Source organism: Pseudomonas putida, assembly GCF_001941965.1.
GTDB classification, from domain to species: Bacteria; Pseudomonadota; Gammaproteobacteria; order Pseudomonadales; family Pseudomonadaceae; genus Aquipseudomonas; species Aquipseudomonas putida_L.
On sequence record NZ_MKZO01000028.1, the window covers coordinates 1 to 56,030 of the forward strand.

Genomic DNA, 56,030 nt, shown 5'->3' on the forward strand with positions numbered 1-56,030 from the left:
CCTCAAGCCCCCGCCGAACACCTTGGCCCCCTGCTGAACAGCAGCATTCCCACTCCGCGCACTAAACGCCACCGCCGCCGCGCCGATCTCGACCCCAGCAGCCGTCACCGCCAGTATCGCGGCTATCAACTCGGCATATTGCCTGCTGCCTTTGTCCTCGACCGCCAGCTTGTTGAGCAGATTCCAGACATCCAGCACCGCCAGGACCCCGCCAAGCCGCATCTCTACCATCGGCCCCCGGCTCCCCCCCTGAAGCGCCTCTTCGAAGCTGCGCTGCGCAGCCCGATCGATGCGCGCTGCCGCGCCGCGACTGAGGGGTTTCCCGCCACGCATTTCGAGCTGGATGCTCTGTGCGTAGCTCCCCAGTTGCGCCTGCAGCACCGCTGCCGCAACCTTGTTGGCGGCCTTGTCCAGAAGGGTCGCGGGCTTGTTCTGGAGCAGGGAGTTGCCAAGGGTATTGATCAACATGGCCCCGCCCGCCAGGTAGCTGGACGGTGGTCCGCCCGTGCCCTCGGCCAGCGCGTCCATGAAGGCATGCGCACGGTCGTAGAGGAAGGCCAGCTTCTTCAGCCGGTCCTGCAGGGCACCAGGGTCGATGTCCTCCAGCGTGCTGCGGGCCTCGTACAACGCAGCCACTTCTTCTTCGGCATCCTGCTGATTCTGTGCCAGTGACCGCCAATACAGGTTTTCCCGCGAGACCTCCGCTTCACGCCAGCGCTCCAGCAACGCCTGGCCAGCTTCGGTGGCATTCATTCCGGCGATGGCCTTGCCCATCTGGTCTTCGAACAACAGTGCCTGTTCCGTGTCGTCACGGTCGAACAATTTGAGCGCATCGAGCAGTTGTTCGCTCTGCAGCCAGAGCAGGTGATCCGCCGTGCGCGCATCGCGAGCCGCATCGGCCTTGGCAGCCTCCGCTTGATAGCGCTTGAGGAAGTCCTGGCGCCGTTGCTCGTCGATATAGGGTTCGTACTTGTTCCAACTGCCGGCGCGTGCAGCTTCGACCGCGGCTTCCTGCACCTGCCGTTGGTGCGTCGGATTGCGGAAACTCTGGTAGTTGCCGGAGGACTGCACCACTGCATACCTGTTGCCTGCCTGGTATTCCGGGTCGGTGTAGCGCACTCCGAGATTTTTCTGATGATCGCGATAGCTGGCCTCGGCCTCGTCTTCCACCAGCTTCCTGATGTTGTCGATGGCGAAGGCGATGGTGAACTTGCGCTGGTTGTCGACTTTTTCTTCATCCTCTTCGGCCATGAAGGCGTCGAACGAGTCGCTGCTCGCGTTACGCCAGGCATTGAGCTCCTGCACCATGCCGAGGGTATCGTCCAGGACGATGGCGATTCCGCCTGGGATGTTGCGTCCGGCAGCAGGCCGCATTTCTGCGGACACGGCCTGCCGGGGCGGCGGGAAAGGCTGGAAGGCTTGGGTCTTGAGGTGCTCCTTGAGCGCGGGCTTGCTGTCCGCCGCGAAGTCCGCGATCAGGTCGAGGGCATCGGGGGTGAGTACGTTGGGCATGACGGGTGGCTCTGCCGAGAGCAGTCCGGCGATATCCACCGAGGTCATGGTGTCGCGGTACTTGCCAAGCTGGCGGAACCTGTCACGCACTGTCTGGGTGAGGGGCGCGGGACTGTAGAGAAAGCGCAGGTCATCGATGTCGTCCATGTCGTGTAGCCGCAGCATCCAGGTCAGGCCCTTCACTCCGCCCGGACCAAAGGCCGGAGCCGATGGGGCCCAGGGTTGGTCGGCCTCGATGAAGTCGAGTGTGCCGATATCCGAGACGCGGTACTGGCTATGCCAGGCGTAGGCTGCCTCCTTGCGCTTGATGAGGACATAGAGGAAACCCTCACGAAGGGGGCGCAAGGCATAGCCGGACTCGCTGAGCCGACCGACCTTTGTGGGGCGGCTCAGGTGTGGTGGCAGGAAGGGCAGTTGTCCCCTCTGGTTCGCGTTGCCGCCCACTGCGCTATGGCGCAGCGGGAGAAAAGAGAGGGTGCGGGTGCAGGTCGTGGCCGAGCCTGGTCCCTGGCTTTGCAGCCACGTACGCATCTGCTCGCAGAGTTCGAAGGTTTTTTCCATGTCAGACATTTTGGGGACTCGTCAGCATTTTCTGGGTGATGTGCCGTTTCAGCGTCTGGGCGAGGGGCTGCTTGCTTTCAAGGGCGTCTTTCAGGGCGTCTATCAATGGAAGGCCGCCGCGCAAGGCCCGGTCATGCAGGGCCAGGAGGAGGGCGTAGTCGCTCTGGTCCGCTTGCTGCCTCAAACCCACCCGGCGCGCTTCGGCCAGCAGCCTGCGGACTTGTGCCAGACGCTTGCCGCGGCAGATCCCGCTGGCCGGGGTTACCTGCAGCTTGTCGATCAGGTCGACCAACTGGTAGCTGAGGCTGTCACCCGTCAGGTCATCCCAACAGAGCTGGTCAAGGTGGATCGGCGGAACGCCGCAGTAGTCCGCCCGGTCCTTGCCCGCATAGCGTCGCCAGACTTTTTCTCCATCACCGACGTCAGACTCGGGCTCCCTGAGCCACCATGAGTGGATGGGGGCAAGCAGGTGCGCTATGCCGGGCAGGTCCTGGCGGGAATACAGCACGGGAAAGGCTTTCTCGCTGTAGAAGCGCAGCAGGTGGGTGCGTCCGTCCGGGCCTCGGGCAATGGCGGCCTCACCGAGATGGAAAGCGAGCCTGGAGGGTTCCAGGGCGCTTATCAGCCAACTGGTCGGTGCATCGCCTGCCACTTGGCTCAGGTCATGATGGAAGTCGGACTGGCGTTGCAGGCTGGTGTGCTCCCCGGAGCAGAACAACCAGGGGCCGATGTCCCGAAGATTGGCAAAGTCTTGCTGATGCAGGATCGGATAGCCGGCGTTGCCGAACGTATCGAAAACCTGCTGCCGCTCGGAAGGCGACAGGCGAGCCATTTCCACGATGGCTGTCAGGCGATGGTCTGGTAGCGGCCGGAGTTGCTCCACCAGTCCACGTGCGAAGGTTGTCGTCATGCGGCAGGTGCTCCTTCCATCGGGATCAGGTTGCTCCCCTCGGCGATAGCTTTGAGCAGACATCCCACGCACACCGGTTCGCTCACGTCCGCAACGCCGGACATGACGATACTGTTGCTGTTTCCTCGTGGGTAGGCCCTCAGTGGCCCTTGCTGCTGGAGCGTGATGCCATCCAGAGTGATGCCCGCAGCGTCGATACGCAGTGAGCCCCCTGGCCCCTTGATGTCCAGCACGTCGGCGCAATGGATTTCGAAGACCTTGGTGTGCTGGACGATGCGCTGCCCTGCTTGCAGGCTGACGGCCCCTTGTACCCGTTGCTGCAGATGTCCGCCGATCTCCACCCGGTGATTGGCAGCCATGGTGTCCCGGCGGTTTCCGCCGACCTCTTCGGTACGGTCCCGGGTCGTGGTGATGGTGTGGTGACGCCCGATGATCAACTCGTCTTTCTGACCGATCTCATGCCGCCGATTACGTCCAATCAGTACGTGCTCGTCATTGCCCACGGTGTCCTTGCGGTCGTGGCCGACGGTCAGGGTTTCGTCGTTGTCCACCTGCTCGCTTCTGTCATGCCCGACGAAGGTGGTCTCGTCGTTCCTGACGATGTTGTTGCGGTCCCGCTGGGCATGGATGAACACCTCTTCAAGCCCTGCCTCGTCCTCGAAGCACAGCTCGTTGAATCCGTTCCCTTTGTGGGTCTCGCTCTTTATCGTCATTTTCGTCTTGTGCCTGGGCAGCTCGTAGGGCGGCCGCTGCAGCGCGTTGTAGGCGCGGCCCGTCACGATCGGCTGGTCCGCGTCGCCATCGACGTAGGAGACGAACACTTGCTGACCAATACGCGGGATCGCCATATGCCCCCACAGCGCCCCGGCGATGTCCTGCGAAACGCGGATCCAGCAGGAGCTGTGCTCGTTGTCGTTGTCTTCACGGTCCCAAGGGAACTGCACCTTCACCCGGCCATACTCGTCGCAGTAGATTTCCTCGCCTGGCGGACCCACGACACGGGCCGCTTGCGGGCCGTCGATACAGGGTTTGGGCAGCGGCTCGGGGCGCCATTCGGTGTCGTCGGGTACCAGGGTGGCGATGTTGTTGTAGTGGGTGCCTGTTTCGGCGCCGGCGCTGTCCTCGCCCTGGCTGACGTGCTGTTTGCCGCGATGCTCCAGGTGGATCGGGCGCCAACCGCGGTTCAGGTCCTCGCGCGGGTGGCCGATGAGGTCGAAGTAGATACCCGGCACCAGCCGCGCATCGTCGCCCTCGGCGATGACCTGGCAGGCATCGCCACGCAGCCCGCGCAGGCGGTCGCGAGTGAAGGCCTTGCCCGCATCATCCTCCTTGTAGCGTCCGGGGTAGTCGTAGCGTTCGTAGCTTCGAGCCTGGTGCTTGAGGTCCGAGGCCTCGATCCGGGTCTGATGGTTGTACTGCGGGTGCTTGAAGCTGTAGTCCCGTTGCACCTGGCGGGCGCTGCGCACGTTCTCGACGTAGGTGAAGCGGTGCAGCGCCGGGCCCGGGCGGTCGCCTCCGGGAGTCGGGTTGTACTCCACCGGATTGCCCTGCTGCTTGCCGAAGATAAACAGGCGGTCGCAGTGGACCAGTCGGTGGCCCTCGGTGCTGTGCAGGAAGCCGTAGAAGAAACCCTCTTCGCGGGCGAGGCGTTCCACAAAGTCGTAGTCGGTGTCCCCCGCCTGGACACAATATTCCCGGGTGGCATGGGGATGGGTGACTCGTTGCTCGTAGTCGAGTGTGAGGGCGTGCTTCTCAAGCATCGTTGTGACGACGTCGGTGACGCTGAGGGTCTGGAAGATGCGCCAGTCGGAGCACAGCTTCAGGCGGGCCAGGCGCGGCTCGACGATGGCTCGGTAGCGTGTGCGGCGAAAGCCGGTTTCGCCTTGCTGGAAGGTACTGATCGAGCCGTGCACGTAGCGCACAGGCTTCTCGCCTTGCCAGATGGTGAACAAGGCGGGGCGGTCGAGGACTTCTCCGAAGTCGACGGCGGGGTTGGTGCTGCTCAGCTGGACGTCGAGACGGAAGGTTTCACTGAGGCCTTCGACGAGATGGAATTCGACGACTTCGAATGTGTCGGAACCGGCGGTGAAGGTGAAGCGCAGATCGGATTGGGCAGACATGCGGGATCGCCATGGAAAGAATTCCCGAGCGATCCTGCATGCCATCCAGAGGTCGATATATAGGAAAAATCCGAAGAGAACGAGTGAAATGTCTGGGCTTAGTGGCACTAAAGAGCAGCAGCCCAAGCGCAAGCGTGTCAGGAAGATTGCGTACTCAGGTTTGGCGGCCGCTTCGCCCCCGTTCGCTCGTGAATTCGTTCCCACACCGACCGCATCGGATCAGGCGACTTCAGTCCAGCGCCCCTCAGCCCGATCCGATCGAACACAAGCATCGATAAAGCTCATCCCCTTCAACCCATCCTCCGCCGTCGGGCACAGCATCCCCTGGGCACTCGGCGCCCGTTGCTCACGCCTTGCACGAATCCGCTCCGCCGCCTCGCTGTAGATATTGGCGAACGCCTCCAGCAAACCTTCCGGCTGCCCCGCCTTGATCCGCGTCGACAACCGCGCCGACTCGCTCAGCCAGGCCTCGCCACGGCGCAGGATCTGGTGCGGCTGGTCCTGATAACGAACCTCCAGACGCTCCGGATCCTCCTGGTGCCAATACAGCGAGCCCTTCGACCCGAACACCCGCAACTGCAGGCCATGCCGGTGCCCGGCCGCGACGAAGCTGGCCCAGAGCATGCCCCGCGCGCCGCTGTCCAGGCGCAGCTTGACGTGGGCGTTGTCGTCGCTGGCGCGGCCCGGCACCAGGGTGCTGAGCTCGGCCGAGACTTCGCTGACTTCCTGGCCAGTGACGAAGCGCAGCAACTGGTGAGCATGCACGCCGACATCCGCCAGCACCGACGACTGCCCGGACTGCGCTGGGTCGGTGCGCCACATCAGCGCCTTGGCGCCTTGCTGTTCCAGCGGGTGGGTGCCGAAGCCGGTGGCGTGCTCGACCTGGACCAGGCGCACGTCGCCGATGACACCCTTGGCAATCAGTTCGCGGGCTTCGCGAATCAGCGGATAGCCGCTGTAGTTGTGGGTCAGCAGGTGCAGGGCAGGGCCGCGACGGACCCGCTCCAGCAGCACGTTGGCTTCCTCGATATTGACCGCCAGCGGCTTGTCGCTGATGACGTCGATACCCTGTTCGAGAAACGCCAGGCTGGCCGGCACGTGCACGGCGTTCGGCGCCATGATCGCGGTGGCGTGGATGCCGTCCTCACGGGCGGCCTCGGCCTTGGCCATGGTCGGGTAGTCCGGGTAGACCCGGTCCGGGGCCACGCCGTAGGCCTCGGCCGCCGCGCGGTTGCGCGCCGGATCACGGGCGAACACGCCGGCCACCAGTTCGAAATGACCGTCCAGGTGCGCGGCATAGCGGTGGGTGGAGCCGATGGACGACTCCAGGCCGCCGCCGACGAAGCCCAGGCGCAGGCGTTGGCCAGGATTGGAGAGGGTTTTCACGCGTTGCCTCCTTGCAGTTGCTTGGCGAAATGCTCGATGGCCAGGACATAGCCGTGAGTGCCGAAACCGGCCAGCACCGACTGCGCCACCAGGGACACGTAGGAGTGGTGCCGGAAGGCTTCACGGCGATGCACGTTGGAGATGTGCACCTCGATCACCGGCACTTCGGCGGCGATCAGCGCGTCATGGATGGCCACCGAGGTGTGGGTCCAGGCGCCCGGGTTGATGACGATGCCGGCCACGCGGCCGCGGGCCTGGTGGATCCAGTCGATCATCTGGCCTTCGTGGTTGGTCTGCTGGAACTCGATGGCCAGCTCGTGCCGGCTGCCGGCGGCGCGGCACAGGCTTTCGACATCGGCGAGGGTCTCGCGGCCATACACCTCGGGCTGGCGGAGGCCGAGCATGTTGAGGTTGGGGCCGTTGAGGACGAGTACGGTTTTCATGGCTTAAAACACTTCCGGTTCAGGGATGCAGTTCAGGAGTGAGTACGCAGGGCCTGGGCCCGTTGCGCGTCGTAGGTGGTCTTGTCGAGGGCCACGGCATCGGGCTTGCCGAGCTGGTCCAGCGGGGTGCGGTAGGTTTCCGGGGCGCTCCAGGCGGCGATCGCCGAGATCGCGGTGACCACGCAGGTGATGGCGCCGATCATCAGCGGCACGTTGTCCGAGCCCGGCGGGGCCACGGCGGTGAACAGGGCCGGGAGCAGGGCGGTGATCATGTAGCCGATGTTCTGCGCCACGGCCATGGCCGAGACCCGGTAGTGGGTCTGGAACTGCTCGGGGAAGAAGCTCGGGAAGATCGCGTTGTAGCCCTGGTAGATCGTGCCCCACATCAGCAGCGAGGCGGCGAAGGCCAGCGGCACGCTGTGGATGCTGATGGCGTACAGGTAGAGGAACGACATCAGCCCGCAACCGATGGCCGCACCGATGATCAGCGGGCGCCGGCCGATGCGGTCGGAGAGGTTGCCGACGAAGGGAATCACCAGCACCGCGACGATATTGCCGACCACCGGGATCCACAGGTACACGCTCTTGTCGAAGCCGATGCCGTAGGCCGGTTGCACCGCGTAGGCGGCGCCGAAGATGGTGGTCACCACCGGGATCACGTTCATCAGCGACACGCCGAACACCACCAGCATGCCGTGCCAGCTGTACTTGAAGGCTTCGCGGATCGGCGAGCGGGTGCGGGTGACCTTCTCGACCTTCTGCACGAAGGCTTCGGGCTCCTTGACCTCGCGGCGGATGATGAAGGCGGCGATCAGCACGGCGGCGCTGAGCAGGAACGGGATGCGCCAGCCCCAGCTGTTGAAGGCTTCCTCGGGCATGAAGTAGGCCAGCGGCAGGAAGATCGCCGCCGCCAGCACCTGGCCGGCCTGCACGCCTTGCAGTGTGAAGCTGGCGAAGAAACCGCGGCGGCCCGGTGGTGCGTGTTCGAGGATCATCGAGCTGGCCCCGGCGATCTCGCCGGCCACGGCGAAGCCCTGGATCAGGCGCAGGATCACCAGCAGGGCCGGGGCCCAGTAGCCGATCTGGCTGAAGGTCGGCAGCAGGCCGACGGCGAAGGTGGCGATGCCCATCAGGAACATGCACAGCAGCAGGACGTTCTTGCGCCCGCGGGTATCGCCCCAGTGGCCGAGCACGAAGGCCCCGACCGGGCGCGCCAGGTAGCCGACGCCGTAGGTGGCGAGGGAGGCGATGATCGCCAGTTTCGGGTCGCCGGCGGGGAAGAAGATCTGCGGGAAGATCAACGCGGCGGCCTGGGCGTAGATGAAGAAATCGTAGTACTCGAGGGCGGAGCCGACCCAGCCGCTGGCGGTGGCCTTGCGGGTTTGCCGGGTATTGTCGTGTGTGGCCATGGTGTTCACTCTTGTTGTTTTTATGGTGGTCTTGAGGGCCTCATCGCTGGCAAGCCAGCTCCCACAGGGTCCAGCGGTGCATGCGATACCTGTGGGAGCTGGCTTGCCAGCGATAGGGCCCGAAAGGTCTCTACAACGCTTGGGTTGAAACGATTTGCCCGGTCCGCGCCGCCTCGCTGATCGCATCGACGATCTGCAGGTTGCGCAACCCGTCCCGCACACTCACCAGCGGCTCGGCCTCACCGCGAATCACCTGGCAGAAATGCGCCAGTTGCCGCGCCAGCGGATCGGCTTCCTGCAACCCCGCCACTGCCGTTTCGAACGGCTTCCACCAAGAGCGATCCTCGCGTTTACCGTAGTACTTCAGGCGCATGGTCGGGATCGACAGCGAGCCCTGGGTACCGGCGAGCACATAGCAGTCCTCGTCGTCGTAGCTCGGGTAGTCATGGTTTTCCCGCGCGGTCTGCTCCCAACTGCGGGCACAGGCGGCGGTGTCGGAGAGCATGAAGGTGCCCAGCGCGCCACTGGCGAAGCGCAGGCTGATGGACACCGTGTCTTCCACCACGAAGCCCCGGGTGGCACTGGATGCCTGGGCCTGCACGGCGACGATCTCGCCGCACAGCGACCTCAGGTTGCCGATCTCGTGGATCATGTTGATCAGCACCGGCCCGCCCCCGGCCTCGCGGCGCCACGGGGCGGCATCGAAATAGTCGTCGGGCTTGTAGAACAGCGCGCTGCCCATCACCGCCACCAGGTTGCCCAGCACGCCCTCGGCGATCACCTCCCGGGCCTTTTCCAGGATCGCACTGTGGGCGCGGTGATGACCGACCAGCAGCTTCGCCCCGGCCTGTTCGGCAATCTCCAGCAGGCGCTTGCCTTCTTCCAGGGTGTGGGCGACCGGCTTTTCGATCAGTGCCGGCACGCCATGGGCGACGCAGGCGAGGGCGCCTTCGACATGCAGTTGATTGGGGGTGGCGAGGATCACGCCATCGGGGCGCTGCCTAGCGAGCAGGCTGTCGAGGTCGCTGAACAGCGGCACGCCGAGGCTTTCAGCGAAGGCGGCGGTTGCCGGCAACGGGTCGACGATGGCGGCCAGCTCGCAGTCCTGGCTGGCCTGGATCAGTTCGATATGGCGGCGGCCGATCAGCCCGGCACCGGCCACGGCAATGCGGATCTTCTTCATAGGTCTCTCTTGTTCTTTTGAGGTCCTGCTTCAAGGCAAGGCAGGTTGTGTGAGAGGCTAAATAAAAAGTCCCAGGAGATAATCGGGCGTAATGAAGAATCAGAATGTGCTCACAGCGAATAATGAGCCGCTGCTGCGCGACCTCCAGCTGTTCTGCGAAGTGGCCCGGCGCTCCAGCTTTATCGCGGCCGCCAGCGAGACCGGGCTGTCGCCGGCGCATGTCAGCAAGCGCATCGCCACCCTGGAGGAGCAACTCGGGGTCAAGCTGTTCAACCGCACCACCCGGCGGGTGAATATCACCAGCGACGGCGAGGCGGCCTTTGTCTGGGCACAGAAGATCCTCGAGGACGTCGGGGCGATGGTCGATGCGCTGTCCGGCGGGCAGCGCGAGCCGCAAGGCACGCTGCGCCTCTGCACCAGCCTGCGCCTGGGCCGCGAACATATCGCGCCGATCCTCTCGCTGCTGCGTCGCCAGTACCCGGCGCTGGAGGTATGGCTTGAGCTGCTGGACCGGCGCGTCGACCTGATCGCCGACAACTTCGATATCGATATCCGCGTCGGCGAGGTGCAGGAGAAACACCTGATCGCCCACCGCATCGCCGAAAGCACCCGGGTGCTGGCGGCGGCGCCGGATTACCTGGCCAAGCGCGGCGCGCCCAAGGTGGCGGCGGACCTGGCCCAGCATGACTGCCTGCTGTTCCGCAGCCGCGATGATCGTTTCGGGGTGTGGCGTCTTGTGGGCCCCAATGGCGCCGAGACGGTCAAGGTCACCGGGCCGATGGCCTCCAACCATAGCGATATCGTGCGCCAGTGGGCCCATGACGGCCACGGCATCATCATGGCCTCGCGTTGGGATATCGCCGGCAGCCTGGAGAGTGGCGCGCTGGTCCAGGTGCTGCCGGCCTGGCATCAGCCGGCAGATATCTGGGCGGTGACGGCGGTGCGCTCGTCCAGTTCGGCCAAGGTGCGGGCCTGCGTGGCGTTCCTGCGGGAACAGCTCGCCAGCGGGCCCTATGCGCTGACCCGGGAAGATTAAGCCCAGCCGCTGCTGCGTTTGCGCCCGCGGGTGAGCATCGGCAGGATCAGGCCGGCAAGCAGACCGGCCCCGGCGATGCCACCGCCGTAGACCATGTAGCGCATCATCACCTGCTTGTTCTCGTCGCCGAGGCGGGCCTGGGTGTCACGCAACTGCGACTGGGCCTGGGCCAGTTCCTCGCTGAGGGACTGGTTGCGGGCCTGCAGTTCGTCCACCAGGTTCTTGCGCGAGTCGGAGGTTTCCTGCAGGCCCTGGACGCGGTTTTTCCAGCTGTCGTCGATGGTCTTCAGTTCCTGTTCGAGCTGGGTCACGCGCTCGGTCAGTTGCGGCAGGCGCTCGGCCTGGCCGGGCACGTCTTGCAGGTCGTTGCTGGAGATCCACACGGTGTCGCCGGATTCGCCACGGACCTGGCTGTAGCTGCCTTGGGTGCCGAGCAGCTTGACCTTCTGCCCGGATTTCAGGGTGCCGACCAGGCGATGGCCGTCGGTGGGGCCGCTGCGCACGTAGGTGCTGAGGCTGTCGCTGACCCAGCGATCATCGCTGGCGGGTTCTTCGGCGTGGGCGACGGTGTTCAGCAGGAGGCCGGCGAACAGCGCGGGCAGCACGGCGGAGCGTGCGCGGAGAGGGCGAAGCAGGCGCATGGTTATCTTCCCCGAGAAGAAAAAAATGAAAACCGCCGACCGGCATGCCTGCCGCCAGCGCAACGAAAAAAGGGGATAACCGTTGGACGTCCCCGGGGCCTGTCAGTCAGGGAGTGCCGCGACAAGCCACCGCGAAAAGACCATTTTTATCGCGTCAGGTTCACTGACCGGCCCGCCATTGGGCGAACCGTTGGTCGAGGCGCGCTTCCAGCAGGTCGTAGTGTTCCCAGCTGGCACCGGGCTCATCGATGCTGACCATGCCCAGCAACTGGGTCAGGTCGTCGGGCAGGGACGGGGCCTGGCGGCCGAGGTAGTGGGCGGCGAAAGCGTTGCCCTGGCGGTTGAGGTCTTCGTCCACCAGCAGGTTGTCGCAGCACAACTGGAAGAAGCGGGCGGGGGTCAGCAGGCGCTCGGCGAGGGCCTGGATCTCGGCGTCGTAGTCGGCCTTGAAGTCGCGGCTGAGCAGGTCGCGGGTCGCGCTCCAGGCGAGGAACAGCCCGGTGTAGGGCGCGTGGCGTGGGGAACCATCATCGGCATAATGCCAGCCGGCATCTTGAAGCATCATCGCAGCAGTCCTTGTTCTGATGTGGGGCCTTGCTGGGGTTGTAGCTTACTCCTTCCCGGCATGGCCGGAAGCCATATGAGACCTAATGACGCAGACAATGCCCCACTTTGAATCAGAAAGGAGAGAGCGTTAACATCTGAACTTTCCTACAAAAACAAATCTGGAAACAAATGACTTCTCAAGTTCTCTCCCTTCAGGACCTGGCGGCGCCGGATGGCGTCTGCTACGGCTGCGGCTCGGCGCACCCGAGCGGCCTGCACCTCAAGAGCCACTGGGCCGACGACGGCGTCCATGTGGTCTGCACCCATTCTCCCGACAGCACCTTCTGCGGCTGGCCCGGCCTGGTCTATGGCGGCTTGCTGGCGATGCTGGTCGATTGTCATTCCAACTGGACGGTGATGGCGTATCACTACCGGGCCCAGGGGCGCGAGCCGGGGTCGTTGCCACGGATCGATTGCGTGACCGGACATCTGGGGCTGACCTACCTCAAGCCGACGCCGATGGGCGTGGAACTGACCCTGAAGGCGCGGGTGGAAGGTGAACTCGGGCGCAAGACCCGGGTGATCTGCGAGGTGTGGGCGGGGGATGTGCTCACGGTGATGGCGGATTCGGTGTTCGTGCAGGTGGATACGGAGCGGTTGAAGCAGAAGGCGCATGGGCAAGGTTGATGTTTAGAGCTTGAGGGCCTCATCGCTGGCAAGCCAGCTCCCACAGGGTTTGCGGCGCATGCGGACCTTGTGGGAGCTGGCTTGCCAGCGATGAGGCCGGTACAGGCAACCTCCCTCTCAAGGCCTGGCAGCCAGCAACAAAACCCCCGGCAGCCTGGGGCAAGACGTGGCAATGGAGTGCGGCGCACAGTGACGCACAACCATAACAACGGCACTTGAGGTCTTCACCATGTCGCTCAACGACACGCTCAGCGCGCACCTTAACCGGGGCACGATCGGGTTCCCCACCGCCCTTGCCAGTACCATCGGCCTGATCATGGCCAGCCCCGTCATCCTGACCGCGACCATGGGCTTCGGCATCGGCGGCAGCGCCTTCGCCATGGCGATGCTGATCGCGGTGCTGTTGATGCTGGCGCAATCCACCACCTTCGCCGAAGCCGCGGCCATCCTGCCGACCACAGGCTCGGTCTACGACTACATCAACTGCGGCATGGGCCGCTTCTTCGCGATCACCGGTACGCTCTCGGCCTACCTGATCGTCCACGTCTTCGCCGGTACCGCCGAGACCATCCTCGCCGGGGTCATGGCCCTGGTGAACTTCGAGCACCTCAACACCCTGGCTGAATCCGCCGGCGGCTCCTGGCTGCTGGGCGTGGGCTTCGTGGTGGTGTTCGCGATCCTCAATGCCTTCGGCGTCAGCGCCTTCGGCAAGGCGGAAATCATCCTCACCTTCGGCATGTGGACCACCCTGATGGTGTTCGGCGTACTCGGCCTGATCGCCGCGCCGGCGGTGCAACTGGACGGCTGGTTCGGCGAGTCGATGGTCGGCACCGACCTGATCACCGTGCTGTCCCTGGTGGGCATGGCCATGTTCATGTTCGTCGGCTGCGAGTTCGTCACCCCGCTGGCCCCGGACCTGCGCCGCTCGGCGCGGACCATGCCACGGGCCATGGCCCTCGGCCTGCTGGGCGTGGCCAGCTGCATGTTCATCTACGGCGCGGCGATGAAGCGCCAGGTCGAGAACGTGGTGCTGGACGCCGCTTCCGGCGTGCACCTGCTGGACACGCCGATGGCCATCCCGAAATTCGCCGAGCAGGTGATGGGCGATATCGGCCCGCTGTGGCTGGGCGTCGGCTTCCTGTTCGCCGGCGCCGCGACCATCAACACCCTGATGGCCGGTGTGCCGCGCATCCTCTACGGGATGGCCGTGGACGGCGCGCTGCCGAAGGTCTTCACCTACCTGCACCCGCGCTACAAGACCCCGCTGCTGTGCATCCTCGTGGCCATGCTGATCCCGTGCCTGCACGCCCTGTACCTGGGCGGCAACACCGACAACATCATGCACCTGGTGCTGGCTGCAGTCTGCGCCTGGAGCACCGCGTACCTGCTGGTGACCCTGTCGGTGGTGATCCTGCGCATCCGCCGCCCGGACCTGCCGCGAGCCTACCGCTCGCCGTTGTTCCCGCTGCCGCAGATCGTCTCCAGCGTCGGCATCCTGCTGGGCATGTGGTTCATCACCCCGCCGGGCATGGACCCTGCGGACGTCTATGTGCCGTTTGCCTGGATGCTCGGTGGTACGGCGGTCTACGCGCTGTTCTGGACCTTGGTGGTACAGCGGGTCAACCCGTTCAAGCCAGCGGTCGTCGAAGAAGTTTTGGCGAAGGAGTTTGCCAACGAACCTGGAGTCCATCATGGCAGCCACTACGCCGAACCTCTGGCAAAAACTGTTTGATCGCGCACCCTCGGGCTACCGCCCGGGGGTGACCCTGGAGCACCTGCGGCGCAACCTTGGCCTTGCCGGGTGCCAGGTGCTGGAACCCGGCCGGGCGCGCTTCAGCCTGGCCGGCGGGGTGGAGTTCGAGGTGCGCGAGCGCACCGAGTCGCAGTTGCTGATGCACATCGTGGTCTGCGAGTTTCGCCTGCAGTGCAGTGCCGCTTCCGAGGGCGCTGCGACCCTGGAAGTGCACCACACTGGCGCGATTCGCCGCAGCGGCCTGGGCTGGAAGCAGAAGGGCGGTGAGGCGGGTTTGATGGACCGCCTGCGCCAGCGCCTGGAGCAGGACCAGTGCCTGTACCAGGCGCTGATGCCGCTGGACTTCAAGCGCCTGCGCCTGGAGCGTGCCGAAGGGCAGTGGACGCTGGTCCTGGAGCATATGGGCGGTAGTGAAGTTGTTAACCGGATGCCGGCGTTTCGGCGGTATATCCGCGTTGATTCGCAGCAGAGGGAGTTGTTGCTGAGCGCGTTGATCGGCTTCAAGAGACTGCTGGAAAACCACTGATCCGAAACCGCTGCAAAACCCTGTGGGAGCTGGCTTGCCAGCGATGAGGCCGGCCTGGGCGAAGATGTTGTCAGATCCGGCCAAATCGCTGGCAAGCCAGCTCCCACAGGGTCCGCGTAAACCGACCTAACGAAAGGTTGGCACTCAATATGCTTTCACACACAGGCTTACAGAATTGTTGCGCGCATATAGATAACATGTTAACTATTGCCCGACAAAAACAAGATGCCACTGTGGAGGTACGTCATGAGTATCCATCAGGCTACCGGCTCGGCCCTGGATCGCTGGAACGCGGCGATGCAGGCAACGTGCGGGTATTTCGAAACCGAACTTGCGTTCAACCGCTCGCTGTTCATCGGCGAGATTTCCACCTGGTCGCGGGGTGGGCTGGGCATGGCCCACCTGCGCACCAACGCCGGGGTGATCCGGCGCAATGGCCTCAAGGCCGATCGCGACAATGACCAGCATTGCTTCCTGGTCAGCCAGCGCACCGGTTTTTCCCAGATCACCCAGAATGGCACCAGCCTGCAACTGGCCCCCGGCGAAATGCTGCTGATGGACTCGGTGGGCGCCTGCGAAATCACACCCTTCGGCCTGATCGAACATGCTTCCCTCGGCCTGTCCCGGGACCAGGTATGCCGACAACTGGGCGGCGAACAACGGATCTTCGGCAAGATCTCCCAGAGCAAGGCCTGCGGGCGCATGCTCCACTTGCTGATGGACCAACTGTGCAAGGAAAGCAGTGCCCAGGATGGCGAGCAGGCCGAAGGCGACGCGCTGCACAGTGCCTTCCTCTCGCTGCTCGGCTCGGCCCTCGAAGGCAGCGACCAGGACAGCCGCCTGCCAGCCTCGCTGCAAGGCGCCGACCTGCGCAGCTACGTGCAGAAGGTCATCGACGAGTCCCTCGGCCAACCCGGCCTGACCCCGGTCAGCCTGGCCAGCCGCCTGAACATTTCGGTGCGCCACCTGTATCGCCTGTTCGAGGAGCAGGGCGAGAGCGTCTGCCGCTACATCCAGCGCGCCCGCCTGCAGCGCAGCGCCGACGACCTGGCCAACCCGATCCACAAGACCGAATCCATCACCACCATCGCCTACAAGTGGGGCTTCACCGATTCGGCGCACTTCAGCCGTTCGTTCAAGAAGCAGTACGAGCAGTCGCCCAAGGACTTCCGCAGCAGCAGCCTTGCGGGTCTGGTCCTGAGCTGAGAGATATTCCGTGAAACGCTGACTTGACCCTTGACCGGGTTGCCTTTAGGCTCGCCCAAGTTGTCTACCTACCGGTCGTTAGGTTAAATTATTACCTAACGACCGGCATCCGTTTCATCCCACACTTGGAAGAGCTTCAAATGCAAATCCCGGAATCAGCCCCGACCCCTCACGTCCGCTTCGCCGTGGCCCTGGCCCTGATTGGTGCCCTGGGTCCGTCGGCGGTGGACATGTACCTGGCCAGCCTGCCGGGTATTGCCGAGGAGTACGGGGCGTCCTATGCCAGGGTGCAACTGACCCTGACCGTTTTCCTCCTTGCCATGGGCGCCGGACAGCTGCTGTTCGGGCCGGTGGTGGATACTCTCGGGCGGCGCCGGCCGTTGCTGGTGGGGCTGGCGGTGTTCGTCGCCAGTTCCCTCGCCGCCGCCCAGGCCGGCAGTCTGGATGCGCTGCTGCTGGCGCGTTTCGTCCAGGGCCTGGGCAGCGCCCTGACCCTGGTGGTGATCATGAGCATGGTCCGCGACGTCGCCGAAGGCGCGCGGGCGGCGCAGATCTTCGCCCTGCTGATGACCATCGAAGGCCTCGCGCCGGTACTTGCGCCGGCCCTGGGCGGCTTTATCGGCGCGCACTTCGGCTGGCGGGCGATCATGCTGACCCTGGCTGGTTTGGGTGTGCTGGTGCTGCTGAATTCGGCCTGGGTGCTCAAGGAGACCCTGCCGGTGGACAAGCGCATGGCCTGGCGCCCCAGTGACTTCCTGCGCACCTACGCCCGTATCGCCCGGGACGGCGCCTTCCTGCGCCCGGCACTGGCGCTGTCGGCGGTGTTCTTCTTCCTGTTCGCCTACATCGGTGGCGCGGCGTTCGTCTACCAGACCCACTTCGGCCTGTCGGTGGAAGCCTTCGGCGCGCTGTTCGGTGCCACCGGCGTGGCGATCCTGCTCGGTGCCATCACGGCCGGCCGCCTGGTCGCGCGCAAGGGCCTGGTGCGCCTGGCGCAGTGGGGTGCAGGCTCGATGCTGCTGGGGGCGCTGATCGCCTTGCTCGGCACGCAGCTGGGCGCCGGCCTGTGGGGCATTGTCGCCGGCATGGCCGTGGCGATGTTCGGCCTGGGGGTGGCCGAGGCGACCCTGATGTCGCTGGTCATGTCTTCGCAAAGCCGCGCCCTGGGTTCCACGGCGGCGCTGCTGGGCGCCATGCAGTTGATCATTTCGTCGTCGGCAACGCCACTGTCAGGCATCATGGCGCCCCTGGGCGCGGCGCACTGGGCGCTGTTGCTGGCAGTGGCGGCCTTGCTGGTGGCAGCGCTGGTGTATGCCAGCACCCGTAATGTACCGGTGGAACTGAACAGCCTGGCCGGTCATTGATATTCGCCTGTTTGATCAAGGAAGTTATGCAATGAGAGTCCTGTCGCCTTCGGCGGAGAAGATTTGTCTGGTAGCGGTCGAGCAGTTCGCCGAATCCGGCTACGACGCCGCCTCGCTCAACGACATAGCCGTGGCGGTGGGCATGCGCAAGCCGTCGCTGTATGCGCATTTCAGCGGCAAGGTGGACCTGTTCGAGGCGGTGTTCGAGCGGGCCATCGAGGCCGAGCGCCTGTATGTCGAAGGTTGCTTCGCTGGCGATGGCGGGCTGCCGGGGGCGCTGTATGCACAGCAGTTGTCCGAGCGTTTCCTGGAGTCGGCGCATTTGCGCTTCCTGCTGCGGGCGGCGTTCTTTCCGCCGGCGGATCTGCGGCCGCTGGTGTCCTCGGGGTTCGAGGGTTACCTGGCGCGGATGGGCGAGGTGTTCGGCAAGGCGCTGGAGCAGCAGTTTCCGACGCTGGACGGGGAGAAGCGTGAGTTGTTCGTGGATGCCTATCTCGGGGTCATCGACAGTCTGATCGTCGAGCTGATCTATGCGGGGCAGGCGGCGTATGAGCGGCGGTTGCGGGCGATGTGGACGATCTTTGCGGCTTCGCTTCGGGCTGCTGTGTAGATCTTGAGGGCCTCATCGCTGGCAAGCCAGCTCCCACAGGACTTGTGGGAGCTGGCTTGCCAGCGATGAGGCCCTTAAGACCTATGAAGAAACTCAGGCCACCGCGAAGTAATGCTTCACGAAGCTCTCGCTCAGAATCTCCCATAGCACCGGCGTGCCCTTGGTCACGAACCAGCTGTCACCCACCTTGTACTCGGTCACCTGGCCGGTGCTTTCATCGGTCAGGCGCACTGCGCCAGTGACCACCACGGCCTGTTCGTTGAACGGGTAGACCATGCGGAACTTGCCCTGGGTCGTGCCGAAATACGCGCTGCTGACCGCGTCGGTCGGCGCACCGAAGGTCATTTTGCCGAAGGCGCGCACTTCACCTTCGAGGATCTCCGAGCCGAGGTCGGCAACGGTGCCCCAGGCGTCGAGTTCGCTGAGCTGGATATTGTGTTGGGCAGCGTGGAGAGGCATGGCAGGGTTCCTTTGAAACAGGGAAGAAAGGTGGTCATTAACGCTGTTGCGTCGAACCCTGTCTTGCCCCTCCGTGCCGGGGCATTTGATTGCCGATGCCAGGCACTGTTGCCGGCAGGGCTTTTTGTTAAAGTATTAACAAAATAACCTGAGCACCGTATTTCTTCATGTCCAGCCGTCCTCGTCAGTCCCTGACCCTTACCCTGTTGCAAGCCCGCGAAGCCGCGATGCGCTTTTTCCGACCTTCCCTCAACGAACACGGCCTGACCGAGCAGCAGTGGCGGGTGATCCGCATCCTGCGCCAGCAGGGCGAGATGGAGATCTATCGACTGGCCGACCAGGCCTGCATTCTCAAGCCGAGCATGACCGGGGTGCTGGTGCGCATGGAGGCGGCGGGGCTGGTGAAGCGACGCAAGGCCGAGACCGACCAGCGCAGGGTGCTGGTGGAACTGGCGGAGAAGGGCGAGCAGTGCTTTGCCTCGATGAGCCAGTGCATGGAGGCCAATTACCAGGCGCTGCAGGGGCAGTTCGGGGAGGAGAAGCTGAAGCAGTTGCTTGGTTTATTGGATGAACTGAAACAGGTTCGGCGGTGACTGTACTGGCCTCATCGCTGGCAAGCCAGCTCCCACAGGGTTCGCGGCGCATGCGGTCCCTGTGGGAGCTGGCTTGCCAGCGATAGCTACTTAGTAGACGCCGCCGGAGGTTGGCTGTACCACCTGGCCTTCCTTGAACTTCGCCGCCAACCCCTGCAACCCGCGCATCAGCACCGTGGTATCCACCCCCACCGCGACGAACTTCGCCCCCAGCTCGATATAGCGCCGGGCCAGTTTCTCGTCGGCACTGAGGATCCCCGCCGCCTTGCCGGCCTTGTTGATCCGCAGGATCGCGTCCTCGATCGCCGCTTGCACCTCAGGATGCCCCGGATTGCCGCGATGGCCCATGGACGCGCTCAGGTCCGCCGGCCCGATGAACACGCCATCGACGCCGTCCACCGCCACGATCTCGTCCAGATTCGCCAGCGCCTCCAGGTTCTCGATCTGCACCAGCAGGCACATCTGCGCATCGGCGTGATCCAGGTACCCCGGGATGCTGTTCCAGCGCGAAGCCCGCGCCAGTGCACTACCCACGCCGCGCACGCCCTTCGGCGGATAGTGCACGGCACGCACCAGCTGCCGCGCCTGCTCGGCCGTGTCGACCATCGGCACCAGCAGGGTCTGCGCGCCGATATCGAGCACCTGCTTGATCAGCGCGGTCTCGCCGATCACCGGACGAATGATCGCTTCGCTGGCATAAGGCGCCACGGCCTGCAGTTGCGCGAGCATCCCGCGCAGGTCATTCGGAGCGTGTTCGCCATCGATCAGCAGCCAGTCGAACCCGGCGTTGGCCGCCAGTTCCGCGCAATAGGCATCGGCCAGGCCGAGCCACAGGCCGATCTGCGCCTGGTCCTGCTGCAGGCGTTGCTTGAAGCGGTTGATGGGCATGTCCATGGAAACCTCCTGATCAGACGAAACGGCAGGCGATGGAGCCGAGCATGTCGTAGTCGACATGGAAGGTATCGCCCGGCCGTGCCGCCACCGGACGGGTGAAGGAGCCACCGAGGATGATCTGCCCGGCTTCCAGGGTGACGTCGTACGGCGCCAGTTTGTTGGCCAGCCACGCCACGCCCTTGGCCGGGTGGTTGAGCACGGCGGCGGAGACGCCGGATTCCTCGATCACGCCATTGCGGTAGAGCACCGCCGGGACCTTGCGCAGGTCGATTTCGGTCGGCCGCACCGGCCGCCCGCCCATGACCACGCCGGCATTGGCGGCGTTGTCGGAGATGGTGTCGAAGACCTTGCGGGTGACCTGGGTCTGCGGGTCGACCTGCTGGATGCGCGCGTCGATGATCTCCAGGGCCGGGATCACCCACTCGGTGGCGTCGAGCACGTCGAACACCGTGATGTTCGGGCCTTTCAGCGGCTTGCCGAGGATGAACGCCAGCTCCACTTCGACCCGCGGCACGATGAAGCGCTCGAACGGGATGTCGCTGCCTTCCTCGAACAGCATGTCGTCCAGCAGCGCGCCGTAGTCCGGCTCGGTGATGTTGGAGGAGACCTGCATGGCGCGGGAGGTCAGGCCGATCTTGTGGCCGACCAGCTTGCGCCCGTCCTTGATCTTCTGCGCCACCCAGGCGCGCTGGATGGCGTAGGCGTCCTCGATGGTGATGCCGGGGTGCTCCAGGGAGAACTGGCGCACCTGTTCGCGGTTGCGTTCGGCCCGGTCCAGTTGGGCCGCGGCGCTGAGGATCTGGCTGTGGTCGAGCATGATCGAGTCTCTTACTGAGGGTTGACGGTGGCGGCGTGGGTGCGCAGCACCAGCAGGCCGCCGAGAGTGATGAAGAAGGCCAGCACGTACAGGGCCAGGCTGGCGCTGTGGGTGGTGTCGCGCATCCAGCCGATCAGGTACGGTGCGGCGAACGAAGCGATGCTGCCGAACGAGCTGATCAGGGCGATGCCGGCCGCCTGGGTGGCGTTGGACAGGAAGGCCGGCGGCAGTTGCCAGAACATCGGCAGGGCCGCGCTGGCGCCCATGCCGGCGACGATCAGGCCGCCCATGACCAGGGTCGGGTTTTCCGGCGCGATACCGGCCACGGCGATGCCGACGGCGGACATCAGCAGCGGCACGCAGAGGTGCCAGCGGCGTTCGCGACGGCGGTCCGAGGAGCGTCCGCAGGCGATCATGAAGAAGCAGCCGGCCAAGTACGGCACGGCGCTGAGCAGGCCGACGCGGCCGTCGCTGCCGATCCCGGCCGCGTGGATCAGGGTTGGCATCCAGAAGGCCAGGGTGTTCACCGCCAGCATCACCGCGCAGTACACCGCCACCAGCAGCCAGACCCGGGCATCGCCGAGGATGCCGCCGAAGGAGGTGATCGACTTGCGCTGTTCTTCCTTGTTCAGCTCGTCGCGCAGGCCCTGTTTCTGCTCGTCGCTCAGCCAGCTCACGCTGGCGAAGCCGTCCGGCAGGCACTTGAGTACCACCAGGCCGAGCAAGATGACGGGAGCCCCCTCAATAAGAAACATCCACTGCCAGCCCCGCAGGCCGGCGGCGTCATGGAAGAGTTCGAGGATGCCGCCGGACAGCGGTCCGCCGATCACCCCGGCCATGGGCACGGCGATGGCGAACAGCGCGGTGATGCCGGCACGCCGGCGCGCCGGGTACCAGCGGTTGAGGTAGACCAGGATGCCCGGGAAGAAGCCGGCCTCGGCCACGCCCAGGAGGAAGCGCAGCACGTAGAAGCCGGTCGGCGTTTCCACCAGCAGCATGCTGGTGGACAGCGCGCCCCAGACCACCATCAGCGCGGCGATCCAGCGCCGCGGGCCGAAGCGGTCCAGGGCAATTTTGCTCGGCACGCCGAACAGCGCATAGGCAATGAAGAACAGCCCGGCGCCGAAGCCATACACGGTGTCGCTGAAGTGCAGGTCGGTGCTCATCTGCATCTTGGCGAAGCCGATGTTGATGCGGTCGAGGTGGGCGAACAGGTAACACACCAGCAACAGCGGCATCAGCCGCCAGGTCACGGTGGAATGGGTTGAATCCTGACGGGCAAGGGTGACGCTATCTGCGGTATTGGCTGTGCTCATGATCTTGTACTTTTTTTGTCAGAGTGGCCGTGGGTATTTCAGGCGGGGAGGTCAGCCCGCCTGGTTGCTCAGGAACGCGTGGACGTTGTTCTGTTTGAAGTTGAGTTGCGGGTGCAGTTCGGTCATCTCGAACGACAGGGCCAGCAGGCGCTCGGCCTGCAGGGCGGCGAAGTGCTCGGTGATGACGGCGAACAGTTCCTCGGCCACCTTGCTGCGGGTTTCCAGGTCGCGGCCGTGGCCGACCTTCAGGGTCATATGGACGAAGGCGTAGTCGTGCTTGCCGTCGGCCATGCGCCAGGTGTCCAGGCGCACGGCACGGCTGCGGATGCCGCCGAGGGGAAACACGCCGCTGGCGCCGAGGGTGGCGTGGACCTTCTCGAACAGGCCGGGCAGGTCGGCCTGGGCTTCGATGTTGTCTGTTACTTCTGCGATGAAGTGAGGCATTTCGGGGTTCCTTGGCTGCAAGCTTCAAGCTCTAAGCGGCAAGAGGCTTTGCGTTGATTTCAAGGTCGCGGCGAACCGCTTTTTCTTATGGCTTGAAGCTTGTGGCTTGCAGCTGTTCAAACCGGGAAGATCGCGTTGATCTGGCCGGTGCCGGAGCTGCCGAAGGCTTCGGTCAGGACTTCCACCGGCTTGTCGTAGTCGGCGCCGCCGAGCAGGCCGAGGAGCATCGCGGTGTCGTGCATGCCGCCTTCGCCGTAGCAGGCGGTGGCGTAGTCGGGGAGCATCGCGCAGAACTCCTTGAAGCGACCCTGCTTCCACAGCTCCACCACGCGCATGTCGACCTGCTTGTCGAATTCACGGGTCCAGTTGTGGATGTTGGCTTCGGCGTTGCGGTCGTCGGAGAAGCGGTGGGAGAGGGAACCGGAGGCCAGCACCAGGACCTTGCGGTCACTCTTCTCGATGGCCCGGCGCACGGCGGCGCCGAAGGCCAGGCTGTCTTCCAGGCGATGCCAGGCGCACCAGGCGGCGATGGAAATGACCTTGAGGCGCTCGGTGGCCGGCACGTCCATGTGCATGTAGCGCATCGGTACGAGGGTGCCGTATTCCAGTTCCAGGCTCGGGATGTTGTGGGCCTGGGTGCGCACGCCGGCGGCGTTGGCTTCGGCGGCGATCAGCTCGCCCAGTTCGGGGCAGCCCGGGTATTCGTAGGCCATGTCCTTGATGAAATGGGGCAGTTCGTTGCTGGTGTAGATGCCTTCGAAATGCTCGCCACAGTTGATGTGGTAGGCGCTGTTGACCAGCCAGTGCACATCGAACACCACGGCGGTGTCGGCGCCCAGCTCGCGGGCGCGGCGGCCGATTTCCTTGTGCCCGGCGATGGCCGCTTCACGGCAGCCGTGATGCTTGCCGGGCAGCTCGGACAGGTACATCGAGGGGACGTGGCAGACTTTGGCTGCCAGGACGACTTCGCCCATGATGGAACTCCTGGTTTCTTGTTGGTTGCACGGTCCCTGTGGGAGCTGGCTTGCCAGCGATGAGGCCCTGACTGACACCCTGCGGTGTTGCTGATGGCCCTATCGCTGGCAAGCCAGCTCCCACAGGGATTGGGGTGGCCTCGGGTTTCGAGGCAACCTCATCTACCGGTCACACACCCCAACGCGGAATGTGGTGGCTGCCCATCGAGATGCACACGTTCTTGATCTCGGCGAACACCTCGAAGCTGTACTGGCCGCCTTCGCGACCGGTACCCGAGCCCTTCACGCCGCCGAACGGCTGGCGCAGGTCGCGCACGTTCTGGCTGTTGATGAACACCATGCCGGCCTCGATGCCGCGGGCCAGGCGATGCGCCTTGCCGATGTCCTGGGTCCAGATGTACGAGGCCAGGCCGTATTCGGTGTCGTTGGCCAGTTGCAGCGCTTCGGCTTCGTCCTTGAACGGGATCAGGCAGACCACCGGGCCGAAGATCTCTTCCTGGGCGATGCGCATCTTGTTGTTCACGTCAGCGAACACCGTCGGCTGGATGAACTGGCCCTTGGCGAGGTGCGCCGGCAGGTTGGCCGGACGCTCCAGGCCACCGGCGAGCAGGGTGGCGCCTTCCTCGATGCCGATGCGGATGTAGCCGGTGACCTTGTCGTAGTGCGCCTGGGTGATCATCGAGCCGACCTGGGTTTTCGGGTCGGTCGGGTCGCCCACGATCAAGCGTTTGGCACGCGCGGCGAACTCGGCGACGAACTGCGGGTACACGCTTTCCTGGATGAAGATCCGGCTACCGGCGGTGCAGCGCTCGCCGTTGAGCGAGAAGATGGTGAACAGCGCGGCGTCCAGCGCACGTTCCAGGTCGGCATCTTCGAAGATCAGCACCGGCGACTTGCCGCCCAGCTCCATGGAGTACTTCTTCAGGCCGGCGGTCTGCATGATTTTCCTGCCGGTGGCGGTGCCGCCGGTGAAGGAGATCGCACGCACGTCCGGGTGACGGACCAGGGCGTCGCCAGCGGTGGCGCCGTAACCCTGGATCACGTTGAGCACGCCATTCGGGATACCGGCTTCGACCGCCAGGCGACCCAGCTCGTTGGCGGTCAGCGGCGACAGTTCGCTCATCTTCAGGACTGCGGTGTTGCCCAAGGCCAGGCACGGTGCGGTCTTCCAGGTGGCGGTCATGAACGGCACGTTCCACGGCGAGACCAGGCCGCATACACCCACCGGCTGGTACAGGGTGTAGTTGAGCATCTGGTCGTCGACCGGGTAGGTGTGGCCGTCCATGCGCGTGCAGACTTCGGCGAAGAAATCGAAGTTGTGCGAGGCACGCGGGATCAGCACGTTCCTGGTCTGGTGGATCGGCAGGCCGGTGTCCAGGGTTTCCAGTTCGGCCAGTTGCGGGACGTTCTGGTCGATCAGCTCACCCAGCTTGCGCATCAGGCGGGCACGTTCCTTGGCCGGAGTGTTGGCCCACTTCGGGAAGGCTTCCTTGGCCGCGGCAACGGCCTGGGCGACTTCCTCGGCACCGCCGCTGGCGACTTCGCCGATGGCTTCGCCGGTGGCCGGGTTGTAGTTGACGAAGGTGTCCTTGCTCTCGACCTCGCGGCCGTTGATCCAGTGCTTGATCATGCTCATGCCTCTTTATTGTATTGGGCGAAGAACTCGGCTTCGCTGACGATGCGGTTGACCAGGCGGCCGACACCTTCCACTTCCACCACCACTTCATCGCCCGGGACCACGTCGGCCAGGCCTTCCGGGGTGCCGGTGGCGATCATGTCGCCCGGTTGCAGGGTCATGAAGCTGGACAGGTATTCGATCAGGTAGGGGATGTCGAAGATCATGTCGCGGGTGCTGCCTTCCTGTTTCAGCTCACCGTTGATCCAGGTGCGCAGGGTCAGGTTGGACGGGTCCGGCACGTCGGCCACGTCGACGATCCACGGGCCGACCGGGGTGGTGCAGTCGCGGTTCTTCACCCGCAGGTTCGGCCGGTAGTAGTTCTCCAGGTAGTCGCGGATGGCGTAGTCGTTGCAGACCGTGTAGCCCGCCAGGTACTCCAGGGCGTCCTCGCGCTTGACGTTGCGTGCCGGCTTGCCGATCACGGCCACCAGCTCGCACTCGTAGTGCATGTACTTGATGTTGTCCGGGCGCCAGGTGATCTGGTTGTGGCCGGTGTAGGTGCCTGGCGACTTGACGAAGGCCAGCGGCTCGGTGGGTGGCGCGAAGGCCAGTTCGGCGGCGTGGTCGGCGTAGTTCAGGCCGAGGGCGAACATGCTGCCGTTGGCCGGTGGCAGCCACTCGACCTGGTCTTCGCCGATCAGGCGGCCATCGGCCAGGCGCACGGCGTTGTCGGCTTCCACGGTCACCGCGTGGACTTCACCCTGGAAACGGATACGAGCGTGTTTCATCAGTGGGCCTCCTGCTCGGCGACGATGGGGTTGGCCAGACGGCCCAGCCCGGTGATTTCGATTTCGACCTGGTCGCCCGGCTGCACGTCGACACGGCCTTCCGGGGTGCCGGTGATCAGTACGTCGCCTTCATGCAGGGTCATGAACTCGGTGATTTCCGCGATCAGTTGCGGGATGCCGCGCACCAGGTTGGCGGTGCTGTTCTGCTGGCGGACTTCGCCGTTGATGAACAGGCGGATGTCCAGGGCATGCGGGTCGGCGATCTGTGCCACCGGCACCAGCTCCGGGCCGATCACGCAGAAGCCGTCACGGCACTTGGCCTTGACCGCCGGGCGGTAGTAGCTCTCTTCCGGCAGGCTGAATTCGTTGACGATGGTGAAGCCGGCGACATGCTCCAGGGCCTGTTCGGCGCTGACCCGGCTGGCGCGCTTGCCGATCACCACACCCAGGGCCGGGCCGGCCTGCAGGCGCTCGACGCCGTTCGGGTAGACCACGGGCTGGCCATGGCCATTGCGGGTGTTGGGGGTCTTGATGAACAGCACCGGCTTGACCGGTGGCTTCTGGTACGGCGCCTGTTCGAATTCGGCGAGACGCTGTTCCAGCAGCCCCTTGTAGTTCAGCGCAACGCCGAACAGGGTGCCGGTGGCAGCGTCATGCAGGGCACGGCTCATGCTCTTCTCCTGACAGTGGGCGGGACGACACGGGGTGCCCCACGAGGGTAATTGTTAATGTGTTAACGTTATAATTAAGATGTTAACGAAATGCAAGCTGCCGATCGCCGGACGGCGCGGTAAGCTGGCGGGCAGAACAAGAAGTGGTACGAGGCAGAAGCAGTCATGAGTGATCGCACGCCGATCCCCAACATCAACATCGGCCAGGTCTACGACCAGCGCTACAGCGACTCGGAAGTGCACTACGACAAGCTCGGCAACCTCGCCGGGTTCTTCGGGCGCAACATGCCGGTGCACCGGCATGACCGGTTTTTCCAGGTGCACTACGTCAAGTCGGGGACGGTGCGGGTCTACCTGGATGACCAGCAGTACGTGGAGTCCGGGCCGATGTTTTTCCTGACTCCGCCGACCATTCCCCATTCCTTCGTCACCGAGGCGGATGCCGACGGGCATGTGCTGACGGTCAGGCAACAACTGGTGTGGCAGTTGCTGGAAGCCGATCCTGGCCTGGCGCCGGGCGCGCAGGTGGCACCGGCATGCGTGGCCCTGGGCGGGCTGGTCGAGGCGCAGCGGCTGGAGATGCTCTTCGAACTGTTGCGCGGGGAAGTGGAAGGAGCGGAGGCGGGCAGGGAAGCGGCGCTGCACAGCCTGACCCGGCTGCTGATGATCAGCCTGTTGCGTTTGTGTGCCCGCTCACTGCCGGCGCGGACCACGCGGCATGAGGACTTGCAGATCTTCCATCGCTTCAATGAGCTGATCGAAGCGCATTACCTGGAGCACTGGCCGTTGTCGCGCTATGCCGAGGGGATCGGGGTGACCGAGGCGCGTTTGAACGATGTCTGCCGGCGCATCGCCGATTTGCCGTCCAAGCGCCTGGTGCTGGAAAGGGTGATGCAGGAGGCCAAGCGGCTGCTGCTGTTCACCGGGAGTTCGGCGAACGAGATCTGCTATAGCCTGGGGTTCAAGGATCCGGCGTATTTCAGCCGGTTCTTTCTGAGGTATGCGCAGGTGACGCCGGGGGAGTATCGGTTGCGCCAGGGCGGGTTGCGCTAGGGTGTTCTCTCGGGCCCTATCGCTGGCAAGCCAGCTCCCACAGGGTCCGCGCCAGCTCTCAGAAATTGGGCAAGCCAGTTGCTCCCACAGGCTCACCGCTGCTCTTGAGAGCACCACTGAACCTGTGGGAGCTGGCTTGCCAGCGATGAGGCCCGAAAGAGCAATGAAGAGATATCAGCCCGCCACTTTAAGTCCAGGCAAAGCCACCCGCTTCAAAGCCTCCCGCTCCCCGCGAAAATGCGGAAGGATATGCTCCCCCAACCGATAAGCCTCTTCCAGATGCGGATACCCCGCCAGGAAGAACACATCGATCCCCAACTCGTTGTACTCACGAATCCGCGCCACCACGTTCTCATAGCTGCCCACCAGCGCCAGCCCCGGCGGAATCCCGATGTAACCAAACCCGGCCCAGACATTCGGGTAGATGAAGAACTCATCGAAACGCTTGCTCTCCTCGCGCTCGCCGTATTCCTCCTCATAGCTGAGCTTGCGCGCCGTGCGCAGTCCGGCATGGGCCGCAGCAGCCTTGATGGTGTTTTTCGCCACACCTTCATCGAAGAAACGCTTGGCCTCGGCATGGGCCAGTTCCTCGGTCTCGCGAGTGATTACATCGATGGACAGCCCGAAGCGGATATCGCTGCGCCCATACTTCAATGCCCGCTCGCGGATATCGGCGATCAGTTCGCGGATCTTGTCCGGGTGCTCCGCCCGCATCAGATAGAAGTCCGCATGCCTGGCCGCGAACTCCCGTGCCGGAATCGATGACCCGGCGGTGCAGATCAGCGGCAGTTCGGCCTTCTTCTGCGGCCCGCGCAAGCCACCACCCTCGGCCTTAAAGAAACGTCCGTCGTAATGGAAGTTCTCCGACCCCCAGTAGCCACGCACCACATCCATGAACTCGGTGGCGCGCTCGTAGCGCTCGTCATGCTCGAAGAAGTCCCCGACCTGGCGCTGCACCGCATCCGAGCCACCGTTGATGATGTTCCAGATCAGCCGGTTGCCCGTCGCACGCTGGTAGGTGGCGGCCTGCTGCACTGCGACCCACGGCGTGTAGTGATACGGCTGGAAGGCCGCCACGTAGTTCAGCGTGCGGGTCTCCCGGGCCAGCAGCGAGCACACGGTCCACGGCTCTTCGCCATAGGGCGCATTGACCATCAGCACGCCGCCGAATCCATTGATCTCGGCCGCCCTGGCGATCTGTCCGAGGTAGTCGATATAGGTGAAGTGATCGCCGACGCGGAAGCCCGATACGGCACCGGTGCTATCGCCGCCAGGGTGCCAGTCGCCACGGTTGCGTGGGTCGCCCGGAAGGAACTGGGTTTCGCCGTGCAAGGGCAGGCGGGTGAAGAATTCGATGCTCATGGGCGCTGTCCTTATTGCACGCTGGGGTTGCAGACGGGGGCGACGGTTTCGCCGTTGAACACCTTGCGGGCGAACGGCAGGGAGTCCTTGAGCGAGGCATTGACCGTCTCGCTATGACCGAGGCCCTTGTACAGATGGCCTTCGACCACCGAACCGGCCTTGCAGGCGTCCTGCATCAGCGCAACCTGGGTCGAGGCGGCGGGTGTCTTGTCCTCGGCACCGGTGCCGATGAAGATCGGCTGCGCCAGTTTCAGGGTCGGGTAGCTGACCTGGGCCTGCCAGGCCTTGAGCTGCTCGCCGTCATTGGCCTTGCGCGTGTTGGCCGGGGTCAGGCCGGTGCCGATCACGTCGGCGGTCAACTGCGCCAGGCAACTGGTGCGGGCCTGTTCGAACAGCGGCAGGGCTTTCTCGGTGTAGTAGTCACGCGGATCGATCTTCGGGTTGTACTGCTGCGCCGCGAGCAGGGTGTAGAAGCCGTAGGCGAGGGCGGCATCGACCTTGTTCGGGTCCTGCTCGCCGACGTTCTTGCTGCCGACTGTGTAGATCACCCCGGTGCCGACGCTGCCCTTGAGGCCAAGGTCCGGCGCGTAGGTCGGCGCATAGGCGGCTGCGGCGAAGGCACCGGCACCGCCCTGGGACTGGCCGAGCACCAGCACCTTGTTGGCCAGGCCCGGTACGCCGGCGATCACCGCCTTGGCCGCATCCAGAATGCCGTAGGCGGCCATGCGGTTGTTCAGCAGGGGATGGCCGCCGGGCACGCCGAGGCCCTGGTAGTCGGTGGCGACGATGGCATAGCCCTCGTTCAGCCAGCGTGCCAGGTACTGCACGTCACGGTACGAACGCCCCGACCAGGACGGCGCGCAGATATCCGCCACGCCCACGGTGCCATGGCCCCAGGTCACCACCGGCCAGCCACCTTCCGGCGCCTTGCCGTGCGGAATGAACAGCGCCCCGGACACGGCGATCGGGGTCTTGCCGTCGATGCCGTCGGTGGAGCTGTAGAGGATGCGCAACTGCGAGGCGGCGCCGGGCAGGCTCAGGGTCTGCTCCAGCGGTTCGCTGCGCAGCAGTTTCCCCGGGGTGGCGGGGATCGCCTTGTCGAAGGTGTAGAACGCGGAGACCCGGCCATCGCCTTGCAGCGGGTCGGGTTTCGGCGCGTAGGTCTCGGCGGCGAGGGCGGTGAGGGACAGGGTCAGCAGGCTGAGGCCAAGGGTAAGCGCGTGGGGCAGTTTCATGAAGGGTCCTTGAACGAAACGACGGTCGGGAAGCCCTTGAGCGAAAGCCATGCCAGTTATCCGGGATATCGCTGCAGCCCTTGCAGGGCGTGGCTTTCAGTCGAGCATGCCGAGGTCTGCAGAGGCCGCTGTGCTGATCTCCGGGCACCCCGTTGCTTGCCCGCTGCTGCTGGAGCAGCAATCAAACCGCATGCTTCTTTTTGGAATATACAAATGCAAATTAATAATTATTTGTTCTAATTTGTTTCGTGCACTATGAAGGCGCGCCACCCATGCCAGGAATGCCTTTATGTCGCTGATTACCCATCCCAACGCCCGCGAACTGACCAAGTCCGTCCGCGCCACTGTCCTGGTGTTCAAGGACCCGCGCTCCCAGGAACTGCTCAGCCGTATCGAGCGCCTGGCGCCCAGCGAAGCCAATACGCTGATCATCGGCGAGACCGGGACCGGCAAGGAGCTGGTGGCGCGGCATATCCATCAACTCAGCCGCCGCGGCCGCGAGCCGTTCGTGGCAGTGAACTGCGGCGCCTTCGCCGAGACCCTGGTGGAGAGCGAACTGTTCGGCCACGAGAAGGGCGCCTTCACCGGAGCGACCAATGCCAAGGCCGGCTGGTTCGAAGCGGCCAATGGCGGCACGCTGTTTCTCGACGAGATCGGCGATCTGCCGCTGAACATGCAGGTGAAATTGCTGCGGGTATTGCAGGAGCGCGAGGTGGTGCGCCTTGGCTCACGTACGCCGGTGCCGATCAATGTGCGCCTGGTGGCGGCGACCAACGTCAACCTGGCCGATGCGGTGGTGGCGGGGAATTTCCGCGAGGACCTGTTCTACCGCCTGCACGTGGCGACCATCCGCCTGCCACCGCTGCGCGAGCGGCCGGGGGATATCCTGCCGCTGGCCGAATTCTTCCTTGAGGAACACTGCCAGCGCCTGGGCTACAACCGTGCCAGCCTGAGCCCGGAAAGCGAGCGCAAGCTGCTGTCCCATAGCTGGCCCGGCAACATCCGCGAGTTGGAGAACGCCATCCATCACGCCTTGTTGGTCTGCCGCCAGCAGCGCGTGCAGCCGGGGGACCTGCACCTGGTGGATATGCGTCCGATGGGGGTAAGGCATGAGGAGCACGCGCTGCCGCAACGCCTGCCGGCGGCCCCGCCGGACCTGGAAGCGGCGCTGACCGCCTTGTTCGAGCAGAATATCCCCGACCTCTACGAGCATATCGAGGAGACCGTGTTCCGCACCGCCTACCGCTTCTGCCACGGCAACCAGCTGCAGACCGGGCGGCTGCTCAACATCAGCCGCAATATCGTCCGCGCCCGCCTGGAGAAGATCGGCGAGCTGCGCAGCAGCAGCGCCTGATCAGATAAACCGCGTCAGCAGCCAGTACAGCGCGCCAGACAGCAGGATCGACATCGGCAGGGTGAGGATCCAGGCCATCGCCAGGTTGCGGATGGTCCGGCCCTGCACCCCGGAACCGTTGGCGACCATGGTCCCGGCCACCCCCGACGAGAGTACGTGGGTGGTCGAGACCGGCAGGCCGAAATGGTCCGCCGCGCCGATGGTGCACATGGCGACCAGCTCGGCCGAGGCGCCCTGGGCGTAGGTCAGGTGGGTCTTGCCGATCTTCTCGCCGACCGTCACCACGATGCGCTTCCAGCCGACCATGGTGCCCAGGCCAAGGGCGAGGGCCACGGCGACCTTGACCCACAGCGGGATAAAGCGCGTGGCGTCGTCGATCTGCGCTTTGAACTGCTGCACGGTCTGCCGGGTTGCGGCGTCCATATCCAGCAGCTTGTGCTTGTCCATCAGGCGGATCGCTTCGCTGGTCAGGTACATGTCGTTGCGCACGTTGCTCACGGCTTCGGCGGGGATGCCGGCGAGGCCGTAGCTGTCGACCTGCTGGCCGATATCCCCGGCCAGTGCAGCGAGGGCCGGGATCAGCAGCGGGCTGGCTTCGGGGGCGCGGATGAACTGGGTCAGGACGTCACGGGGCTGGGCGTTCAGCAACGGCACCGTGGCGTAGTTCGTCAGTGCCTGACGGGTGTCCTGGGCAACCACCACGAACTGCTGCGACTGTTCCTCCGGCATGGTCCGGTTCAGCGCATAGGCCATGGGCAAGGTGCCAACCAGGATCAGCATGATCAGGCCCATGCCTTTCTGCCCGTCGTTGGAACCGTGGGCGAAGGACACTCCGGTACAGGTGACGATCAGCAGGCTGCGGATCCACAGCGGTGGTGGCTGGTCGCCCTTCGGCGCTTCATACAGCTCGCGGCTCTTCACCAGCTTGCGCAGGCCCAGCAGCAACACGGCGGCGCAGGCAAAACCGAGGATCGGCGAGAACAGCAGGGCATAGCCGACCTTGCCGGCCTGGGCCCAGTCGACCCCCGAAGTACCGTCGCGCCCGTGCATCAATGCATTGGCCACGCCGACGCCGATGATCGAGCCGATCAGGGTGTGCGACGACGAGGCGGGCAGGCCCAGCCACCAGGTGCCGAGGTTCCAGATGATCGCCGCCAGCAACAGGGCGAAGACCATGGCGAAACCGGCCGAGGAACCGACCTGGAGGATCAGCTCCACCGGCAGCAGGGCAATGATCCCGAAGGCCACCGCGCCGCTGGAGAACAGCACACCAAGGAAATTCCACACCCCCGACCAGACCACGGCGAAGCGCGCCGGCAGGGAGTTGGTGTAGATCACCGTGGCCACCGCATTGGCGGTGTCGTGGAAGCCATTGACGAACTCGAAGCCCAGGGCGATCAACAGCGCCAGGCCGAGCAACAGGAAGGGCGTCCAGGTGGTGATGACCGTGCCGCTGGCATCGATATCGCGGAACAGGCTCCAGGCGGTGTAGAGCAGGGCGCCGATCAACAGGCTGCAGAACACCACGGTGGGGGTACGGCTCGCGCGCGAGCCGGAGGAGGGCGTTGCAAGCGCGGCCGGGGAAGGGGCGGCGCTGGTCTGGGTAGTCATGTACGGGTCCGGGGGTGACATTTTCAGGCTCCTGCCTGGTACCGAGCAGCGTACTAGCATAGGCAGTGATCGGGCTGACGCCAGTCAACGAATCCGGGTGTAAGCTCCATTGATTTCAGTGATGTTCAGGCAAGGAGGGCGCGTCATGATCCGCTGCAAAAGGGCCTATGAAGCCCCGGCTGAAGAGGATGGCCAGCGTGTGCTGGTCGACCGGCTGTGGCCGCGCAACCGGCGCAAGGACCAGCTCGATGTCGTGCAATGGCTGCCGGAGCTGGCGCCGTCCAACGAACTGCGCAAGGCCTTTCACGCCGGAGAGGTCGATGCCAGGGCCTTTGCCGAGCGTTACCGGGAGGAACTGACCGCCCGTCCGGAACACTGGTGGCCGCTGCTGGACCTGGCCCGCCAGGGCGACCTGACCCTGGTCTACGCCGCGAAGGATACCGAGCACAACAATGCCCAGGTGCTCGCCGAGTGGCTGGAAGACGAACTGGAACGCCAGGGGCCGGGCAGTTCACCGGTGTGCTACGCCGACCAGCAGAAGGACCCATCGTGAGTCTGCAATTACTCAGGGCCAGCGACCTCGACCTGCCCTACGCCCGCGATCTGACCCGCAAGGGCATGCTCCGCTACTACTGCGACTTCGACCTGCTGTGGCAGGACGAGGCCTTCGATCAGGGCTGGGGCTGGCGCGAGCAATGGCGGGTGATGGACGACGATCGACGCGTGGGTTTCTGCAGCCTCAGCCAGGACATGCGCGCGCTGTATATCCGCGAATTGCATATATCCGAAGAGTTTCAGGGGCAGGGCGTCGGCACCTGGGTGTTGCGCGAACTGAACACCTGGGCGGGGCAGCGTCGCCTGCCATGGATGCGCCTGACCGTATTCAAAACCAATCCGGCCCGTCAACTTTATCTGCGTGAAGGATTCCGCGAAGAGGGCGAGGAGGAATGCTTTATCCGCATGCAGCGAAACGTTCGCTGACCCCCTTCGAAAGGCGTAGGACGGCTTGTGCAGAACTTCGCCGCGCAGGCATAGTTCAAGATTGTTGACGGTGCAGTGGATGTACCGGGTTTCCTACCCGTTAATGGGTGTTTTGCAAAGGATTATGTATTCGTATGAAGGGTATTGGACTACGTCTCAGGGAAGAACGCGAGCGCCTTGGGCTGACTCAACGGGCATTTGGCGATATTGGCGGGGTCGAACCCAACGCCCAGGGCAAATATGAGAGTGGCGAGCGTACGCCGCGTGCCGATTACCTCGCGGCGGTGGCGGCGAATGGCGTGGATGCCTTGTACGTCCTGAGTGGTGTGCCGACTCCGGCGACCCTGGACGATTTGCGTCCCGGCGAGAACCACCTGCTCGACTGCTACCGGCGCCTGCAAGTGGCGGATCAGCAGGCTGTAAGACATCTTCTGGAGAGCCTGGCGGGTAATGCCGTTTCGCCTGTAGGTAAAGTGGCAGTGGCCTGATCGGACAAAGCGCACCAGAAATGTCGAAAAAATGAAATCTGACGTCATATTTGTGACGCATTCTGTTAGGTCCACCCTGCAATTTTTTGATAAGGTGGCCGGATCCAATTCAGACCGTAAGGCGAGGTGTCTGCTTGATTAGGGTTCTGGTGGTCGACGATCACGATCTGGTACGTACCGGTATAACCCGCATGCTGGCCGACATCGACGGTCTGCAGGTGGTGGGCGAGGCTGATTCGGGCGAAGAAGCGCTGAAGAAGACCCGCGAACTGAAGCCGGACGTCGTCCTGATGGACGTGAAAATGCCTGGAATCGGCGGTCTCGAAGCCACCCGCAAGCTGTTGCGCAGTCATCCCGACATCAAGGTGGTCGCGGTCACCGTCTGCGAGGACGATCCGTTTCCCACGCGCCTGCTTCAGGCGGGCGCCGCCGGTTACCTGACCAAGGGCGCCGGGCTCGAGGAAATGGTCCAGGCGGTCCGCCTGGTGTTCGCCGGGCAGCGCTACATCAGCCCGCAGATCGCCCAGCAACTGGCGCTGAAATCCTTCGAGCCGAAGAACGCTTCGCCGTTCGACAGCCTGTCGGAGCGGGAAATCCAGATCGCCCTGATGATCGTCGGTTGCCAGAAGGTGCAGATCATTTCCGACAAACTGTGCTTGTCGCCGAAAACCGTGAACACGTACCGTTACCGCATCTTCGAAAAACTCTCGGTCACCAGCGATGTGGAACTCACTTTGCTGGCCGTCCGCCACGGTATGGTTGATGCCAACCTCTGAACATGACCCCCGCGTTTGATCCAAGTGCTTTTCTGGCAACCTGCAGCGGCCGTCCGGGTGTCTACCGGATGTTCGATGCGGGCGGTCGCCTTCTTTATGTAGGCAAGGCCAAGAACCTCAAGAAGCGCCTGGCCAGCTACTTCCGCAAGACCGGCCTGGCGCCCAAGACCGCCGCATTGGTCGGGCATATCGCCAGTGTCGAGACCACCATCGTCTCCAGCGAGACCGAGGCGCTGCTGCTCGAGCAGACCCTGATCAAGGAATGGCGCCCGCCCTACAACATCCTGCTGCGCGACGATAAATCCTACCCCTACGTATTCCTGTCCGACGGCGAATTCCCGCGGCTGGGTATTCATCGTGGGGCCAAGAAGCAGAAGGGCAAGTATTTCGGGCCGTACCCCAGCGCCGGGGCGATCCGCGAAAGCCTGAGCCTGTTGCAGAAGACCTTCCACGTCCGCCAGTGCGAGGACAGCTACTACGCCAACCGCACCCGGCCGTGCCTGCAGTACCAGATCAAGCGCTGCAAGGCGCCGTGCGTCGGCCTGGTCGAGCCTCAGGAATACGGCGTGGATGTGCGCCACTCGGTGATGTTCCTCGAAGGCCGCAGCCATCAGCTGACCAACGAACTGAATGCCGACATGGAGAAAGCCGCCATGTCCCTGGAGTTCGAGAAGGCCGCCGAGCTGCGTGACCAGATCGCCCTGCTGCGCCGGGTCCAGGACCAGCAGAGCATGGAAGGCGGCAGCGGCGACGTCGACGTGGTCGCGGCCTTCGTCAACCCGGGCGGCGCCTGCGTGCACCTGATCAGCGTGCGCGGCGGGCGGGTGCTGGGCAGCAAGAACTTCTTCCCCCAAGTGGGCATCGAGGAGGAGGTGGCCGAGGTCATGTCGGCCTTCCTCTCCCAGTACTATCTGGGCAACTCCGAACGGGAACTGCCGGCGGAGCTGATCGTCAACGTCGTGCACGAGGACTTCGAGGCCCTGTGCAGCGCCGTGGAAACCCTGCGCGGCCGCGAGCTGACCATCAGCCACCGGGTCCGCGGCACCCGTGCCCGCTGGCAGCAACTGGCGGTGACCAATGCCGAGCAGGCGCTGATGGCCCGCCTCGCCAACCGCCAGCATATGGCGGCGCGCTTCGAGGCCCTGGCCGAAGTGCTTGGCCTGCCGGAAGTCCCGCAGCGCCTGGAATGCTACGACATCAGTCACTCCAGCGGCGAAGCCACCGTGGCCTCCTGCGTGGTGTTCGGCCCGGAAGGCCCGATCAAATCCGACTATCGCCGCTTCAATATCGAAGGCGTCACCGCTGGCGACGACTATGCTGCCATGCAACAGGCCCTGACCCGGCGCTACGGACGGATCAAGGACGGCGAGGGCAAGCTGCCCGACGTGCTCCTGGTGGACGGCGGCAAAGGCCAGTTGAACATGGCCCGGGAAGTGATGGAGGCCCTGCAGGTCCCTGACCTGACCCTGCTCGGCGTAGCCAAGGGCGTGACCCGCAAGGCCGGCTTCGAAACCCTGTACCTCAACGACGTGCACCACGAATTCACCCTGCGTGGCGACTCCCCGGCGCTGCACCTGATCCAGCAGATCCGCGACGAGGCCCACCGTTTCGCCATCACCGGCCACCGCGCCCGGCGTGGCAAGGCGCGGCGTACCTCGACCCTGGAAGATGTCGCCGGAGTCGGGCCGAAACGTCGCCGCGACCTGCTGAAACATTTCGGCGGCTTGCAGGAATTGTCCCGTGCCAGTGCCGAAGAAATCGCCAAGGCACCGGGAATCAGCAAAAAGCTCGCCGAGTCGATTTATGACAGCCTGCATAGCGAGTAGAATCCTTCGCTCACCTCGCAGCCAGTTGTCCTGATGAATATCCCGAATCTGCTTACAGTCCTTCGTGTCCTGCTCATCCCGATCTTCATTCTGCTGTTCTACCTCCCGTATCACTGGAGCTACGTAGCAGCCAGCAGCGTGTTCGCCATTGCCGCCGCCACCGACTGGCTCGACGGCTACCTGGCCCGGCGCCTGCAGCAGAGCACGCCGTTCGGTGCCTTCCTCGACCCGGTGGCGGACAAGTTGATGGTCGCGGTGGCCCTGGTCCTGCTGGTGCAGGTCCACGCCAACCTGTGGCTGACCTTGCCGGCGGCGGTGATCATCGGCCGCGAGATCGTGGTTTCGGCGCTGCGTGAATGGATGGCCGAGATGGGGGCGAGGGCGCATGTCGCGGTATCGAACCTGGGCAAATGGAAGACCGCGGCGCAGATGCTGGCGCTGGTCATCCTCCTCGCCAACCCGCCGGCGCTGACGGCCTGGGTGGTGCTGGGCTACGCCTTGCTGCTGATCGCGGCGGGCCTGACCCTGTGGTCGATGGTGCACTACCTGCGCGCCGCCTGGCCGCACCTGCGCGAAGGCTCGGAAACAAAATAAAAGGTTTTTTGAATCAAGGGGTTGACGAAATATTTCATTTCTATAGAATGCCCACCATCAAGACGACGCGGGAATAGCTCAGTTGGTAGAGCACGACCTTGCCAAGGTCGGGGTCGCGAGTTCGAGTCTCGTTTCCCGCTCCAAATATGGCGCTTCAGAGTGATTTTTGGTTGTTCTGGAGTGAAAGAAAAAAGGCCCTTCGGGGCCTTTTTTCGTTGTGTGTTAAAAAATATCGAAAGTCGAGAACCTTGGCTCGCGTGACACAGCATCTGCTTCCTGGCCCAACCCAGGAGCTTGATATACCTCTTTCAGAAACATGGCGGTGCCGTTACCAAGCAGTCATCGCACAGCCAGTTCCTTGAACAGCCACTGCTTGAATTGAGTGACTGCATGAGGCTGTGTGGGCCGACGTGGATGTACGAGGTAATGGCCCACATAGCGCACGCTGTGGCTGCTATCACGAAGCGGCCTGACCAGACGACCGCTGGCCAATTCTTGCTCAGCCAGCAGATCCGATTCGAGTACCACTCCCAAACCGCCGGCAGCTGCGGAGATCCCCATGGAGCTTCGATCGAACGCCAGGCCGTAGGATTGCGGCGGCTCCATCCCGTTGGCCGCAAACCAGCCTTTCCATTGCACCGACTGCCCATCGCTCTGGATCAGCAAATGTGAGTACAGATCCTGCGGTGATCGCAACCGCTGGGCGACTTCCGGACTGCACAATGGCGTCAGCTCCTCGATACGCAGGGGCGTTTTTTCGTGCGACGACGACCTGGGCTCGCCGTAGACGACATCAAGGTCGAAGTCGTCATTGTCGAACTGCGCGTAGTCCGTACTGGCGGAAATTCGCAGGTCGATACCGGGATGGTCCTTCAAGAAACCCGCCAGACGCGGGACCAACCACTGGCTGGCAAAGCTCGGTGCGGTGTGCAGCCGTAAAGGTGGCGCTTGCTCATGGGTGGCGATGGCCAGGCCGCGACTCATCTCTTCGAAGCCGCGTTGTACGTGATCCAGCAGCATCGCGCCTTCTGTCGTTAGCGCCGTGTGCCGTGTGTTGCGAACGAACAACGAGACTTGGGCGGCTGCCTCCAGTTTGCGAATGGCATGACTCACTGCGCTGGGCGACAGATCGAGCTCTTTCGCTGCCTCCACGAACGAGCAGGTGCGGCCTGCCGCTTCGAAAACCCTGAGCGCTGGCAGAGGCAGCCGTTTCAATACCTTCATTGATGAATCCAATTCATTGGTTGGCGAATTTAAACCTTTTGTCGGCGCCGTATTTTTACATGAACATCATAAGGTCACTCAAATTTGGGGCTTTCTGATGAATCCGTTGCATCAGTTGGCTCCGAAGCACTGGTCACCAATGGAGAACAATATGACCGAGAGTCGCGATGAACAGATCGCCCGAATGTCGATGCATGCCTGGCGTATACGGCGCTTCGCATTACGCATGGGTGAAGTTCAGGGCCAAGGCTACGTCGGCCAGGCACTGGGCTGGGCCGATGTACTGGCTGTTGCCTACTGCCACGCAATGAACCTTCGTCCCGATCAGCCCGAGTGGGAAGGTCGTGATCGTTTTCTGCTGTCCCATGGACACTACGCTATCGCGCTGTACGCCGCACTTTTGGAGGCAGGTGTCCTGCCGGAAGAGGAGCTGGAAACCTACGGCTCAGATGACAGTCGCCTGCCCATGTCCGGCATGGCGACCTACACCCCAGGCATGGAAATTTCAGGCGGCTCGCTTGGCCAAGGACTGGCGATCGCCGTGGGCCAAGCACTGGGTTTGCGCATGAAGGGCAACCCGGCGTTCGTCTACAACTCGATGTCCGATGGCGAGTTGGACGAAGGGGCAGTGTGGGAAGCGGCCATGTCGGCCGCGCACCACAAGCTGGGCAATCTCATCAACCTTGTGGACATAAACCGCCAGCAGGCCGATGGCCCCTCCCACGACATCCTGCAGTTCGAGCCTCTGGTCGATAAATGGTCAGCGTTTGGTTGGCACGTACAGCGTGTCGACGGCAACGATCTGCAAGCAGTGATCGAGGCTTTCGACGCTGCGCGAGCGGCACCTGGTGACAAACCGAGGGTGATCCTCTTCGACACGCTGATGGGCAAGGGTGTCCCATTCCTTGAACTCCGTGACAAGAATCACTTTATCCGGGTCGAGCCGCAGGAATGGCAGCAAGCACTTGCAGACCTCGATGAGATTCACGCGCCAAGGAGCCAACAATGACGGCCGCTTCTCCAGTAAAACCGAAGCTCACCACCTCGTCCATGATGGCGTCCATTGCGAGTGAGGGGCAGCGCACCACGTCGGCACCGTTTGGCCACGCCCTGGTGAAGGCCGGCCAGAAGAACCCACGCATTGTCGGCATGACTGCTGACTTGGCCAAGTACACCGATCTGCATATTTTCGCTGAGCGCTACCCGGAGCGGTTCCTGCAAATGGGCATGGCTGAACAATTGCTCATGGCGGCGGCCGGTGGCATGGCGAAGGAAGGGTTCGTGCCGTTCGCCACGACTTATGCGGTATTCGCCACGCGGCGCGCCTATGACTTCATCCACCAGGTTATCGCTGAGGAAAACCTCAACGTGAAGATCTGCGCGGCGCTGCCAGGCCTGACTACGGGCTACGGCCCAAGTCACCAGGCCACCGAAGACCTCGCAATGATGCGAGCGATCCCCCAGATGATGGTCATCGATCCGTGCGATGCACTGGAGACCGAGCAGTGTGTGGCGGCGATCGCGGAGCACAACGGCCCGGTTTACATGCGCCTGCCGCGCGGACGGGTACCGCTGATCCTGGATGAGTACGGCTACAAGTTCGAGCTGGGCAAAGCCAGGCTGCTGCGTGATGGCAAGGACGTTCTGATCATTGCCTCCGGCCTCATGACCATGCGTGCCCTGGAGGTGGCTGATGAGCTGGTCAAGAGCACGATCGATACGGCCGTGCTTCATGTACCGACGATCAAGCCGCTCGATGTTCAGACCATCGTCGAGCAGTGCCGACGCGAAGGCCGACTGGTGATCATCGCTGAGAACCACACCCAGATTGGCGGCTTGGGTGAAGCGATCGCCATGGCACTACTGCGAGCCCGCGTTCAGCCCGAAATACGTCACGTGGCGCTACCGGACCAGTTCCTGGATGCAGGCGCACTTCCGACGCTCCACGACCGCTATGGCATTTCCAAAGCGGTCATGGTTACGAACATTCAGCAGTGGCTGGGTTAAGCAAACTTTCTGAGTGATGCAACGGCTGCCTGCGTTGAAAGCCCGCTGCCCGGGTTACGCAGGCACGCCGTCGCGCCGGCAGTCCAATCTCTAGTCCCTGGATCGTCCCAATAACTACAAGGTGATGGCGATGCAAAATGACATCAGTCTCCTGAAGAAAAAGCGTGTCTGGATCTACGCGTTTCTCTTCACACTGACATTGATCAACTACGTCGACCGGGTATCGCTCTCGGTAGCGTCCAAAGTGCTCAAGGAAGAGTTCGATATCTCACCGGTCGCGATGGGCTACCTATTCTCATCGTTCGTCTGGCTCTACTTCCTGGCCCTCATTCCAATGGGCTACCTGGTGGGCCGCTTCGGCCCGAAAAAGGTCAACGGTTACGGGATCGGTGTCTGGTCGGTGGCTACCGCCTGCACAGCCTTGTCGACCGGTTTCATCTCGTTGCTCAGTTGCAGGCTCATCATGGGCATGGGCGAAGCCACCACTTACCCGGCCGGTGCACGGGTCATCCGTGAGTGGATGCCGCTCAAAGAGCGCGGAATGGCCACCGCCGTCTTCCACAGCGGGAGTCTCGTCGGTCCTGCCATCGGTGCAATTGGTTTTGGCTGGCTGATCAGCGCGTTCGGCTGGCGTATCGCGTTTGTCGTGGCCGGTGCTCTCGGCTTTATCTGGTTGGCAGCCTGGTTGAAGTGGTATAGCCACCCCTCGAAGGCACCCTGGCTAGACGATGCCGAGCGTGCAGAGATCGCGCAGGGTCATATCAGCTCCAGCAACGGTGCGGCGCAGCCTGTTTCCCTCGGCCTCAAGGGTCTGGCCCGTTCCAGCAGCATGTGGGCGATTGCGCTGTCGCATGGCTGCGCGGTCTATGCCACCTACTTTTTCCTTACCTGGCTGCCAAGCTACCTGCAGGCCGAGAAAGGCCTGACCGTGATGTCGAGCGGTTTCTATACCGCCATCCCGTATCTGGGCGCGGCTGTTCTCGCCATCGTCATCGGTCGCCTGAGCGACAAGGCAATGCGCCCCGGGGCAGCAGAAACCGGCCAGCGCCGCATGGTCGTTGCCAGCGTGCTGCTGGCGTCCTCGGTGATCTTCCTCGTACCGGCGATCGACAGCACCTGGGCAATTCTCTTCGTGATCACCCTCTCCCTGGCTACATGCGCCTCGGCGATTTCGCTGAACCTCTCGCTGGTTAACGACCTGGTGCGCTCCGAAGACGACGTAGGTACAGCCGCAGGCTTTATCACCGCTGTCGGCAACCTGTTCGGCCTTTTGGCGCCCATCGTGACCGGTTATGTAGTTGCCGGCTCTGGCAGCTTTGCTTTGGCCTTCATGGTTGTCGGCGCCTTGTTGGTCGTCGGTGCAATTCTCTCGATGTTCTGTACTCGCCGCCCGATCGGGAGTGCCGCTCCTGTCAACCAGGCAGTGGCTTGAGTTACTTGTGATTAAGGAAGCTGTAGCGTCATGAATCAAAGTGGTGATGTGTCTCGCAACAATGATCAGATTCGGTCCGGCCCGAGCGGGAAATGGCGGCTGGCAACTCTGGTGCTGGCTTCAACACTTGGCCTGTTTGGCATAGCCCTCTTCGGAGGCGGGGTATGGCTGATGGCCCTAGGTGGAAGCTGGTACTACGGCCTGGCAGGTGCTGGTTGCCTGCTGACCACCGCCTTGCTGTGGCGGCAGCAACGCAGTGCCTTGTACCTGTTCGCAGTGATTTGGGGGCTGACAGTGATCTGGGCCCTGTGGGAGGTCGGACTTGACTGGTGGGGCCTGGTGCCAAGGCTGGTCGCCATGACCGTGATCCTGTTGTTGATACTGATTCTGTCGCCGGCGCTGCGCCGCGCTACTGCGTAACGAGGTTAGTCATGTTTACTTCCGTCAAACGCGAGGGCGCTCTTGCCCTTGCCATTTCTTGCGCCCTGCAGGTGCAGTCCGCTCAGGCCCAGGACCTGCCTCAAGTGGGTATCGACTGGCCATTCTACGGCGGCGACAACAATGCTCAGCGCTTCAGCCCGCTCAAGCAGATCACCCCGGAGAATGTCGGGCGCCTGGAGCGCGCATTCGTCTATCACACACGGGACCTGCCAAACCCGGGCAGTCGGTATTCTCCGGAAACCACGCCGGTCAAGGTCGGCAACGATCTGTTGATGTGCTCGGCCAAGAACATTCTGATCTCGATCGATGCCGCCACCGGCAAAGAAAACTGGCGATACGATCCGGGTGTACCGGACCAGGCCATACCCCATGCAGCCGCCTGTCGCGGGGTTGCCGTCCATACCGCTGCACAGCTGCCTGAAACCGCTCAGTGCCGCAGCCGAGTGGTGGAAGCCACGTTGGACGCCCGGTTGATTGCAGTTGACCTGCACACCGGCGAACCGTGCGCGGACTTCGGTCAAAACGGCTCGGTTGACCTCTGGGAAGGCTTGGGAAAAAAAGTACCTGGCTGGTACGCCGTCACGGCGCCACCCGCAATCGTCAATGGCGTAGTAGTGACCGGCGCGCAGATCCGCGACGGCCAGGACGAAGATGCCCCTTCTGGCGTGATTCGCGGCTACGACGCGGTCACGGGCAAAATGGCTTGGGCCTGGGATTTGGGTAACCCGGACAACGTGCACGGCCCTGCCGAAGGCAGTACTTACACCCGTGGTACCCCTAACATGTGGACAGCGGCAGTGGGTGACGAGCAGCTCGGCTATGTGTACCTACCGATCAGCAACTCCTCGATCGACTACTACGGCTCCAACCGCAGCGAGGCCGAGAACAAGTATTCGACTTCACTGGTAGCGGTCGATGTGAAGACCGGCAGGGATGTCTGGCATTTCCAGACCATCCGCCGTGATGTCTGGGACTACGATCTGGGCAGCCAGCCGACCATGCTCGATTTCCCGGGCAAGGATGGCAAGCCGGTACCCGCAGTGCTGCTGCCGACCAAGCAGGGCGATATCTACATCCTGGACCGCGCCACGGGCGAACCATTGATCCCTATCGGTGAAGTCAAGGCGCCGAAGGGTGGATCTGTCGAGCCTGGGTTCCTGGCCGACACCCAGCCGACCTCCGAGTGGCACACCCTGCGCAAGGCACCAAAGACCGAAGCTGACATGTGGGGTTTCTCGCCACTGGATCAGCTGATGTGCCGGATCCAGTTTCGTCAGGCGAACTACGAGGGATACCTGACACCGCCTTCGGTTGACCGTCCATGGATCCAGTATCCCGGCTACAACGGCGGTTCGGATTGGGGCTCAGTCGCGATTGACCCCGTGCGTCGTTTGCTCATCGCGAACTACAACGACATCCCCAACCTCAATCAGCTGATCCCGAGGGAGCAGGCTGAAAAGATGGGCCTGAAGCCCATCTATGCGCCGAAGGTAGATGAAACCGCGCTGAGCAAGGCTGGTAGCAAGTCAGGCAAAGGTGAAGGCGGTGCCTCCGTCTATCCGCAGGTCAATGCACCTTACGCCATCAGCGTGAACGCCGGGTGGCGGAACTGGGGTACCGGCGTGCCGTGCTCGGCACCGCCATATGGAGGTATTCGCGCGGTCAGCCTGGACACCGGAAAGACTGTATGGGATGAGCCGCTCGGCACTGCGCGCCGTAACGGTCCGTTCGGTATTCCTTCGCACCTGCCCCTCAGTATCGGCTTGCCTAACAACGGCGGCACGGTGGTGACCGCAGGTGGACTGACCTTCGTCGGCGCAGCCACCGACAATTTGTTCCGTGCGATCGATACAGCCAGCGGCAAGGTGCTGTGGGAAGACGTGCTCAATGTAGGCGCGCAGGCCAATCCGATCTCCTACGAGGTCAACGGCGAACAGTACGTGCTCGTCTCGGCCTCGGGCCATGCGTTCATGGAAACCGGGACCAGCGATGAAGTTATTGCGTACAAGCTGCGCAAGTAATACACGCGGCGGCGAGCACGATGCCCCGCCGCGGCAATGACTGTTCAAGGAGATAGACAATGGATCTGGGTTTGAAGGACAAACGTGTACTGGTCAGCGGTGCCTCGCGAGGCATCGGACGAGCGATCGTCGAGCTCTTTCTTCAGGAAGGCGCGCAGGTTGCATTCTGTGCGCGTGGCGCTGCAGGCGTTGAACGCGCTGCTGCTGAATTCGGTAGCCGTGCATTCGGTGCGGTCGTGGATATTACCCAGCCCGAGGGAGTGGCAGCCTGGGTCAGCTCCGCTGCGGAGCAGATGGGCGGGCTGGACATCGTGGTACCGAACGTGAGCGCGTTGGCCGGCGGTGAGGATCTCGACACTTGGCGTCGTGCTTTCGAGACTGACCTGCTAGGCAGCGCTGCGATGGTAAAAGCCTCACTGCCGGCCCTGCGCCAGTCAGACGCAGCCTCGGTCGTGCTGATTTCCAGCGTCTCAGGCCGCGAGGTCGACAGGTTCGCGGAGCCCTACGGCATCTTGAAAGCTGCCTTGCTGCACTACAGCAAAACCCTGTCCGCACGGCACGCCAGCGAAGGCATCCGGGTAAATTCCGTATCCCCCGGTAACGTTTACTTCGCGGAGGGTGTGTGGGGCGACATCGAGCGTGAACAACCGGAAACCTTCGCCAAATGCCTGGCCGAAAATCCACTGGGGCGCATGGCTGCGCCACAAGAGGTTGCCAAGGCAGTCGTGTTTCTGGCCAGTCCCGCTGCCAGCTTCACAACGGGTACGAACCTGCTGGTAGACGGTGGTCTCACTCGATCGGTGCAATTTTGAGTCAGACCACCTCAATCAGTGCTGGTGCCCTTCACCAACAAAACTCAACGAGGTAAACAGACTCCTCTCCGATACCCCGCCACCCGTCACGGGCACCTTGGCCTGCGCCGCGATGATGTTCAGTCCGGCATTACGAACAGCGATGCTCGCGCGCCCCTGCGCATCAGTCTTGACGCTCTGCGCATCGGGGAGGCCCCGATAGTCATCGAACAGCGGGATATTGGCCGCTGGCTTGCCATCGATGAGCACCTCCACCGGCAGCATCTTGCCAACGCCCACCTCGGTCGGATCCTGCAGGGGGCGTATGACCATGGCAATCTTCAGGCGCTCGGGCAGGTGGGCGTGAGGCTTCAGGATGGCCAGGCTGTACTTGTAGCTGTGAATGGCATTCACGGCCCCTGGTACCTCGGCCATCGGTGCGTTCACCCACTTGCCTGACTTGTCGGTGCTCCACACACCATTGTCGAGTGCCACCGCGACCACCGCAGGTGCCGCGACGGGCGTCAATCGAGCGTGATCACCCAGCCGCTCGACAGTCACCGGCACCTGTCCGCCATGTTCATCATAGGCCCATGCGCCTTTGATCTTCTCGGGCGCGTAAGCCCCATCCTCTGCTCCATGCCCATAGACGACCTCCAGATGACCGTAGCGCTGCTCGGTCCAGATGCCATGGGCACTTGCCGACTGAATCATCAACGCGCTGATCGCGGCTGCCAGGGTTGCTGCCAATTTCATAAGTAGTCCTTTGGTTGTGGCGGGGCAATCACCAACTGCAGCGCGCCGCCCGTGAGTCATGGGAATCGCATCGCCTGGACTGGCGCGAAAAGCCAGGGTCCATGGCTTATGACGATTCGATCCTGTATGGTGATCTGATATTAGGTTATAACATAACAATCGGGATTGTCTCATGCAGGATTCGGCACAACGCAGCAGGGTTTGGATTTTTACGGGAGCGGCACTGACTGCGGGGCTGGGGGGATTCGACATGGCCCTGGCTGCGGAAGAAGAGGCCAGGGCGGCGACGGAGCTGGGAGCCATCGAGGTGGTCGGTGAGGGGAGAGGTAGCAGTCGCATCGAGCCGTTGCTGCGTGGTGAGGTCAGCAACAAGCCCGCAAGCCTGCCCGCTGCGGTATCCACCATCACCGATGAAGACATTCGCACACTGAATGTGGATCGCGACATCTCCAACATCTATCGCCGCGTGCCTGGCGTCGTGGCGAACAATATCGACCAGGGCGACACCGGGAATGGTTTCCGCATGCGCGGGTTCGCAACCAATGGCACCCATGGCGTCGACGTCGCGGTGTACGTGGACGGCGTCCCGCAGAATATCCCCTCGAGCCAGGGCGGTGCGGGCCATGGCCCGGTCTTCCTGGAGTGGCTCACGCCGCAGATGATCAAGCGCGTCGACGTGATCAAGGGCCCTGTTTCAGCACTGTTCGGTGATCAGAACCGGGCCGGCGCGGTGAACATCGAAACCCTTGATGGCGGCGATGTGGCCTCGAGTATCGGCCTGGACATTGCGAGCTATGACGGTCGTCGCGCCAACCTGGTGCTCGCGGGCGAACATGAGGGTTTCGAGTCGCTGTTCGTCGCTGATGTGTACAAGACCAACGGCTACCGCAAGGCTGCCGAGACCAACCGCGACAACTATTTCTGGAAGTTGTCCAAGGTCTTTGATGATGCCAAATATTCGGCCCGCTTCAGCCATTACGAGTCGGACTTCAGGAACGACGGCTATCTGAATCTGCCGGCGCTGCGGGCGGGGACTATCAGCCGCCGGGACACCGACAATCTCTACGGCTTCGGCAACGCCAACCGTAATACGATCGTGTTCAACCGTGCGCCGGCCTATGACGAAGCGGGCCTGTACTACACCGCCTACTACGAAAACTTCAGGCGCGTGCGCGCCATCTCCAATGGCACGGTCACCCACAACTATGGCGAAGATGACCGTGACATCTATGGCGGTCGGTTGGCCTACAACTTCGTGTATCAGGACACCGCGTCCCTGATGGTCGGGGCTGACGTACGCCGTGACAAAGGCGATGCCTACCGGCAGCAGTATCGGAATTTCGAGCCGACACCGAATTTCTACTACGACTTCGACATGGATCTGATCACTTACGGGGTGTTCGCCCAGGGTCAGTACAAGCCGATCGAATCGCTGAAGCTGTTGGCTGGCGTCCGCTACGACCGCTTCGATTACGACATCGAAAACCTGAAATTCCACAACGCCGATACCGGCTATCACGATGCAGTCACCACCCCGAAATTCGGACTGGTCTGGACACCGATCGAGCAGCTTGAACTGTTCAGCAACCTGGCGCAGGGGTTCCGTTCGCCGGCAGCCGAATACATCAGCTCCGGTAGCGGCAGCGCGCTGCCACCGAGCCAGACGGGTGGCCAGGTCAACAGCAGCGTACGGCCCAGCAAGGTCAAGTCCTATGATATCGGCTTCACGCTGAGGCCTACGGAACGCTTTTCCAATACCACCGAGTTCTACTACATCGAGAACGACAGCGAGACGGTCCAGACCTCGCCTGGTGTGTATGAGCAGGTCGGCGATACCACACGTCGGGGAGCGGAAACGAGCTTCAATTATCAGCTGACGTCCACCGTCAGCACCTACATGAGCTATGGGCGGATCATCGATGCCGTCATCAACAATCCGCCGCCCGGAACAGGTGCCCAACTGGTGGTGCCCGAGCACACCTACAAGGCGGGCGTGCAGTACCGGAACGATTTCATGGATGGCCAGCTGACCCTCAACGCCGACGTCTACCACCTGGATGGCATTCCGTACTATATCGGCACCGAAAAACATGAAATGCCGCCCTATACCCGGTATGACCTGCGGGCAAGCTACGACTACCAGGCGTATCAGTTCAGCGTGTATGGCACGTTCCAGCCGCACCGTTACGGGACGGAAGTGGCCTATGGCACGAACAGTGGTCTGGTGATTGTGCCTCAGCCTTCGACTACCCTGGGGGCTTCGGTCAGGTACTACTTCTGATCGTCAGCACGGGGCGGCAGTTGCGGGAACGCCAGGCTCAAGGCATCATTTGCTAATAGTTACCATTAGCAAACAAGCCCATGACTTCCGCTCTTTCCGATCCCCAGCGTCTTGCCATTCGCAACCGTGTTTTGCAGCAGATGTTCGGGGATCACCATGACTGGCTGTTCCAGCGCCTGCGCGCGCGTCTGGGCTGCTGCCATGACGCTGCCGACATGGCCTCCGAAACCTTCGTCCAGGTGGTGAAACTGCCGGATCCGCAGTCCATACACGAACCCCGTGCCCTGCTGACCACCATCGCCAAGCGACTGGTGTTCGCCAGCTGGCGGCGCAGGGATCTGGAGCGCGCTTACCTGGAAGCACTGGCCCAGCAAGCGCCGGGCTACGAGCCGTCGGCGCAGGAACAGGTGCAGGCCCTGGAAACCCTGGGCAGCATCGACCGCATGCTCGACGGCCTGTCGCCGCTGGGACGCAGTGCCTTTCTCTACAGCCAGCTGGAAAACCTCACCTACGCCGAAATCGGCGCACGCCTGGGGATCTCGGCGCCTCGCGTACATCAGTACGTGGCGAAGGCCCTGACTCTGTGCTATCTGGCGCTGGAGTGACGATGCCGCAAAGCCAACTGCCGCCGGGGGTAGCCGAAGCCATCGAATGGCTGGCGCTGCACCGCTCGGGAAGCATGACCGACGCCGATCGCCAGCGCTTCCAGCACTGGTTGAGCCTCAGCCCGGATCACCTGCTGGCCTGGCAGCGACTTGAACAACGGCTCGGCCAGGCGTTTGCCGAGGTGCCGCCGTTGGCCCGCCAGGTGCTCAGCAGCGAGTCGAGCAGCCGTCGTCGGCTGTTGCGCGGTGCATTGGCGCTGGCCGGCGTCGGTGTGGGTGGCTGGTGGTTGCAGCGCCTGGGCCTGCTGCCGTTTGCCGGGAGCGATCTGTCCACCGGCCTGGCCGAGCGCAAGGCGTTCACCCTGGAGGACGGCAGCCGGGTCGTGCTCAACGCCCGGAGCCGGGTGGACCTTGCCTTCGCCGAACAGTCGCGCACGCTCTTCCTGCGTGAGGGCGCGCTGAACATTCAGGTGGCCGCCGACCCGCAGCGGCCGCTGATGGTCGTCACTGAGTTTGGCCAGGTGCGTGCCTTGGGGACGCGCTTTACCGTCAGCCTGCATGAGCGCTCAGCCGATGTCTGGGTGCAGGAGTCGCGGGTGCGCTTGCAGGCTCCCAATGGTGATCGCCTGGACCTGGGCGCGGGTGAGGGCGCGGAACTGTCCGCCAACGCCATTCGTGCGCTGGATCCTGGCCGTGCCGGCGAGGGCCGCTGGGACGACGGTTATCTGGAAGTGCACGACCAGCCTTTGGGCGCGGTGATCGATGCCTTGCGCCCCTATCGGCCGGGCGTGCTGCGCATCAGCCCCGACGCTGCCGGGGTGCGGGTTTCCGGAGTGTTCCCGCTGGACGACAGCGCGCAGGTACTGCGCACGCTGCAGGAAACCTTGCCCGTGCGGGTCGAACAGCGATTCGCCTGGTGGACGCAGGTGAGCCTGCGCTGACTATTTTTTCATCCGCCCCTTAATAACCCGGCCCCTCGCGTCACATAGGTGGCATCGACTACCTATCGGGACCGCTGCCCATGTACCGGATACACCGTTTCAGACTGCAACCGCTGGCCTTCGTCCTGACCTTGAGCGCACTGCACCTGCCTGCCGTGACGGCGAGCGAAGCCGATGCCCGACAGCAGGTTCACGGCTTCGACCTGCCAGCCGGCGCGCTGGATGCCACCCTGACCGCCATCGCCCGGCAGAGCGGGCGCAGCATTTCCTATGACGCAGCGCTGGCCCGCGGCCTTACCGTACCTGCACTGCGTGGCCGGTTCAGCACCGAGCAGGCCCTGCACGAGGCGCTGCGCGGCACGTCGCTGCAACTGAACGTCACACCCAGCGGCGCCCTGAGCATCGGGCCTCGGATGGACGATGTCCTGCATCTCTCCGCCATCGACGTGTCCGGGATGGCGGTCGAGCAGGATGCCTGGGGGCCGGCCTACAGCAAGGTCGCCCAGCGCAGCGCGACGATGAGCAAGACCGACACTCCGCTGAGGGAGATACCCCAGTCGATCTCGGTCATTACCCGCGAGGAGATGGTCTCGCGCCAGCACGACAGCCTGGCCGACGTGCTCGGCTACACCGCCGGCCTGGTGACGCAACCCAACGGCTACAGCCGGGTGGCCGATGACTATCGGCTGCGCGGCTTCGATATCGGCCCGCGTACCGGAAGCGTGCTGCGCGATGGCATGAAGATGCAGAGCACCCAGTTCGAAGGCGGCCAGGAGCCCTATGGCCTGGAGCGTGTCGAGGTGCTCAAGGGCGCGTCGTCGGTGCTCTATGGGCAGCTGGCGCCGGGAGGCCTGGTCAACACCGTCAGCAAGCGGCCGACCCTGGCGCCGCTGCACGAACTCAATCTTGAATACGGCAACCACCAGCGTCGGCAGCTCTCCACCGACCACAGTGGTGCACTGGATGAGCAGGGGCGCTTCAGCTACCGGCTGACCGCGCTGGTGCGCGACAGCGGTACCCAGTTCGACGAGATCGATGACGACAAACAGTACATTGCCCCCGCCCTGACCTGGCAAATGGACGACGACACCCGGCTGACGCTGCTGGCCAGCCATCAGCGGACCCAAACGACGCTGACGCCGCCGATCCGCTACGACCTGACCACCTTCAGCAACACGCCGGGCTACAAGGTGCCGTATGACCTGTTCCCCGGCGAGCCGGGCTTCGACCATTACGACGGCACCCTGGAGACCTTCGGCTACCTGCTGGAAAGCCGCGTGGGCGATAGCCTGCAAGTGCGTCATGCCACCCGCTATTTCGAGTCGCGCACCGACTATGACTACATCACCCTGAACAGCAGCCGGGTCACCGGGGCCAGGCTGAACAACCTGACCCGCAGCTACAACGTGCGCGAAGACATTTCCAGCGGCTGGACCAGCGACAGCAACCTGACCCTGCAGCTTGACCATGGCAACTGGCAGCACACCCTGCTCGGTGGCGTCGATTACTACCGCAAGACCTACGACAGCCACCGCCACAGCGGCGCCGCGCCGACCCTGGACCTGGCCAACCCGGTCTACGGCAACCTGCCGCGGGTGAATACCGCGGTGGACAGCGGTTCGGACCTGCACAGCACGCAGATGGGCCTCTACCTGCAAGACCAGGCCAAGTTCGACGAGCGCTGGGTGGTGGTCCTGGGCATGCGCCAGGACTGGGCCGAAAACAACACCCGCAACTACCGCGACGGTTCGCGCAGCACCGTCACCGACCGCAAGACCACCGGCCGGGTGGGCCTGGTGTACCTCGCCGAGAACGGCTGGGCGCCCTATGTCAGCTATAGCCAGTCGTTCCTGCCGTCTGCGGGCACCGACAGCAACGGCGAATCCTTCGAGCCCACCGAAGGCGAGCAATACGAAATTGGTGTGCGCTACCAGCCCGACGGGCGCGAGCTGCTGGTCAGCGCTGCGCTGTACCAACTGACCCAGCGCAATGTGCTGACCTCGATCGCCGGTTCCGATTTCGACGAGCAGACCGGCAAGGAGCGCAGTACCGGTTTCGAACTGGAAGCCAAGGCGCAACTGACGCCCGATCTGGCGCTGAACGCCACCTATGCCTACACCGATGCGCACATCATTGCCGATAACGACAAAACGCTCGAAGGCTCGCGTATCGAAGGCACGCCTTACCACAGCGCTGCCTTGTGGCTGGACTATCGCCTGAGCGTATTCGGGCTGCCGGATATCAGCGTCGGCACCGGCGCTCGCTACAACGGCACCACGCATACCGTCCCGAGCGTGAGTGATCGGAAGATCCCGGCTTATACCCTGTTCGATGCACGGGTCACTTACCGGGTGAATGAGCAATGGCAGGTGAGTGCCCGCGCCCAGAACCTGGCCAACGAGCGCTACCTGTATTGCGCCAACTCATGTCGCTACGGTGATGAGCGCAGCGTGGTGGGTTCGCTCAGTTATAACTGGTAAAGGTGGGTCCGGGAGGGGGAATGCAGCCTGGCTAAGTCAGCTAGCTGCTTTTCCCTTTGCGACCTCGTGAAACGGGTTTGCCCGGCAGACTTGCTCCATATTCCTTCCACCAGGCCGTCAGCGCTTCCATCGTTGGTCCCAGGCCGCGTGCCTTGTCGGTGATTTCGTATTCGACACGGGGAGGGACCTCTGCAAACACCGTGCGCGACACCAGGCCGTCTCTCTCCAGCTCGCGCAGTTGAGCCGTCAGCATGTGTTGGGTCACTCCTGGAATCGCCTTGCGCAACTCACCGAAGCGGTAGATCCGCTGGTTGAGCAGCCACATGATCTCCAGCTTCCACTTGCCCGAAAGCAGCGCGAATGCGCGGCGCATTTCGTCGTGCATGTTGATCTCGACACCGTCATTAGTCTGGTTTTCCATACTATGTTCCACTTTTTCATCCTACTTGCGATGACTCATGTTAGTCGACATTCTTTGTGCATGTCGATTTCGAATCAACGTCAGGAGCCTGCTCATGGCTACGCACTACGCCTACTGGATCTGCACTGCATTGCTGGCACTGCTCTACCTGTCATCTGCGACTCTCTATGTCGTCAGGACGGATTGGGTACGCCAGACACTCTCGGAACTGAAGTATCCCGCTCCCTATCTTGTGCCGCTCATGGTCGTGGTGAAGGTGCTCGGGCCTCTTGCCATCTTGTCGCGCATCAGCGTGCCTTTGAGCGATCTGGCCTACGCCGGCATCTTCTTTCACCTGCTGCTGTCCGGCTCGGCCCACCTGGGCGTGCGCAAGCCCAAGGGGGCGTTTGCGGTCATCCTCGGCTTGGTGCTGCTGGCCGTCTCGTTCACTACCCAGAACGCTGCCCGCGACACGCCTTCGCCGTATGGTGTGATCGCGTCTGCGCAACAACACACGTCTTGACTACCAAGGAGAAAAACATGTCCCGACTCAACGGAAAAGTAGCCATCGTCACGGGCGCCGGGCGTGGCATCGGCCGAGCCACCGCCAAGCTGTTCGCGGCCGAGGGGGCCAAGGTTGCCGTGCTCTCGCTCACACCCGCGAACGTCGAGGCCGTGGTTGCCGAGATTACCGGCGCTGGCGGTACGGCCATCGGTATCCCCTGCGATATCGGCAATGCCGACCAACTCAAGGCGGCAGTCGACAAGGTGGCGGCCACCTATGGCGGCATCGACATTCTGGTGAACAACGCCTTCGACCCCAATGTACCGTTCTCGTCCATCCTCGACCTGTCGGCGGAGCAATTGCAGCGCAATTTCGACCTAGGCCCCATCGCCTACCTTCGCGCCATGCAAGCGGCCTACCCATACCTGAGAAAGAGCGGCGAAGGGCGTGTCATCAACTTCGGCTCGATGGCGGGGGTCATCGGACTGGTCGGCTATGGCCCGTACAACATGGCGAAAGAGGCCGTGCGGGCATTGACCCGAACCGCTGCCCGTGAGTGGGGAGCAGACAAGATCACCGTGAACAACGTGCTGCCGGTCGCTGAAACCTGGGGAGCGGACATCAACCCGCCCGCGCCGACCAATCCATTGGGCCGCTATGGCTCGCCCGAAGACGACGTTGCCCCGGTCGTGTTGTTCCTGGCCAGCAAGGACAGTCAGTTCATTACCGGATCGAGCCTCACCCCCGATGGTGGCTCTATCATCGACAGCGCCCGCTGATCCGCTCGACACGAAACTTCGCACCGACTTCATGCGCAGGATGACAAGGTGCCGAACATGATCGTTAACCTGAGCGTAATGGAATACCTCTTCGCTTGATTGATGGTCCATGGCCTGCACTTCTAATGTGCATCCACGAACGCGGAAAGAGGTGAACCGCAGCCGATAGCGACACTGATTACCGAAGCACAAGAACAATAACTTCGATGTCACGAGGATAAGAACAATGATGATCTACGGTGTAGCCCTGCCTGCCACCTGTACCCGGGTCGGTTTCATCACGCTGGACAACGGATTGCCATCGAATGAATCGCAGCAGATATCCCGGGAGGCCGTATGAGTCCGGAAATCGCAACGATCATCGGTCTGGTGGTCATGTTCGTCGTGGCCACGGCCCTGCCCATCAACATGGGCGCGGTCGGGTTTGCCTTGGCGTTCATCGTTGGCGGCCTGTGGGTCGGCGTGGGGGCTAAAGAGGTGCTTGCGGGCTTCCCTGCCGACCTGTTCCTGACCCTGGTCGGCATCACCTATCTGTTCGCCATCGCCCAGAAGAACGGCACCATCGATCTGCTGGTGCATTGGGCGGTGAAGGCGGTCAGGGGCCACATCGTGGCCATTCCCTGGGTGATGTTCATCGTCACGGCCGTGCTCACCGCCTTTGGCGCACTGGGTCCGGCGGCGGTGGCGATCATCGGTCCGGTCGCGCTGCGCTTTGCCAAGCAGTACGAGATCAATCCGTTGATGATGGGCCTGCTGGTGATCCACGGCGCGCAGGCGGGCGGGTTCTCGCCGATCAGCGTGTATGGCGGCATCACCAACCAGGTGGTGCAGAAGGCCGGGCTGGACGTCACGGAAATGGCCGTGTTTCTCACCAGCCTTGGCTTCAACGTGCTGATGGCGTTCATCTGCTTCTTCGCCTTTGGCGGCCTCGCACTATTGGCCCGCAGTCGTGTGGTGGTCAGTGAGCCTTTGCTGGCCGGTGCACAGGCGTCGTCGCGACAGTTCGCCATCGAGGGCCACGGCGCGCTGCTCAGCGCCGGTGGCGGCACCCTGTCCAATGATCCGCAGGCGCTGAGCGAGCTGCAGATCAACCGCGATCACTTGATCACCCTGGTCGGCCTGCTGGGCCTGGGCATCGCCGCGCTGGCCTATGACCTCAACGTCGGCCTGGTGGCGATCACCGTCGCCGTGGCGATCGCGATCGTCTCGCCGTCGGCGCAGAAGGGCGCGGTGGACGGCATCAGTTGGTCCACAGTGCTGCTGATCAGCGGCGTGGTGACCTATGTCGCCGTGCTGCAGAAAGCCGGGGCGGTCGACTTTGTCGGCCATGGCGTCAGTGCCATCGGCATCCCGCTGCTGGGGGCGCTGCTGGTCTGCTATGTCGGTGGCATCGTCTCCGCGTTCGCTTCCTCGGCGGCGGTACTGGGCGCGACCATCCCGCTGGCGGTACCGTTCCTGATGCAGGGGCATCTCGGCGCGGCCGGGGTTATCTGTGCGCTGGCGGTGTCCTCGACCGTGGTGGACGTCAGCCCGTTCTCCACCAACGGCGCCTTGGTGGTGGCGTCGGCGGCGAAGGAAGAGCGCGAAGCGTTGTTCCGTCGCTTCCTGGTCTACAGCGGC

53 protein-coding genes and 1 tRNA gene (1 of these 54 running past the window's edge) are annotated in these 56,030 nt (G+C 63.4%); 30 read left to right on the forward strand and 24 right to left on the reverse strand.

Annotation, left to right across the window (positions count from 1 at the left end):
• The 7 genes from PSEMO_RS17030 to PSEMO_RS17060 all read right to left on the reverse strand — a co-directional run.
• Positions 1–2,082 (reverse strand): T6SS effector BTH_I2691 family protein (locus PSEMO_RS17030; RefSeq protein ID WP_144443588.1); only part of this gene is annotated, 2,082 nt, incomplete at its 3' end.
• On the reverse strand, positions 2,075–2,983 hold the full coding sequence (locus PSEMO_RS17035) for a DUF4123 domain-containing protein (RefSeq protein WP_075804166.1): 909 nt from the start codon (positions 2,981–2,983) through the stop codon (positions 2,075–2,077). The genes PSEMO_RS17030 and PSEMO_RS17035, both read right to left, overlap by 8 nt.
• Complete coding sequence (locus PSEMO_RS17040; RefSeq protein ID WP_075804167.1) at positions 2,980–5,103, reverse strand: type VI secretion system Vgr family protein; 2,124 nt, start codon at positions 5,101–5,103, stop codon at positions 2,980–2,982. The genes PSEMO_RS17035 and PSEMO_RS17040 overlap by 4 nt, the downstream gene beginning before the upstream one ends.
• A gap of 219 nt (positions 5,104–5,322) precedes the next feature.
• Positions 5,323–6,489, reverse strand: coding sequence for a Gfo/Idh/MocA family protein (locus PSEMO_RS17045; protein ID WP_075804168.1), 1,167 nt, complete (start codon positions 6,487–6,489; stop codon positions 5,323–5,325).
• Positions 6,486–6,932 (reverse strand): type II 3-dehydroquinate dehydratase, encoded by a 447-nt coding sequence (gene aroQ, locus PSEMO_RS17050; RefSeq protein WP_075804169.1) that lies wholly within the window; start codon positions 6,930–6,932, stop codon positions 6,486–6,488. Before aroQ ends, PSEMO_RS17045 begins: the two co-directional genes overlap by 4 nt.
• Positions 6,933–6,964: 32 nt before the next feature.
• Positions 6,965–8,341 (reverse strand): MFS transporter, encoded by a 1,377-nt coding sequence (locus PSEMO_RS17055; protein ID WP_075804170.1) that lies wholly within the window; start codon positions 8,339–8,341, stop codon positions 6,965–6,967.
• Between the two features lie 130 nt (positions 8,342–8,471).
• Positions 8,472–9,524 (reverse strand): Gfo/Idh/MocA family protein, encoded by a 1,053-nt coding sequence (locus tag PSEMO_RS17060; RefSeq protein WP_075804171.1) that lies wholly within the window; start codon positions 9,522–9,524, stop codon positions 8,472–8,474.
• 91 nt (positions 9,525–9,615) lie between these two features.
• Between PSEMO_RS17060 and PSEMO_RS17065 the strand changes: the two genes are divergently transcribed.
• Positions 9,616–10,560, forward strand: coding sequence for a LysR family transcriptional regulator (locus PSEMO_RS17065; protein ID WP_075804172.1), 945 nt, complete (start codon positions 9,616–9,618; stop codon positions 10,558–10,560).
• Here PSEMO_RS17065 and PSEMO_RS17070 read toward each other — a convergent pair.
• Positions 10,557–11,201 (reverse strand): TIGR04211 family SH3 domain-containing protein, encoded by a 645-nt coding sequence (locus tag PSEMO_RS17070; RefSeq protein WP_075804173.1) that lies wholly within the window; start codon positions 11,199–11,201, stop codon positions 10,557–10,559. The genes PSEMO_RS17065 and PSEMO_RS17070 overlap by 4 nt on opposite strands.
• Before the next feature lie 160 nt (positions 11,202–11,361).
• Positions 11,362–11,766: a DUF7832 domain-containing protein gene (locus PSEMO_RS17075; protein WP_075804174.1), complete on the reverse strand. Its 405-nt coding sequence runs from the start codon at positions 11,764–11,766 to the stop codon at positions 11,362–11,364.
• Between the two features lie 170 nt (positions 11,767–11,936).
• On the opposite strand from PSEMO_RS17075, the gene PSEMO_RS17080 reads away from it, so the two are divergent.
• The 6 genes from PSEMO_RS17080 to PSEMO_RS17105 all read left to right on the forward strand — a co-directional run bounded on the left by PSEMO_RS17080 (position 11,937) and on the right by PSEMO_RS17105 (position 17,893).
• Complete coding sequence (locus tag PSEMO_RS17080) at positions 11,937–12,434, forward strand: PaaI family thioesterase (protein ID WP_075804175.1); 498 nt, start codon at positions 11,937–11,939, stop codon at positions 12,432–12,434.
• 229 nt (positions 12,435–12,663) lie between these two features.
• Positions 12,664–14,166 carry an APC family permease gene (locus PSEMO_RS17085; protein ID WP_075804176.1) on the forward strand — a complete coding sequence of 501 codons (1,503 nt, stop codon included), beginning with the start codon at positions 12,664–12,666 and terminating at the stop codon, positions 14,164–14,166.
• Entirely contained in the window at positions 14,126–14,713 is a 588-nt protein-coding gene (locus tag PSEMO_RS17090; protein ID WP_075804177.1) for a DUF3156 family protein, read from the forward strand. Before PSEMO_RS17085 ends, PSEMO_RS17090 begins: the two co-directional genes overlap by 41 nt.
• A 246-nt stretch (positions 14,714–14,959) precedes the next feature.
• A complete protein-coding gene (gene feaR, locus PSEMO_RS17095) occupies positions 14,960–15,919 on the forward strand; it encodes a transcriptional regulator FeaR (protein WP_075804178.1) in 960 nt (319 codons plus the stop codon).
• A gap of 140 nt (positions 15,920–16,059) precedes the next feature.
• Positions 16,060–17,283 (forward strand): multidrug effflux MFS transporter, encoded by a 1,224-nt coding sequence (locus PSEMO_RS17100; protein ID WP_075804179.1) that lies wholly within the window; start codon positions 16,060–16,062, stop codon positions 17,281–17,283.
• Between the two features lie 31 nt (positions 17,284–17,314).
• Positions 17,315–17,893, forward strand: coding sequence for a TetR/AcrR family transcriptional regulator (locus tag PSEMO_RS17105; protein WP_075804180.1), 579 nt, complete (start codon positions 17,315–17,317; stop codon positions 17,891–17,893).
• 93 nt (positions 17,894–17,986) lie between these two features.
• On the opposite strand, the gene PSEMO_RS17110 is transcribed toward PSEMO_RS17105, so the two are convergent.
• Complete coding sequence (locus PSEMO_RS17110) at positions 17,987–18,352, reverse strand: cupin domain-containing protein (RefSeq protein WP_075804181.1); 366 nt, start codon at positions 18,350–18,352, stop codon at positions 17,987–17,989.
• 167 nt (positions 18,353–18,519) lie between these two features.
• On the opposite strand from PSEMO_RS17110, the gene hpaR reads away from it, so the two are divergent.
• Entirely contained in the window at positions 18,520–18,945 is a 426-nt protein-coding gene (gene hpaR / locus PSEMO_RS17115) for a homoprotocatechuate degradation operon regulator HpaR (RefSeq protein WP_009394239.1), read from the forward strand.
• 90 nt (positions 18,946–19,035) lie between these two features.
• Here the strand turns inward: hpaR and hpaI are convergent, their stop codons facing one another.
• From hpaI to PSEMO_RS17155, 8 genes are all read right to left on the reverse strand, one after another.
• Positions 19,036–19,839 carry a 4-hydroxy-2-oxoheptanedioate aldolase gene (hpaI, locus tag PSEMO_RS17120; protein ID WP_075804182.1) on the reverse strand — a complete coding sequence of 268 codons (804 nt, stop codon included), beginning with the start codon at positions 19,837–19,839 and terminating at the stop codon, positions 19,036–19,038.
• Positions 19,840–19,852: 13 nt separating this feature from the next.
• The gene (gene hpaH / locus PSEMO_RS17125; RefSeq protein ID WP_075804183.1) at positions 19,853–20,656 is read right to left on the reverse strand and encodes a 2-oxo-hept-4-ene-1,7-dioate hydratase; all 804 of its coding nucleotides are present in this window, start codon (positions 20,654–20,656) and stop codon (positions 19,853–19,855) included.
• A gap of 11 nt (positions 20,657–20,667) precedes the next feature.
• Positions 20,668–21,972: an MFS transporter gene (locus tag PSEMO_RS17130; protein WP_075804184.1), complete on the reverse strand. Its 1,305-nt coding sequence runs from the start codon at positions 21,970–21,972 to the stop codon at positions 20,668–20,670.
• A 51-nt stretch (positions 21,973–22,023) separates the two neighbouring features.
• A complete protein-coding gene (locus PSEMO_RS17135; RefSeq protein WP_075804185.1) occupies positions 22,024–22,416 on the reverse strand; it encodes a 5-carboxymethyl-2-hydroxymuconate isomerase in 393 nt (130 codons plus the stop codon).
• A gap of 116 nt (positions 22,417–22,532) precedes the next feature.
• The gene (gene hpaD, locus PSEMO_RS17140; protein ID WP_075804186.1) at positions 22,533–23,390 is read right to left on the reverse strand and encodes a 3,4-dihydroxyphenylacetate 2,3-dioxygenase; all 858 of its coding nucleotides are present in this window, start codon (positions 23,388–23,390) and stop codon (positions 22,533–22,535) included.
• Positions 23,391–23,559: 169 nt separating this feature from the next.
• Positions 23,560–25,020 carry a 5-carboxymethyl-2-hydroxymuconate semialdehyde dehydrogenase gene (gene hpaE / locus PSEMO_RS17145; RefSeq protein WP_075804187.1) on the reverse strand — a complete coding sequence of 487 codons (1,461 nt, stop codon included), beginning with the start codon at positions 25,018–25,020 and terminating at the stop codon, positions 23,560–23,562.
• A gap of 2 nt (positions 25,021–25,022) precedes the next feature.
• The gene (locus PSEMO_RS17150) at positions 25,023–25,796 is read right to left on the reverse strand and encodes a fumarylacetoacetate hydrolase family protein (RefSeq protein WP_075804188.1); all 774 of its coding nucleotides are present in this window, start codon (positions 25,794–25,796) and stop codon (positions 25,023–25,025) included.
• Entirely contained in the window at positions 25,796–26,467 is a 672-nt protein-coding gene (locus tag PSEMO_RS17155) for a fumarylacetoacetate hydrolase family protein (protein ID WP_075804189.1), read from the reverse strand. The genes PSEMO_RS17150 and PSEMO_RS17155 overlap by 1 nt, the downstream gene beginning before the upstream one ends.
• A 165-nt stretch (positions 26,468–26,632) precedes the next feature.
• Between PSEMO_RS17155 and hpaA the strand changes: the two genes are divergently transcribed.
• Positions 26,633–27,520 (forward strand): 4-hydroxyphenylacetate catabolism regulatory protein HpaA, encoded by an 888-nt coding sequence (gene hpaA / locus PSEMO_RS17160; protein ID WP_075804190.1) that lies wholly within the window; start codon positions 26,633–26,635, stop codon positions 27,518–27,520.
• A gap of 174 nt (positions 27,521–27,694) precedes the next feature.
• On the opposite strand, the gene PSEMO_RS17165 is transcribed toward hpaA, so the two are convergent.
• Together PSEMO_RS17165 and PSEMO_RS17170 are read right to left on the reverse strand one after the other, a co-directional pair.
• Positions 27,695–28,882, reverse strand: coding sequence for an LLM class flavin-dependent oxidoreductase (locus PSEMO_RS17165; protein WP_075804191.1), 1,188 nt, complete (start codon positions 28,880–28,882; stop codon positions 27,695–27,697).
• An 11-nt stretch (positions 28,883–28,893) separates the two neighbouring features.
• Positions 28,894–30,117: a lipase family protein gene (locus tag PSEMO_RS17170; RefSeq protein ID WP_075804192.1), complete on the reverse strand. Its 1,224-nt coding sequence runs from the start codon at positions 30,115–30,117 to the stop codon at positions 28,894–28,896.
• Between the two features lie 289 nt (positions 30,118–30,406).
• Here PSEMO_RS17170 and PSEMO_RS17175 point away from each other — a divergent pair, with 289 nt between their 5' ends.
• On the forward strand, positions 30,407–31,471 hold the full coding sequence (locus PSEMO_RS17175) for a sigma-54 interaction domain-containing protein (protein ID WP_075804193.1): 1,065 nt from the start codon (positions 30,407–30,409) through the stop codon (positions 31,469–31,471).
• Here PSEMO_RS17175 and PSEMO_RS17180 read toward each other — a convergent pair whose 3' ends face one another.
• Entirely contained in the window at positions 31,472–33,082 is a 1,611-nt protein-coding gene (locus tag PSEMO_RS17180) for an inorganic phosphate transporter (protein WP_075804194.1), read from the reverse strand. It lies immediately after the preceding gene.
• Positions 33,083–33,227: 145 nt separating this feature from the next.
• Here PSEMO_RS17180 and PSEMO_RS17185 point away from each other — a divergent pair, with 145 nt between their 5' ends.
• The 7 genes from PSEMO_RS17185 (at position 33,228) to PSEMO_RS17215 (ending at position 37,890) form a co-directional block, all read left to right on the forward strand.
• Complete coding sequence (locus PSEMO_RS17185) at positions 33,228–33,635, forward strand: DUF488 domain-containing protein (protein WP_075804195.1); 408 nt, start codon at positions 33,228–33,230, stop codon at positions 33,633–33,635.
• A complete protein-coding gene (locus PSEMO_RS17190; protein WP_075804196.1) occupies positions 33,632–34,063 on the forward strand; it encodes a GNAT family N-acetyltransferase in 432 nt (143 codons plus the stop codon). Before PSEMO_RS17185 ends, PSEMO_RS17190 begins: the two co-directional genes overlap by 4 nt.
• 134 nt (positions 34,064–34,197) lie before the next feature.
• Positions 34,198–34,551 (forward strand): helix-turn-helix domain-containing protein, encoded by a 354-nt coding sequence (locus PSEMO_RS17195; RefSeq protein WP_075804197.1) that lies wholly within the window; start codon positions 34,198–34,200, stop codon positions 34,549–34,551.
• A gap of 134 nt (positions 34,552–34,685) precedes the next feature.
• Positions 34,686–35,327 (forward strand): response regulator transcription factor GacA, encoded by a 642-nt coding sequence (gene gacA, locus PSEMO_RS17200; RefSeq protein ID WP_075804198.1) that lies wholly within the window; start codon positions 34,686–34,688, stop codon positions 35,325–35,327.
• Between the two features lie 2 nt (positions 35,328–35,329).
• Positions 35,330–37,153: an excinuclease ABC subunit UvrC gene (uvrC, locus tag PSEMO_RS17205; RefSeq protein WP_075804199.1), complete on the forward strand. Its 1,824-nt coding sequence runs from the start codon at positions 35,330–35,332 to the stop codon at positions 37,151–37,153.
• Between the two features lie 33 nt (positions 37,154–37,186).
• Complete coding sequence (gene pgsA / locus PSEMO_RS17210) at positions 37,187–37,747, forward strand: CDP-diacylglycerol--glycerol-3-phosphate 3-phosphatidyltransferase (protein WP_075804200.1); 561 nt, start codon at positions 37,187–37,189, stop codon at positions 37,745–37,747.
• A 67-nt stretch (positions 37,748–37,814) separates the two neighbouring features.
• Positions 37,815–37,890, forward strand: a tRNA-Gly gene (locus PSEMO_RS17215).
• A gap of 196 nt (positions 37,891–38,086) precedes the next feature.
• Here the strand turns inward: PSEMO_RS17215 and PSEMO_RS17220 are convergent.
• Positions 38,087–38,971, reverse strand: coding sequence for a LysR substrate-binding domain-containing protein (locus PSEMO_RS17220; protein ID WP_075804201.1), 885 nt, complete (start codon positions 38,969–38,971; stop codon positions 38,087–38,089).
• Positions 38,972–39,122: 151 nt separating this feature from the next.
• Here PSEMO_RS17220 and PSEMO_RS17225 point away from each other — a divergent pair, with 151 nt between their 5' ends.
• The 6 genes from PSEMO_RS17225 (at position 39,123) to PSEMO_RS17250 (ending at position 45,684) form a co-directional block, all read left to right on the forward strand.
• On the forward strand, positions 39,123–39,980 hold the full coding sequence (locus PSEMO_RS17225; RefSeq protein WP_075804202.1) for a transketolase: 858 nt from the start codon (positions 39,123–39,125) through the stop codon (positions 39,978–39,980).
• On the forward strand, positions 39,977–40,978 hold the full coding sequence (locus tag PSEMO_RS17230; protein ID WP_075804203.1) for a transketolase family protein: 1,002 nt from the start codon (positions 39,977–39,979) through the stop codon (positions 40,976–40,978). The genes PSEMO_RS17225 and PSEMO_RS17230 overlap by 4 nt, the downstream gene beginning before the upstream one ends.
• 130 nt (positions 40,979–41,108) lie before the next feature.
• A complete protein-coding gene (locus PSEMO_RS17235) occupies positions 41,109–42,410 on the forward strand; it encodes an MFS transporter (protein ID WP_075804204.1) in 1,302 nt (433 codons plus the stop codon).
• A 30-nt stretch (positions 42,411–42,440) separates the two neighbouring features.
• Complete coding sequence (locus PSEMO_RS17240) at positions 42,441–42,830, forward strand: glucose dehydrogenase (protein ID WP_075804205.1); 390 nt, start codon at positions 42,441–42,443, stop codon at positions 42,828–42,830.
• Positions 42,831–42,841: 11 nt separating this feature from the next.
• The gene (locus tag PSEMO_RS17245) at positions 42,842–44,872 is read left to right on the forward strand and encodes a pyrroloquinoline quinone-dependent dehydrogenase (RefSeq protein WP_075804206.1); all 2,031 of its coding nucleotides are present in this window, start codon (positions 42,842–42,844) and stop codon (positions 44,870–44,872) included.
• A 59-nt stretch (positions 44,873–44,931) separates the two neighbouring features.
• The gene (locus PSEMO_RS17250) at positions 44,932–45,684 is read left to right on the forward strand and encodes an SDR family NAD(P)-dependent oxidoreductase (RefSeq protein ID WP_075804207.1); all 753 of its coding nucleotides are present in this window, start codon (positions 44,932–44,934) and stop codon (positions 45,682–45,684) included.
• Between the two features lie 15 nt (positions 45,685–45,699).
• Here PSEMO_RS17250 and PSEMO_RS17255 read toward each other — a convergent pair whose 3' ends face one another.
• Positions 45,700–46,419: a DUF4198 domain-containing protein gene (locus tag PSEMO_RS17255; protein ID WP_075804208.1), complete on the reverse strand. Its 720-nt coding sequence runs from the start codon at positions 46,417–46,419 to the stop codon at positions 45,700–45,702.
• 172 nt (positions 46,420–46,591) lie between these two features.
• Between PSEMO_RS17255 and PSEMO_RS17260 the strand changes: the two genes are divergently transcribed.
• The 4 genes from PSEMO_RS17260 (at position 46,592) to PSEMO_RS17275 (ending at position 52,726) form a co-directional block, all read left to right on the forward strand.
• A complete protein-coding gene (locus PSEMO_RS17260) occupies positions 46,592–48,700 on the forward strand; it encodes a TonB-dependent receptor (protein ID WP_075804209.1) in 2,109 nt (702 codons plus the stop codon).
• A gap of 80 nt (positions 48,701–48,780) precedes the next feature.
• Positions 48,781–49,305, forward strand: a complete 525-nt coding sequence (locus PSEMO_RS17265) for a sigma-70 family RNA polymerase sigma factor (RefSeq protein WP_075804210.1) — start codon at positions 48,781–48,783, stop codon at positions 49,303–49,305.
• Positions 49,306–49,307: 2 nt separating this feature from the next.
• On the forward strand, positions 49,308–50,246 hold the full coding sequence (locus PSEMO_RS17270) for a FecR family protein (RefSeq protein ID WP_075804211.1): 939 nt from the start codon (positions 49,308–49,310) through the stop codon (positions 50,244–50,246).
• Positions 50,247–50,326: 80 nt separating this feature from the next.
• Positions 50,327–52,726: a TonB-dependent siderophore receptor gene (locus PSEMO_RS17275; RefSeq protein ID WP_075804212.1), complete on the forward strand. Its 2,400-nt coding sequence runs from the start codon at positions 50,327–50,329 to the stop codon at positions 52,724–52,726.
• A 40-nt stretch (positions 52,727–52,766) separates the two neighbouring features.
• Here PSEMO_RS17275 and PSEMO_RS17280 read toward each other — a convergent pair whose 3' ends face one another.
• Positions 52,767–53,147, reverse strand: a complete 381-nt coding sequence (locus tag PSEMO_RS17280) for a winged helix-turn-helix transcriptional regulator (RefSeq protein ID WP_075804213.1) — start codon at positions 53,145–53,147, stop codon at positions 52,767–52,769.
• 94 nt (positions 53,148–53,241) lie between these two features.
• On the opposite strand from PSEMO_RS17280, the gene PSEMO_RS17285 reads away from it, so the two are divergent.
• From PSEMO_RS17285 to PSEMO_RS17295, 3 genes are all read left to right on the forward strand, one after another.
• Complete coding sequence (locus PSEMO_RS17285; RefSeq protein ID WP_075804214.1) at positions 53,242–53,649, forward strand: DoxX family protein; 408 nt, start codon at positions 53,242–53,244, stop codon at positions 53,647–53,649.
• A 17-nt stretch (positions 53,650–53,666) separates the two neighbouring features.
• Positions 53,667–54,410 (forward strand): SDR family NAD(P)-dependent oxidoreductase, encoded by a 744-nt coding sequence (locus tag PSEMO_RS17290; protein ID WP_075804215.1) that lies wholly within the window; start codon positions 53,667–53,669, stop codon positions 54,408–54,410.
• 336 nt (positions 54,411–54,746) lie between these two features.
• On the forward strand, positions 54,747–56,030 hold the 5' portion of the coding sequence (locus tag PSEMO_RS17295; RefSeq protein ID WP_075804216.1) for an SLC13 family permease. It continues 63 nt past the right edge of the window; 1,284 of the gene's 1,347 nt are visible here — the first part of the coding sequence; the start codon lies at positions 54,747–54,749; the stop codon falls past the right edge of the window.

Bases quoted from the DNA above. Each gene is read 5' to 3' on its own strand.
- PSEMO_RS17035 (WP_075804166.1), bottom strand. From the start codon at position 2,983: ATGACGACAACCTTCGCACGTGGACTGGTGGAGCAACTCCGGCCGCTA.
- PSEMO_RS17040 (WP_075804167.1), bottom strand. From the start codon at position 5,103: ATGTCTGCCCAATCCGATCTGCGCTTCACCTTCACCGCCGGTTCCGAC.
- aroQ (WP_075804169.1), bottom strand. From the start codon at position 6,932: ATGAAAACCGTACTCGTCCTCAACGGCCCCAACCTCAACATGCTCGGC.
- PSEMO_RS17055 (WP_075804170.1), bottom strand. From the start codon at position 8,341: ATGGCCACACACGACAATACCCGGCAAACCCGCAAGGCCACCGCCAGC.
- PSEMO_RS17060 (WP_075804171.1), bottom strand. From the start codon at position 9,524: ATGAAGAAGATCCGCATTGCCGTGGCCGGTGCCGGGCTGATCGGCCGC.
- PSEMO_RS17065 (WP_075804172.1), top strand. From the start codon at position 9,616: ATGAAGAATCAGAATGTGCTCACAGCGAATAATGAGCCGCTGCTGCGC.
- PSEMO_RS17070 (WP_075804173.1), bottom strand. From the start codon at position 11,201: ATGCGCCTGCTTCGCCCTCTCCGCGCACGCTCCGCCGTGCTGCCCGCG.
- PSEMO_RS17075 (WP_075804174.1), bottom strand. From the start codon at position 11,766: ATGATGCTTCAAGATGCCGGCTGGCATTATGCCGATGATGGTTCCCCA.
- PSEMO_RS17080 (WP_075804175.1), top strand. From the start codon at position 11,937: ATGACTTCTCAAGTTCTCTCCCTTCAGGACCTGGCGGCGCCGGATGGC.
- PSEMO_RS17085 (WP_075804176.1), top strand. From the start codon at position 12,664: ATGTCGCTCAACGACACGCTCAGCGCGCACCTTAACCGGGGCACGATC.
- PSEMO_RS17090 (WP_075804177.1), top strand. From the start codon at position 14,126: ATGGCAGCCACTACGCCGAACCTCTGGCAAAAACTGTTTGATCGCGCA.
- feaR (WP_075804178.1), top strand. From the start codon at position 14,960: ATGAGTATCCATCAGGCTACCGGCTCGGCCCTGGATCGCTGGAACGCG.
- PSEMO_RS17100 (WP_075804179.1), top strand. From the start codon at position 16,060: ATGCAAATCCCGGAATCAGCCCCGACCCCTCACGTCCGCTTCGCCGTG.
- PSEMO_RS17105 (WP_075804180.1), top strand. From the start codon at position 17,315: ATGAGAGTCCTGTCGCCTTCGGCGGAGAAGATTTGTCTGGTAGCGGTC.
- PSEMO_RS17110 (WP_075804181.1), bottom strand. From the start codon at position 18,352: ATGCCTCTCCACGCTGCCCAACACAATATCCAGCTCAGCGAACTCGAC.
- hpaR (WP_009394239.1), top strand. From the start codon at position 18,520: ATGTCCAGCCGTCCTCGTCAGTCCCTGACCCTTACCCTGTTGCAAGCC.
- hpaI (WP_075804182.1), bottom strand. From the start codon at position 19,839: ATGGACATGCCCATCAACCGCTTCAAGCAACGCCTGCAGCAGGACCAG.
- hpaH (WP_075804183.1), bottom strand. From the start codon at position 20,656: ATGCTCGACCACAGCCAGATCCTCAGCGCCGCGGCCCAACTGGACCGG.
- PSEMO_RS17130 (WP_075804184.1), bottom strand. From the start codon at position 21,972: ATGAGCACAGCCAATACCGCAGATAGCGTCACCCTTGCCCGTCAGGAT.
- PSEMO_RS17135 (WP_075804185.1), bottom strand. From the start codon at position 22,416: ATGCCTCACTTCATCGCAGAAGTAACAGACAACATCGAAGCCCAGGCC.
- hpaD (WP_075804186.1), bottom strand. From the start codon at position 23,390: ATGGGCGAAGTCGTCCTGGCAGCCAAAGTCTGCCACGTCCCCTCGATG.
- hpaE (WP_075804187.1), bottom strand. From the start codon at position 25,020: ATGATCAAGCACTGGATCAACGGCCGCGAGGTCGAGAGCAAGGACACC.
- PSEMO_RS17150 (WP_075804188.1), bottom strand. From the start codon at position 25,796: ATGAAACACGCTCGTATCCGTTTCCAGGGTGAAGTCCACGCGGTGACC.
- PSEMO_RS17155 (WP_075804189.1), bottom strand. From the start codon at position 26,467: ATGAGCCGTGCCCTGCATGACGCTGCCACCGGCACCCTGTTCGGCGTT.
- hpaA (WP_075804190.1), top strand. From the start codon at position 26,633: ATGAGTGATCGCACGCCGATCCCCAACATCAACATCGGCCAGGTCTAC.
- PSEMO_RS17165 (WP_075804191.1), bottom strand. From the start codon at position 28,882: ATGAGCATCGAATTCTTCACCCGCCTGCCCTTGCACGGCGAAACCCAG.
- PSEMO_RS17170 (WP_075804192.1), bottom strand. From the start codon at position 30,117: ATGAAACTGCCCCACGCGCTTACCCTTGGCCTCAGCCTGCTGACCCTG.
- PSEMO_RS17175 (WP_075804193.1), top strand. From the start codon at position 30,407: ATGTCGCTGATTACCCATCCCAACGCCCGCGAACTGACCAAGTCCGTC.
- PSEMO_RS17180 (WP_075804194.1), bottom strand. From the start codon at position 33,082: ATGACTACCCAGACCAGCGCCGCCCCTTCCCCGGCCGCGCTTGCAACG.
- PSEMO_RS17185 (WP_075804195.1), top strand. From the start codon at position 33,228: ATGATCCGCTGCAAAAGGGCCTATGAAGCCCCGGCTGAAGAGGATGGC.
- PSEMO_RS17195 (WP_075804197.1), top strand. From the start codon at position 34,198: ATGAAGGGTATTGGACTACGTCTCAGGGAAGAACGCGAGCGCCTTGGG.
- uvrC (WP_075804199.1), top strand. From the start codon at position 35,330: ATGACCCCCGCGTTTGATCCAAGTGCTTTTCTGGCAACCTGCAGCGGC.
- pgsA (WP_075804200.1), top strand. From the start codon at position 37,187: ATGAATATCCCGAATCTGCTTACAGTCCTTCGTGTCCTGCTCATCCCG.
- PSEMO_RS17220 (WP_075804201.1), bottom strand. From the start codon at position 38,971: ATGAAGGTATTGAAACGGCTGCCTCTGCCAGCGCTCAGGGTTTTCGAA.
- PSEMO_RS17225 (WP_075804202.1), top strand. From the start codon at position 39,123: ATGACCGAGAGTCGCGATGAACAGATCGCCCGAATGTCGATGCATGCC.
- PSEMO_RS17230 (WP_075804203.1), top strand. From the start codon at position 39,977: ATGACGGCCGCTTCTCCAGTAAAACCGAAGCTCACCACCTCGTCCATG.
- PSEMO_RS17235 (WP_075804204.1), top strand. From the start codon at position 41,109: ATGCAAAATGACATCAGTCTCCTGAAGAAAAAGCGTGTCTGGATCTAC.
- PSEMO_RS17240 (WP_075804205.1), top strand. From the start codon at position 42,441: ATGAATCAAAGTGGTGATGTGTCTCGCAACAATGATCAGATTCGGTCC.
- PSEMO_RS17245 (WP_075804206.1), top strand. From the start codon at position 42,842: ATGTTTACTTCCGTCAAACGCGAGGGCGCTCTTGCCCTTGCCATTTCT.
- PSEMO_RS17250 (WP_075804207.1), top strand. From the start codon at position 44,932: ATGGATCTGGGTTTGAAGGACAAACGTGTACTGGTCAGCGGTGCCTCG.
- PSEMO_RS17255 (WP_075804208.1), bottom strand. From the start codon at position 46,419: ATGAAATTGGCAGCAACCCTGGCAGCCGCGATCAGCGCGTTGATGATT.
- PSEMO_RS17260 (WP_075804209.1), top strand. From the start codon at position 46,592: ATGCAGGATTCGGCACAACGCAGCAGGGTTTGGATTTTTACGGGAGCG.
- PSEMO_RS17265 (WP_075804210.1), top strand. From the start codon at position 48,781: ATGACTTCCGCTCTTTCCGATCCCCAGCGTCTTGCCATTCGCAACCGT.
- PSEMO_RS17270 (WP_075804211.1), top strand. From the start codon at position 49,308: ATGCCGCAAAGCCAACTGCCGCCGGGGGTAGCCGAAGCCATCGAATGG.
- PSEMO_RS17275 (WP_075804212.1), top strand. From the start codon at position 50,327: ATGTACCGGATACACCGTTTCAGACTGCAACCGCTGGCCTTCGTCCTG.
- PSEMO_RS17280 (WP_075804213.1), bottom strand. From the start codon at position 53,147: ATGGAAAACCAGACTAATGACGGTGTCGAGATCAACATGCACGACGAA.
- PSEMO_RS17285 (WP_075804214.1), top strand. From the start codon at position 53,242: ATGGCTACGCACTACGCCTACTGGATCTGCACTGCATTGCTGGCACTG.
- PSEMO_RS17290 (WP_075804215.1), top strand. From the start codon at position 53,667: ATGTCCCGACTCAACGGAAAAGTAGCCATCGTCACGGGCGCCGGGCGT.